The sequence below is a fragment of the Caulobacter sp. FW305-C-30-S16 genome, from assembly GCF_058783025.1.
This window is the reverse complement of the sequence record NZ_JBYSYH010000002.1, coordinates 641,559-696,382: the sequence shown is the minus strand read 5'-3', so window position 1 is coordinate 696,382 and position 54,824 is coordinate 641,559. Positions and strand designations below refer to the sequence as shown.

General features: G+C 69.7%; 57 protein-coding genes (2 of these 57 cut by a window edge). 18 read left to right on the top strand and 39 right to left on the bottom strand.

Annotated features, from left to right (window positions below):
* The 9 genes from AC3WJT_RS10420 to AC3WJT_RS10380 form a co-directional block, all read right to left on the bottom strand.
* A protein-coding gene (locus AC3WJT_RS10420) for a hypothetical protein (protein WP_492343047.1) crosses the window boundary here: on the bottom strand, positions 1–1,035 show its 5' portion. It extends 276 nt beyond the left edge of the window; 1,035 of the gene's 1,311 nt are visible here — the first part of the coding sequence; its start codon is at positions 1,033–1,035; the stop codon falls past the left edge of the window.
* Positions 1,036–1,144: 109 nt separating this feature from the next.
* The gene (locus AC3WJT_RS10415; protein WP_492343046.1) at positions 1,145–2,530 is read right to left on the bottom strand and encodes an ATP-binding protein; all 1,386 of its coding nucleotides are present in this window, start codon (positions 2,528–2,530) and stop codon (positions 1,145–1,147) included.
* Positions 2,527–3,204, bottom strand: a complete 678-nt coding sequence (locus tag AC3WJT_RS10410; protein ID WP_492343045.1) for a response regulator transcription factor — start codon at positions 3,202–3,204, stop codon at positions 2,527–2,529. The genes AC3WJT_RS10415 and AC3WJT_RS10410 overlap by 4 nt, the downstream gene beginning before the upstream one ends.
* 7 nt (positions 3,205–3,211) lie before the next feature.
* Positions 3,212–3,619: a PepSY domain-containing protein gene (locus tag AC3WJT_RS10405; protein WP_492343044.1), complete on the bottom strand. Its 408-nt coding sequence runs from the start codon at positions 3,617–3,619 to the stop codon at positions 3,212–3,214.
* A 78-nt stretch (positions 3,620–3,697) separates the two neighbouring features.
* A complete protein-coding gene (locus AC3WJT_RS10400) occupies positions 3,698–4,636 on the bottom strand; it encodes a DnaJ C-terminal domain-containing protein (protein WP_492343043.1) in 939 nt (312 codons plus the stop codon).
* Positions 4,637–4,688: 52 nt separating this feature from the next.
* Positions 4,689–8,396 (bottom strand): baseplate multidomain protein megatron, encoded by a 3,708-nt coding sequence (locus tag AC3WJT_RS10395; protein WP_492343042.1) that lies wholly within the window; start codon positions 8,394–8,396, stop codon positions 4,689–4,691.
* Between the two features lies 1 nt (position 8,397).
* A complete protein-coding gene (locus AC3WJT_RS10390) occupies positions 8,398–8,883 on the bottom strand; it encodes an NlpC/P60 family protein (RefSeq protein WP_492343041.1) in 486 nt (161 codons plus the stop codon).
* Positions 8,858–9,517, bottom strand: a complete 660-nt coding sequence (locus tag AC3WJT_RS10385) for a phage/gene transfer agent baseplate hub protein (RefSeq protein WP_492343040.1) — start codon at positions 9,515–9,517, stop codon at positions 8,858–8,860. Before AC3WJT_RS10385 ends, AC3WJT_RS10390 begins: the two co-directional genes overlap by 26 nt.
* A gap of 163 nt (positions 9,518–9,680) precedes the next feature.
* Complete coding sequence (locus tag AC3WJT_RS10380) at positions 9,681–10,292, bottom strand: phage distal tail protein, Rcc01695 family (protein ID WP_492343039.1); 612 nt, start codon at positions 10,290–10,292, stop codon at positions 9,681–9,683.
* A gap of 80 nt (positions 10,293–10,372) precedes the next feature.
* On the opposite strand from AC3WJT_RS10380, the gene AC3WJT_RS10375 reads away from it, so the two are divergent.
* Positions 10,373–10,840 carry a DUF805 domain-containing protein gene (locus tag AC3WJT_RS10375; protein ID WP_492343038.1) on the top strand — a complete coding sequence of 156 codons (468 nt, stop codon included), beginning with the start codon at positions 10,373–10,375 and terminating at the stop codon, positions 10,838–10,840.
* A gap of 40 nt (positions 10,841–10,880) precedes the next feature.
* Here AC3WJT_RS10375 and AC3WJT_RS10370 read toward each other — a convergent pair whose 3' ends face one another.
* From AC3WJT_RS10370 to AC3WJT_RS10350, 5 genes are all read right to left on the bottom strand, one after another.
* Positions 10,881–11,165, bottom strand: coding sequence for a hypothetical protein (locus tag AC3WJT_RS10370; RefSeq protein WP_492343037.1), 285 nt, complete (start codon positions 11,163–11,165; stop codon positions 10,881–10,883).
* A gap of 63 nt (positions 11,166–11,228) precedes the next feature.
* Complete coding sequence (locus AC3WJT_RS10365; RefSeq protein ID WP_492343036.1) at positions 11,229–11,759, bottom strand: phage tail tape measure protein; 531 nt, start codon at positions 11,757–11,759, stop codon at positions 11,229–11,231.
* A gap of 11 nt (positions 11,760–11,770) precedes the next feature.
* A complete protein-coding gene (locus AC3WJT_RS10360) occupies positions 11,771–11,944 on the bottom strand; it encodes a phage tail assembly chaperone (protein WP_492343035.1) in 174 nt (57 codons plus the stop codon).
* Positions 11,941–12,225: a GTA-gp10 family protein gene (locus AC3WJT_RS10355; protein ID WP_492343034.1), complete on the bottom strand. Its 285-nt coding sequence runs from the start codon at positions 12,223–12,225 to the stop codon at positions 11,941–11,943. Before AC3WJT_RS10355 ends, AC3WJT_RS10360 begins: the two co-directional genes overlap by 4 nt.
* The gene (locus AC3WJT_RS10350) at positions 12,225–12,641 is read right to left on the bottom strand and encodes a phage major tail protein, TP901-1 family (protein ID WP_492343033.1); all 417 of its coding nucleotides are present in this window, start codon (positions 12,639–12,641) and stop codon (positions 12,225–12,227) included. Before AC3WJT_RS10350 ends, AC3WJT_RS10355 begins: the two co-directional genes overlap by 1 nt.
* 34 nt (positions 12,642–12,675) lie before the next feature.
* Here AC3WJT_RS10350 and AC3WJT_RS10345 point away from each other — a divergent pair, with 34 nt between their 5' ends.
* Entirely contained in the window at positions 12,676–13,155 is a 480-nt protein-coding gene (locus AC3WJT_RS10345) for a DUF6882 domain-containing protein (protein ID WP_492343032.1), read from the top strand.
* Here AC3WJT_RS10345 and AC3WJT_RS10340 read toward each other — a convergent pair.
* The 8 genes from AC3WJT_RS10340 to AC3WJT_RS10305 form a co-directional block, all read right to left on the bottom strand.
* Positions 13,152–13,559 (bottom strand): DUF3168 domain-containing protein, encoded by a 408-nt coding sequence (locus AC3WJT_RS10340; RefSeq protein ID WP_492343031.1) that lies wholly within the window; start codon positions 13,557–13,559, stop codon positions 13,152–13,154. The two genes, AC3WJT_RS10345 and AC3WJT_RS10340, sit on opposite strands and share 4 nt — an antisense overlap.
* Entirely contained in the window at positions 13,556–13,906 is a 351-nt protein-coding gene (locus tag AC3WJT_RS10335; protein ID WP_492343030.1) for a phage head completion protein, read from the bottom strand. The genes AC3WJT_RS10340 and AC3WJT_RS10335 overlap by 4 nt, the downstream gene beginning before the upstream one ends.
* Positions 13,873–14,139 carry a head-tail connector protein gene (locus AC3WJT_RS10330; protein ID WP_492343029.1) on the bottom strand — a complete coding sequence of 89 codons (267 nt, stop codon included), beginning with the start codon at positions 14,137–14,139 and terminating at the stop codon, positions 13,873–13,875. Before AC3WJT_RS10330 ends, AC3WJT_RS10335 begins: the two co-directional genes overlap by 34 nt.
* 186 nt (positions 14,140–14,325) lie before the next feature.
* On the bottom strand, positions 14,326–15,555 hold the full coding sequence (locus AC3WJT_RS10325) for a phage major capsid protein (protein WP_492343028.1): 1,230 nt from the start codon (positions 15,553–15,555) through the stop codon (positions 14,326–14,328).
* A 129-nt stretch (positions 15,556–15,684) separates the two neighbouring features.
* On the bottom strand, positions 15,685–16,125 hold the full coding sequence (locus AC3WJT_RS10320; RefSeq protein WP_492343027.1) for an HK97 family phage prohead protease: 441 nt from the start codon (positions 16,123–16,125) through the stop codon (positions 15,685–15,687).
* A 19-nt stretch (positions 16,126–16,144) separates the two neighbouring features.
* Entirely contained in the window at positions 16,145–16,390 is a 246-nt protein-coding gene (locus AC3WJT_RS10315; protein WP_492343026.1) for a hypothetical protein, read from the bottom strand.
* Between the two features lie 363 nt (positions 16,391–16,753).
* Complete coding sequence (locus AC3WJT_RS10310; RefSeq protein WP_492343025.1) at positions 16,754–17,905, bottom strand: phage portal protein; 1,152 nt, start codon at positions 17,903–17,905, stop codon at positions 16,754–16,756.
* A gap of 307 nt (positions 17,906–18,212) precedes the next feature.
* Complete coding sequence (locus AC3WJT_RS10305; RefSeq protein ID WP_492343024.1) at positions 18,213–19,496, bottom strand: DNA-packaging protein; 1,284 nt, start codon at positions 19,494–19,496, stop codon at positions 18,213–18,215.
* Between the two features lie 31 nt (positions 19,497–19,527).
* On the opposite strand from AC3WJT_RS10305, the gene AC3WJT_RS10300 reads away from it, so the two are divergent.
* Positions 19,528–19,842 carry a hypothetical protein gene (locus tag AC3WJT_RS10300; protein WP_492343023.1) on the top strand — a complete coding sequence of 105 codons (315 nt, stop codon included), beginning with the start codon at positions 19,528–19,530 and terminating at the stop codon, positions 19,840–19,842.
* 135 nt (positions 19,843–19,977) lie between these two features.
* On the opposite strand, the gene pbpC is transcribed toward AC3WJT_RS10300, so the two are convergent.
* Positions 19,978–22,191 (bottom strand): multimodular transpeptidase-transglycosylase PbpC, encoded by a 2,214-nt coding sequence (gene pbpC / locus AC3WJT_RS10295; RefSeq protein ID WP_492343022.1) that lies wholly within the window; start codon positions 22,189–22,191, stop codon positions 19,978–19,980.
* A 51-nt stretch (positions 22,192–22,242) separates the two neighbouring features.
* Between pbpC and AC3WJT_RS10290 the strand changes: the two genes are divergently transcribed.
* The gene (locus AC3WJT_RS10290) at positions 22,243–22,722 is read left to right on the top strand and encodes a YcgN family cysteine cluster protein (RefSeq protein ID WP_492343021.1); all 480 of its coding nucleotides are present in this window, start codon (positions 22,243–22,245) and stop codon (positions 22,720–22,722) included.
* Here the strand turns inward: AC3WJT_RS10290 and AC3WJT_RS10285 are convergent.
* Positions 22,710–24,470 carry an ATP-binding protein gene (locus AC3WJT_RS10285; RefSeq protein ID WP_492343020.1) on the bottom strand — a complete coding sequence of 587 codons (1,761 nt, stop codon included), beginning with the start codon at positions 24,468–24,470 and terminating at the stop codon, positions 22,710–22,712. The two genes, AC3WJT_RS10290 and AC3WJT_RS10285, sit on opposite strands and share 13 nt — an antisense overlap.
* 298 nt (positions 24,471–24,768) lie before the next feature.
* Here AC3WJT_RS10285 and AC3WJT_RS10280 point away from each other — a divergent pair, with 298 nt between their 5' ends.
* Both AC3WJT_RS10280 and AC3WJT_RS10275 read left to right on the top strand, forming a co-directional pair.
* A complete protein-coding gene (locus AC3WJT_RS10280; RefSeq protein ID WP_492343019.1) occupies positions 24,769–25,254 on the top strand; it encodes an Ltp family lipoprotein in 486 nt (161 codons plus the stop codon).
* Positions 25,255–25,443: 189 nt separating this feature from the next.
* The gene (locus AC3WJT_RS10275; protein WP_492343018.1) at positions 25,444–27,231 is read left to right on the top strand and encodes an ABC-F family ATP-binding cassette domain-containing protein; all 1,788 of its coding nucleotides are present in this window, start codon (positions 25,444–25,446) and stop codon (positions 27,229–27,231) included.
* A gap of 1 nt (position 27,232) precedes the next feature.
* On the opposite strand, the gene AC3WJT_RS10270 is transcribed toward AC3WJT_RS10275, so the two are convergent.
* The 8 genes from AC3WJT_RS10270 to AC3WJT_RS10235 all read right to left on the bottom strand — a co-directional run bounded on the left by AC3WJT_RS10270 (position 27,233) and on the right by AC3WJT_RS10235 (position 34,510).
* A complete protein-coding gene (locus AC3WJT_RS10270) occupies positions 27,233–27,586 on the bottom strand; it encodes a hypothetical protein (RefSeq protein WP_492343017.1) in 354 nt (117 codons plus the stop codon).
* A 77-nt stretch (positions 27,587–27,663) separates the two neighbouring features.
* Entirely contained in the window at positions 27,664–29,829 is a 2,166-nt protein-coding gene (locus tag AC3WJT_RS10265; protein ID WP_492343016.1) for an ATP-binding protein, read from the bottom strand.
* A 129-nt stretch (positions 29,830–29,958) separates the two neighbouring features.
* Positions 29,959–31,101 (bottom strand): acyl-CoA dehydrogenase family protein, encoded by a 1,143-nt coding sequence (locus AC3WJT_RS10260; RefSeq protein ID WP_492343015.1) that lies wholly within the window; start codon positions 31,099–31,101, stop codon positions 29,959–29,961.
* 36 nt (positions 31,102–31,137) lie between these two features.
* The gene (locus AC3WJT_RS10255; protein ID WP_492343014.1) at positions 31,138–32,340 is read right to left on the bottom strand and encodes an acyl-CoA dehydrogenase family protein; all 1,203 of its coding nucleotides are present in this window, start codon (positions 32,338–32,340) and stop codon (positions 31,138–31,140) included.
* Between the two features lie 101 nt (positions 32,341–32,441).
* On the bottom strand, positions 32,442–33,074 hold the full coding sequence (locus AC3WJT_RS10250; RefSeq protein WP_492343013.1) for an energy transducer TonB: 633 nt from the start codon (positions 33,072–33,074) through the stop codon (positions 32,442–32,444).
* A 153-nt stretch (positions 33,075–33,227) separates the two neighbouring features.
* Positions 33,228–33,542, bottom strand: coding sequence for a hypothetical protein (locus AC3WJT_RS10245; RefSeq protein WP_492343012.1), 315 nt, complete (start codon positions 33,540–33,542; stop codon positions 33,228–33,230).
* Positions 33,543–33,712: 170 nt separating this feature from the next.
* A complete protein-coding gene (locus tag AC3WJT_RS10240) occupies positions 33,713–34,081 on the bottom strand; it encodes an energy transducer TonB (protein WP_492343011.1) in 369 nt (122 codons plus the stop codon).
* A 129-nt stretch (positions 34,082–34,210) separates the two neighbouring features.
* A complete protein-coding gene (locus AC3WJT_RS10235) occupies positions 34,211–34,510 on the bottom strand; it encodes a hypothetical protein (RefSeq protein ID WP_492343010.1) in 300 nt (99 codons plus the stop codon).
* A 215-nt stretch (positions 34,511–34,725) separates the two neighbouring features.
* On the opposite strand from AC3WJT_RS10235, the gene AC3WJT_RS10230 reads away from it, so the two are divergent.
* The 4 genes from AC3WJT_RS10230 to AC3WJT_RS10215 all read left to right on the top strand — a co-directional run bounded on the left by AC3WJT_RS10230 (position 34,726) and on the right by AC3WJT_RS10215 (position 37,650).
* Complete coding sequence (locus tag AC3WJT_RS10230; RefSeq protein WP_492343009.1) at positions 34,726–35,169, top strand: PaaI family thioesterase; 444 nt, start codon at positions 34,726–34,728, stop codon at positions 35,167–35,169.
* Positions 35,166–35,417: a DUF1289 domain-containing protein gene (locus AC3WJT_RS10225; RefSeq protein WP_492343008.1), complete on the top strand. Its 252-nt coding sequence runs from the start codon at positions 35,166–35,168 to the stop codon at positions 35,415–35,417. Before AC3WJT_RS10230 ends, AC3WJT_RS10225 begins: the two co-directional genes overlap by 4 nt.
* 223 nt (positions 35,418–35,640) lie before the next feature.
* A complete protein-coding gene (locus AC3WJT_RS10220; protein WP_492343007.1) occupies positions 35,641–36,147 on the top strand; it encodes a TIGR02281 family clan AA aspartic protease in 507 nt (168 codons plus the stop codon).
* 39 nt (positions 36,148–36,186) lie between these two features.
* On the top strand, positions 36,187–37,650 hold the full coding sequence (locus AC3WJT_RS10215) for a tetratricopeptide repeat-containing sulfotransferase family protein (RefSeq protein ID WP_492343006.1): 1,464 nt from the start codon (positions 36,187–36,189) through the stop codon (positions 37,648–37,650).
* Between the two features lie 88 nt (positions 37,651–37,738).
* Here AC3WJT_RS10215 and dusA read toward each other — a convergent pair whose 3' ends face one another.
* Both dusA and AC3WJT_RS10205 read right to left on the bottom strand, forming a co-directional pair.
* Entirely contained in the window at positions 37,739–38,728 is a 990-nt protein-coding gene (gene dusA / locus AC3WJT_RS10210; protein WP_492343005.1) for a tRNA dihydrouridine(20/20a) synthase DusA, read from the bottom strand.
* Between the two features lie 79 nt (positions 38,729–38,807).
* Entirely contained in the window at positions 38,808–39,236 is a 429-nt protein-coding gene (locus tag AC3WJT_RS10205; protein ID WP_492343004.1) for a hypothetical protein, read from the bottom strand.
* Positions 39,237–39,343: 107 nt separating this feature from the next.
* Here AC3WJT_RS10205 and AC3WJT_RS10200 point away from each other — a divergent pair, with 107 nt between their 5' ends.
* Together AC3WJT_RS10200 and AC3WJT_RS10195 are read left to right on the top strand one after the other, a co-directional pair.
* Positions 39,344–40,159: a helix-turn-helix domain-containing protein gene (locus AC3WJT_RS10200; RefSeq protein ID WP_492343003.1), complete on the top strand. Its 816-nt coding sequence runs from the start codon at positions 39,344–39,346 to the stop codon at positions 40,157–40,159.
* A 57-nt stretch (positions 40,160–40,216) separates the two neighbouring features.
* The gene (locus AC3WJT_RS10195) at positions 40,217–40,996 is read left to right on the top strand and encodes a glucose 1-dehydrogenase (RefSeq protein ID WP_492343002.1); all 780 of its coding nucleotides are present in this window, start codon (positions 40,217–40,219) and stop codon (positions 40,994–40,996) included.
* Between the two features lie 231 nt (positions 40,997–41,227).
* On the opposite strand, the gene AC3WJT_RS10190 is transcribed toward AC3WJT_RS10195, so the two are convergent.
* Positions 41,228–42,451: a serine hydrolase domain-containing protein gene (locus tag AC3WJT_RS10190; protein ID WP_492343001.1), complete on the bottom strand. Its 1,224-nt coding sequence runs from the start codon at positions 42,449–42,451 to the stop codon at positions 41,228–41,230.
* A 90-nt stretch (positions 42,452–42,541) separates the two neighbouring features.
* On the opposite strand from AC3WJT_RS10190, the gene AC3WJT_RS10185 reads away from it, so the two are divergent.
* The 4 genes from AC3WJT_RS10185 to AC3WJT_RS10170 all read left to right on the top strand — a co-directional run bounded on the left by AC3WJT_RS10185 (position 42,542) and on the right by AC3WJT_RS10170 (position 46,940).
* Complete coding sequence (locus AC3WJT_RS10185; protein WP_492343000.1) at positions 42,542–43,153, top strand: TetR/AcrR family transcriptional regulator; 612 nt, start codon at positions 42,542–42,544, stop codon at positions 43,151–43,153.
* A 102-nt stretch (positions 43,154–43,255) separates the two neighbouring features.
* Positions 43,256–43,900 (top strand): TetR/AcrR family transcriptional regulator, encoded by a 645-nt coding sequence (locus tag AC3WJT_RS10180; RefSeq protein WP_492342999.1) that lies wholly within the window; start codon positions 43,256–43,258, stop codon positions 43,898–43,900.
* A 206-nt stretch (positions 43,901–44,106) separates the two neighbouring features.
* On the top strand, positions 44,107–46,317 hold the full coding sequence (locus tag AC3WJT_RS10175; protein WP_492342998.1) for a putative bifunctional diguanylate cyclase/phosphodiesterase: 2,211 nt from the start codon (positions 44,107–44,109) through the stop codon (positions 46,315–46,317).
* Positions 46,318–46,448: 131 nt separating this feature from the next.
* Entirely contained in the window at positions 46,449–46,940 is a 492-nt protein-coding gene (locus tag AC3WJT_RS10170; RefSeq protein ID WP_492342997.1) for an RcnB family protein, read from the top strand.
* Positions 46,941–47,086: 146 nt separating this feature from the next.
* Here AC3WJT_RS10170 and putA read toward each other — a convergent pair whose 3' ends face one another.
* The gene (gene putA / locus AC3WJT_RS10165; RefSeq protein WP_492342996.1) at positions 47,087–50,182 is read right to left on the bottom strand and encodes a bifunctional proline dehydrogenase/L-glutamate gamma-semialdehyde dehydrogenase PutA; all 3,096 of its coding nucleotides are present in this window, start codon (positions 50,180–50,182) and stop codon (positions 47,087–47,089) included.
* 124 nt (positions 50,183–50,306) lie between these two features.
* Here putA and AC3WJT_RS10160 point away from each other — a divergent pair, with 124 nt between their 5' ends.
* Positions 50,307–50,762, top strand: a complete 456-nt coding sequence (locus tag AC3WJT_RS10160) for an Lrp/AsnC ligand binding domain-containing protein (RefSeq protein ID WP_492342995.1) — start codon at positions 50,307–50,309, stop codon at positions 50,760–50,762.
* A gap of 86 nt (positions 50,763–50,848) precedes the next feature.
* Positions 50,849–52,198 (top strand): PQQ-dependent sugar dehydrogenase, encoded by a 1,350-nt coding sequence (locus AC3WJT_RS10155; RefSeq protein WP_492342994.1) that lies wholly within the window; start codon positions 50,849–50,851, stop codon positions 52,196–52,198.
* 228 nt (positions 52,199–52,426) lie between these two features.
* On the opposite strand, the gene AC3WJT_RS10150 is transcribed toward AC3WJT_RS10155, so the two are convergent.
* The 3 genes from AC3WJT_RS10150 to AC3WJT_RS10140 all read right to left on the bottom strand — a co-directional run.
* On the bottom strand, positions 52,427–53,599 hold the full coding sequence (locus AC3WJT_RS10150) for an acetyl-CoA C-acetyltransferase (protein ID WP_492342993.1): 1,173 nt from the start codon (positions 53,597–53,599) through the stop codon (positions 52,427–52,429).
* Positions 53,600–53,797: 198 nt separating this feature from the next.
* Entirely contained in the window at positions 53,798–54,316 is a 519-nt protein-coding gene (locus tag AC3WJT_RS10145; protein ID WP_492342992.1) for a flavin reductase family protein, read from the bottom strand.
* Between the two features lie 42 nt (positions 54,317–54,358).
* Positions 54,359–54,824: the 3' portion of a hypothetical protein gene (locus tag AC3WJT_RS10140; protein WP_492342991.1), read on the bottom strand. Its footprint extends 452 nt past the window's final position; only the last 466 of its 918 coding nucleotides appear in the window; its start codon lies off the right edge, out of view; its stop codon occupies positions 54,359–54,361.

The window sequence follows — 54,824 nt, the reverse complement described above, 5'->3', positions numbered from 1 at the left end:
CGGTTCATCCGGCGGATCGGTCAACTTCGGCGCAGTCCGGGACAGTCGGGCGCTGTAGCGTAGTTTCTGGGTCGGCAAGGCATGGGCGGCGGCCTCGTCGATTTCGCGCAGACGCACTTCGACGGTGCCGGCGAGGGCCTGCTTGAGCTTGGTCAGCCTCTGCCCCCAGGCGCCGTCGCGGGACAGTTGCACGGCTTCCTCGAGCTCGCCCACGGCGTCGACCGCACGCTGAACGGCAAGTCCGGCCCGCCGTCCCGCTTCAATTCCGGCTCCCGGCTGAATGGAGCGCAGCAGATCGAGTTGAGCTTCGATCTCTTCAAGCGTGCGCTCGCCAAACCGCGCCAGTTCCGAACCGGCGAGGTAGCGCTCCGCGGGATGGTCCATCACGGCGGAAACGATCCGCAGGATCATCTCCGGGTGCCTCAGCTGCGCGGCCAGCATCTCGAACAGCAGGGGTCCCCCGCCGTCAGCCAGCCCCGTGGCGTCGCGATAGGCGAGCCGTGCGATGGCCCGCCGTTCTTCGGTGATGCGGTGAATCCAGTCCGTCAGCTGTCGGCAGATCGGTCGCGCGATCGGCGCGATCCGCAGGCAGAGAATCACCTCGGCGGCGCCGCCCGGGCCGGCGGCGTCACACGCCTCGGCGGCGGCGACATACTCTGGCGACCGGCCCTCGAGCAGGCCTTCGGCGGCCTGCAGGCAAAGCTGGTCGAAGATCTCGGGACTGGGGTCTTCTGGCTCGAGGTAGTGACGGGCGTCCGAGGCCTCGCGGATCAGGGCGGGCGATTCGGCGTTCAGCGCGGCCCAGATCGCCTTGAGTGCGGTTCTCGGCCAGGCCGGCCCGCCACCGGCGACCGGCGCGCGAAACAGGGGCGCCACCGGTTCGAGGACTGCATACCTCAGGGCCCGCTCGGCGGCTTCGGCCTCAACCATGGCGCCGATGGCGGCCAGCGGCCCGCCCGCGCCGTCAGCGCCGATGGCCTGCTCCAGCGTCCGCACGAGTTCGTCCGGCGACGCTGAAACCAGCGTCCTGAGCATTGCGATCTTCTGTGGAGAGAGTCCGGCCATGAGCCTCTGCCGCGCAGACCCCTGAGGTCTCAGGCGGAACCCTCGTCCATTTAGGTTAACGGATCCCGAAACGCGTGTTTCAGGATTCTGCTCGCGGCAGGCTCAATTCGACCTTCAGGCCGCCCATCACGGAGTCGCCCAGCACCAGCGATCCGCCATAGGCCCGCGCCAGCTCATCGACGATCGCCAGGCCCAGCCCCGACCCCGGCGCGCTTTCATCCAGGCGGGCGCCGCGCTTGAGCACTTCCTCACGGCGGTCGGCGGGCAGACCCGGCCCGTCGTCCTCGACGGTGATCAGCAGCCGCTCCGGCGAAACGCCGACGGCGATGGCCCGTACCCGCCCCTTCGACCAGATGCCGGCGTTCTCCAGAATGTTGCCGACGATCTCCTGCAGATCCTGTCGTTCGCCCCGGAAACAGAGGTCATCGGGGCAGCGCCAGTCGATCTCGACGCCCTTGTCCTGGAAGATCCGCTCCATCGTCACGGCCAGTTCGTCGAGGACGGGCTCGACCAGGCTGCGCTCGCCATGGCTCTGCGATCGGGCGGCGGCCCGGGCGCGGCGCAGATGGTGTTCGACATGGCTGCGCATGGCGTCCGCCTGCCGCGACACGACATCGGCGAGTTGACCTGGCTGCTGGGTGGCTTCGGTCAGCATGACCGAAATGGGCGTCTTCAGGGCGTGCGCCAGATTGCCGACATGCGTCCGCTGTCGCTCGACAACATCCTGGTTGTGCGCGACCAGGGCGTTCAGCTCGGTGGCCAGCGGCTCCAGTTCGGTCGGATAGTCGCCGACGATCCGTTCGACCTTGCCCTTGCGCACATCGGCCACCTCGCCGCGCAGCTGGAACAGCGGCTGCAGGCCGACCCGCACCTGGATCCACACCGCCGCCAGGATGCCGGCGCCCATGATCACCAGGGCGCCGGCGGTCAGCGCGGCGAACCGCCGGGCCTCCCGGTCCACCGGCGCGCGATCCTCGGCGGCCATCAGGATCACGGGCGCGGTCCGACCCGTCAGATTCAGCTGCATGGCGGTCGCCCGCAGCGACTGATCGAGCGGCCCCTCGGCGGCATAGAAGACCTGGTTTGCCGGCGCGGCGGCGACCTGCGCCACCACATCGGCGGGGATCTTCAGCTCCTGATCGAACAGCGAACGCGATCGGACGATGATCTTGATGGTGTTGTTCGGACCAGGCTCGGCGATCTGCCAGTAGCGGCCGGAATAGGCCCGCAGCGCTCGGGTGTCGGTCAGGGGCGGCGCCCGGACCTCGCCGTCGTCGACGCTGATCCCGGCGTTCAGGTCCTCGATCAGATAGACCAGATCCAGGTCGAACCGGCTCAGCGCGGCCTGCTGGAAGAAGGCGGTCAGCGACAGGCCGGTGACGATCAGGACCGCCAGACTCCAGCCGGCGGCCAGCAGAACCAGCCGGCCGACCAGCGAACGGCGGCCCAGGCCAGGGAGCTTCACTCGGTAGGCTCGCCCGGCAGCGGCGTCAGCCGATAGCCCAGGCCGCGCACGGTCTCGATGCGATCGGGTCCGATCTTCTTGCGCACCCGGCCGATGAACACCTCGATGGTGTTGGAGTCGCGGTCAAAGTCCTGATCGTAAAGGTGCTCGACCAGTTCGGTCCGGCTGATCACCCGGCCCTGGTGCATGATCATGTAGTGCAGCAGCCGGTATTCCAGCGAGGTCAGCCGCAGCGGCTCGCCGTTCACCGACGCCCGCGCCGAACGCGGATCCAGCCGCAGACCGCCGCACGCCAGGTTCGGCGTGGCGACGCCGGCCGACCGGCGCAGCAGCGCGCGCAGCCGGGCCAGCAGTTCCTCGGTGTGGAAAGGCTTGGTCAGATAGTCGTCGGCGCCGGCGTCGAACCCGGCGACCTTCTGGCTCCAGTTGTCGCGCGCGGTCAGGATCAGCACGGGCATGGCGATGTTGTCCCGCCGCCAGCGCTCCAGCACCGACACGCCATCGATCTTGGGCAGCCCGAGGTCGAGGATCACGGCGTCATAAGGCTCGCCCTCGCCCAGATAGTGGGCTTCCTCGCCGTCAGCGGCGTGATCGACGGCGTAACCGGCGTCGCCGAGCGCCAGCTTCAGCTGCCGCGACAGATCGGGATCATCCTCGACGAGCAGGATGCGCATGGGGACCTCAGTTTCTGCCGATGATCGCGCCGGACCGCGCATCGACGATGAAGTCGATACGCTGACCGTTCGCCGCTTGCCAGCGCACACGATAGACGGGGCGGCCGCCATGGTCCTCAAGACCGGCGTCGAGCAGCCGTCCGGGGGTCGAGCGGGCGATGTTGCGGATGACGCTTTCCAGCGGAACAAGCCGACCGCCACGGACGCCCTCGCGGGCGTCGTCCTCGCGCGGGGCCCAGCTGTCACCGAGCGAGTTGCCGCCGGGCTGGGGCCGCTGCCCGCCCTGCCCGCCGCCGACGCGCGCGTCGCGGCAGGCCTGGCCCAGCGGGCCCTTCGGACAGGCCTGGGCCTGCGCCGCCGCCGGGAGGGCGGTGGACAGCAGAAGGGCTGCGAAAAGGACGGACAGGCGTTTCATGACCTGGCTTCTACGGTAACCGGGCTGAACGCCGGCTGAATGGACACGTTATCCAATCCCGAGGGCCCTGTGTCACGCCTAACGCCTCTTTGGCGAGTAGGGCCGCTCCTTGCGCCAGGTCTCGGCCAGCTTTTCGAGCGCCGGATCGACGATATCGGGAAGGGTCACGACCAGCCGCGCCATCAGGTCGCCCCGCTGGCCCTTGGCGTTGATGAAGCCGCGCCCCTTGAGTCGCAGCTGGGCGCCGCTGTTCGAGCCTCTCGGCACGGTCAGGGTCACCGGCCCGTCCGGGGTCGGCGCGTCGACCTTGCCGCCCAGCACCGCGTCGGGCACCGACACGGGCAGGTCCATGTGCAGCATGTCGCCTTCGCGGCGATAGAGCGGATGCGGCTTGATGCCGATCTCGATCAGGGCGTCGCCCGGACCGGCGCGGCCGCCCGCGCCCTGGCCCTTGAGCCGCAGGGTCTGGCCGTCCTGGGCGCCCTTTGGGATCGCCACCTCAAGCGTTCGGCCGTCGGAGAAGGCGATGCGCTTCTTGCCGCCGCGGATGGCTTCCTCGATGTCGATGTCGAGGTGCGCGCGCAGATCAGAGCCACGACCGCCGCCGCCGAAGCCGAAGCCGGCGCGGCCTGCGCCGGGTCCACCCCGGCCACGCTCGCCGAACATGTCGCCGAAGATGTCGTTGATATCGACCCCTTCGAACCCGGGACTGCCCGGGCCCGGCCGATACCGGCCGCCGGAGGCGCCCCCCGGGCCGAACGGACTGCCGCCGCCGTAGCCTGGATGCTGCTCGCGTCCGTCGGCGTCGATCTCGCCGCGGTCGAACTTCTTGCGCTTTTCGGGATCGCCCAGAATGTCGAACGCCGACGAGACGCGCTTGAACTTCTCTTCGGCGGTCGGGTCGTTCTGGTTGGCGTCAGGATGGAACTGCTTGGCCAGCTTGCGGAACGCCTTGCGGACGTCATCCTGGCTCGCACCGCGCGGTACGCCGAGTTCAAGGTAAGGATCGCGCGCCAAGGGCCCCTCGCCGGTGGAAGTCGTCGAGCCTCCAGATAGAGTGTCTCGCCCCTCAGCGCCACAGGCTCCGCTGCGTTGTCGCGCCCCAGCCGAAAACAGCCGATCCCTGAGCGACCCGGAACACCACCGGATCGGGAACGCCGCCCGGAAAATCGTCGGCCTGCTGTGCGCTGGTCCAGGTGAACGCGGGGGCGGCGACGTCGGCGGTCCGCACGATGCCCTCGCCGTCCAGGATCTCGACGCGATAGACCTCCCGTTCCTCCGACAGCGGCGGCTCGCCGTCCCAGCTGTCGCCGCCCAGCCGCGCCCGGCGGACCCAGTTCAGGATCAGGTCGCCGCCCTCGCCGGCTTGCAGCCTCAGATGCGCCGGGCTCCAGGGCCGCTCGGCCAGTCCGCGCCAGGTGAAGCCTGTCTCGGCCATCGCGTTTCCGCCCGCCGGCCCGCCCGCCGCGGCTGCGCGCCAGACCAGCGGCAGCCCCCGTTCGCCGAGCGAGACCTCGGCCCGCGCCAGCCCCTCGCCCAGCAGCACGACCGGCGCCCCGGCCGGCGTCAGCGCCGCCATCGCCGGATCGCTGCCGCCCTGCCCGCGCAGCAGCCCGCCCAGGGTCCAGACATCCTCGCCGGTCAGTTCGGCGGTCAGGAACTGGAGCACCTCCCAGTCTCCGGCGCCGTTGCGCACCGCCAACGCATTGCCGCCGGCCAGCACGGCGCCGAGCGTCCGGGTCTCCAGCGTCGCCCCTTCAAGCCGGATCGTCAGCCGTCCACCGGGGTCAAGCCGGTGCAGCGGTCCTCCGGGCAGATCACTCAGCGTCTCGCCGACCCCGGCCGGCTGCGTCAGTCGCGCGCGAACTGTCAGCGCCTCCGCATCCGGCCCGGCATGCACATCCAGGTCCCGCCACGGCTCCAGCCCCGCCGCCGCGAGCGGCCGCGCATCGGTCTCGGACCCCGGCAGCGGCGGCAGATCCAGCAGATACAGCACCGGCGGTCCCGCAGGCTCGATCGGCGGCGGCGACGTCCAGTCGGGAAGCCCGCTGTCGGCCGCCTGAGCCGGCTCTGCCACCTGCAGCGTCGCGCGGGGCCGTTCGTCCCGGTCCAGCCCTGTCAGCCGCCAGACGGTCTCGTCGCCGGCGAACGCCAGGCGGTCGCCGGGCTCCAGGGTCAGGGCCGCCAGAGGCGACAGATGCGCGGTGCGGCTGTCCCGCGCCGCCTGGTCCTGCGCCAGCACGCGGCGCCCGACCTGTTCGGCCATGCCGACGGTCGTGACGATCGGCAGGTCGATCTGCCGGATACCCCCGCCTGCCGCCGGGTCGCGCCGCACGGTCAGACCGCCGATGCGGTAGTCGGAGGTCTCGTCGATGAACCGAAGCCGCAGTTCGTCCGGGGGCGTCTCCAGCGTCCGCGTGTCGACGCGGGCCGCGCGCTCATCGGGCAGCGCCAGGTCATTCTCGTCCAGGATCGCCGCCACCGGCCCGTCGCGACGGATCAGCGCAACGCCCCCGTCCCGTTCTGCGGCATCGAACCCGAACGCCAGCGCCAGCGGCTCCAGCGCGTCCCGCAGCCGCATCGGCGCCTCCACGACATAGCCGCTGACGACGCCGCGCACGTCGCTCGCATCGAGCGTCACCCCGGCCCGCCGGGCCAGGGCGGAGACCAGGTCGCCGACCGGCGCGGCGCCGGCCCGGCCGTTCAGCCAGTGGCCCCGCGCCCAGTTCGGTCCGTCGGCCCAGACGCTCGTCCGCGCGGGGAAGTCGGGAAACGGTCGGGCGTCCCAGCACCAGGCGCTCAGCCCCTCGACCATCGCCCCGCCGTAGACCGGCGAAACGGGATTGTTGTCGCTGTCGGCGAAGTGCTCCAGCACGGCCTCGAGCGTCCGCCGTTGCCCTTCGTCGTCGCGCGCGCCGCACGAGAACGGCGGCAAGGCGCTCTCGCTGCTCTTGGGATCGATGAACAGGTTCGGCGCATTGGCGCCCTTGTCGACGGCCGGGCAGCCGAACTCGATCAGGCGGATCGGCCTGGATCGCGGAACCCAGGCGGTCGGCGTTTCGGAACGGACTCCCCCGGGCCGGTCATGATGCGCGTTGGACCACCAACCGACGAGGTCCTTGGGCCGGAACACCCACGGCTCGCCATGGGCGCCGTCGGTGATCGACGTCCTCACCTTCGCCGCGCGATCCTCCGGCGAGGCATAGAACCAGTCGAACCCCTCGCCGGAAGCAATGTCCCACCGGTCCTGCGCCTCGCCGTCCCGCCAGTCGGCCAGCGGCGGATAGAAGTCGATGCCGACGAAATCGATGTCGGGGTCGGCCCACAACGGATCGAGGTGAAAGAACACATCGCCGGACCCGTCGGCGGGCTGGTGGCCGAAATACTCCGACCAGTCGGCCGCATAGCCGATGGCGGTCTCGCCCCCGAGCAAGGACCGGCAGTCCGCCGCCAGATCGCGCAGGGCCGCCACGGCGGGAAAGCTGTCGCCGTCCCGGATGGCGGTGATCCCGCGCAGCTCCGACCCGATCAGGAACCCGTCGACGCCGCCGGCCATCTGCGCCAGCTTCGCCTGGTGCAGGATCATCCGCCGCAGCCCCCAGTCCGCCGGTCCGGAATAGCTCGCCGTCTGGCCGTCGACGCCGAAATCCCCAGGCGAGGCGCTGCCGAATAGTCCCGCGATATCCGTTGCTTCTCCGCTGATCCTGCCACGCCATGGATAGCCTTCGCAGTCCATCAGCACGAACGGATACAGGGTCACCTTCAGCCCGCGCGCCTTCAGCTCGGCGATGGCCTGCAGCACGGCGCGGTCCGCGGGCGTCCCGCCATAGGCCGGCCCGCCGCCATGGTGCGAGATCAGGTGCGCCCCGGCCCGGCCGACGCCGCCGGCCTTCCAGCTCCAGGGCAGGGTGGCCTTCTCCGCCTGCTCGACGCCGGGCCGGAACTGGCATGCCCCGGCGTCCAGACTGGTCCCGAACCAGGCCACGACGAGCGTCACGGCCTCCAGGTTCGGCAGCTGCGCCTGCAGCTGGTCCAGCGAGACCAGCAGGTCCGCGCGCCCGTCGCCGTTGTGGACGCTCTCGGCGGTCAGCCGCGTCAGCCCGTCCCGGCGATGCACGACATCGGTCGCATAGACGAACTCCCCCGCGCCGGGGATCAGGCAGACGCTGGTCAGCCGCTCTTCGAGGCCGCCGCTCGCGGGCGGCCGCCGGAACACCTCGACGGACAGCTGCGGCGGACGGTTGCCATAGGGCTCCAGCGGCAGATCCTCGAACACCAGGTACGCACACCCGCGGTAGGCCGGTGCGGTCCCCTCGACGGCCTCCATCAGCGGATCGGGCGTCTGGTCTTCGGCGCCGCGATGCAGTCGCATCGTCACGCCGGTCAGATCCATCGGCTTGCCGTCGGCCCAGATGCGGCCGACGCCGTCGATCGGCCCCTCGCAAAGCGCCACGGCGAACGACAGGCTGTAGCGGTACTCGACGGTCTTCGGGCCGCCCTTGCCGCCGCCGGCCTGGCGCTCGATGCGCCTTTCCCTGAACCGCGCGGCCCAGATCACCTGCCCGGCGACCCGCGCCCGTCCGAACACGGCGGCCATCGGCGCGCCCTCGGCGGCGCTCATCAACTGCAGTTCGCGCAGCCTCGGCCCGACCTGCCGCGCGGGCTGCAGGCCGGCGGTCGCGGCGCGGTCAAGCGCCCCGCCGACGGCCGCGCCCAGACTGGCGCCCAGCGCGCCGCCGAGAGCCCGTCCGAGCCCGCCAAGGATCACCTGCGCCATGTCAGTCGCTCACACCGGGAAAGGAAAACGCATGCGCCAGCCGGCGCCGCCACCAGGGCCCCATCCAGCTCTCGACCACGGCGCGCCCCCAGTAGGCGTGGATCATCCGCCGTTCGGGATCGCCGGGCCGCGCCTCTGACAGGATGGCGCAGTGCTTCACACAGGCTTCCGGCGTCATCCGGAACAGCAGCACATCGCCGGGCCGGGCGTCGTTGACGGCGATCTCGACCAGATGTCGCCGGGCCGCCTCGAGCAGGGTCTCGCGTCCGCCGGTCTCGGCCCAGTCGGCGCGATAGGCGGGCGGCGCCTCGGGCTCCTCGCCGTACAGCGCCCGCCAGACCCCGCGCACGAGGCCCAGGCAGTCGCACCCCGCTCCCTGGAGGGACGCCTGGTGGCGGTAGGGCGTTCCGACCCACGACCGGGCGGCCGCGACGACGGCGAGGCGGTCGCATGGCGTCCCGCTATCCACGACGGCTCGTCCCGTCATGCCGCTCGCCCCTGGCCGGATAGACGGTCAGGAAATCTTCGCCAGGAATGTCCGGAAAGCCGCGAAAATTCCGTAAGTTGTCGAAACGAACTGAACAGATTGCTGAACGCTTGTCGCAGCCCTCGCCGAACGCCGGATGCGCCTCCGGGACGCCGCAACGCGCGTCGCCCAGGTTGGCGTCGCAGAGCCGCCCGAACGACCGGCCGGCGACGCGATCCAGCGCGGCCAGCGGCCCCTCGATCTCGGCGACAAAGGCGCCGCCCTCCCGTTTCAGGCGGCTGATGACCCCCGTCCAAAGGCTGACGAACAGCGCCGGCTCCGACCAGTCCACGCGCCGGCATTCGACGGCGCAGCCGTCATAGCGCCCGCCGGCGATATCTGCTTCGGCCAGGGTTTCGCTGTCGATCGCGCCGCGTGCCGACGCGGCGCCGGCCACAAAACCCAGCCCGGCGTCCGCCGCGCCGGCGGTCCAGCCTGAGGCGGCGCGACAGGTCGCCCCGTCGTGATCCAGGTCCCGGTCATGATCGGTGAAGCCCAGTCGCGCGCCGTCCCGCCGCGTCAGCAGCCAGACATGCGCCAGCGTCGCCGCCCCGGACTCGATCCGGGCGGCCAGGGCCGAGGGTATGACTTTCATCGGGCGGCCTTTCGCGAACGTCAGCGCCGGCCTCCCTCACCTGTCATCCCGGACGGCCCGAAGCGGCGATCCGGGACCCAGATTCGGCTTCATGCGCCGGGGCCGGGAAACAAGTCTGGGTCCCGGATCGCCTGCGGCGTCCGGGATGACAGGGGATAGGTGTTCAGACCCGCAACTCGATCAGGGGGACCGCGACCACCCGCCCCGCCTCGAAACTCTCCAGCGTCACGTCGATCCGGTCGGCGTCGAACCGAACGGGCGTATCGAACTCGAACCCGGCCGTGAGCACGGCGCCCCCCCCCGGCGGATCCTCGAACGTGACGAGGCCCGTCGTGGCATCGACGGAGACCGCCGTGACCTCCACACCGTCGACGGCCACCCGCACCGTCCCGTCGACCGGCTTGGTCACCGGCCGGGCGAGATCGCCATAAGCCTTGGCCAGGGCGAACACCGTGGTCTCGCCGTCGCCGACGCCCAGCGCCTGATCGATCGGCGAAATGGTCCCGGACGGCGCGCAGGACTTGAAGTCGGCGAAGTCCCGGAACCGGAACCCGTACAGCCGCCCGCGCCGCGCCTCGAAGAACGCGACCAGCGCCGCGGCGTCATCGAGCGACCGCACCCCGGCTCCGACCAGATACCGCCGCCGACCGTGCGCCCAAGGCGTCGAGCGCCGCTCGACCCCCGACGCCAGGGTGACGACCTCGGTCCGGCGCTCGACGCCGCCGGTCGAGCCGAACGCCAGCCGCGCAGGCAGGCGAACCTCGTGAAAGGACATGACGAATTCCTAATGAGGGAGGGCCTGTTCGCTCGCAGAACGCCGGTCTACCGTCCGCCCAGGACCCGGGAGCGACTCACATGGACTGGAAGGCGCTGTTCTTTTCTCCGGACGGCCGTATCGGCCGCTCGGCATTCTGGATCGGCTGGCTGGTGCTGATCGGTGTCAACGTCGTGCTGGGCTGGATTCCCTTGATCGGGTTCCTGCTCAGCCTTGCGACGATCTACTGCAATATCTGCGTCACCTCGAAGCGGCTGCACGACATCGGCCGCAGCGGCTTTCTGCAGGTCATCCCGATCGTGCTCTGCACCACCCTGTGCATCGGCGCGATCGCCATGGTGGCCGGACCGGCGATCATGGCCGGCCTCGCGGACGCCAACGAAGACGCGATCATGGCGGCGGTGTTCGCCGGCATCGGCGGGATGATCCTGGCCTTCCTGACCGCCTTCCTGATCGGTCTGGGCTTCCTGCTCTGGGTCGGCCTGTCGACCGGGAATCCCGGCGAGAACCGCTACGGCCCAGCGCCCACGCCACCGGCGGTCGCCTGATCCTGGACCTCAGGGCTCGGCTGGGCGGGGGAGGTCCGGTCTAGCCGGCGCTCGCCCTGGCGGCGATCAGAGCCATGAATCCGAAGATATAAATCGCGGTGATCAACATCGACACGCCGGCGCAGACCAGGCCGCCTATGGCCAGGCCTCGTCCGCTCGGCTGCCGCAAGGCCAGGATGCCCAGCACCAGGCCGATCAGCGCCATCAGCGTTCCGAGGATCCCGACGATGGGAATCCAGACGAACAATACCGAGACGATGCCCAGCACCAGCGAAGCAATGGCCATACCGTTGGTGGGCCGCGGACCTGTTTGAGCGTCTGTCATGAAAATCCCCCGAAATCCCGCCCGCAGGCTAGAGCGGTCGCCCGGCAAGTCAACGGACGGCGACTACAGCCTCCGCGCGCCCAGTCCCACGGCCCGGGCCAGCGCCTGGGCGATCTGCGCGTCTGATCGCGGCAGGCCTTCGACGCCGCCGCCCTGAACGGTGACATTGACGGTCAGCCCGCCGGTCCCGGCCGGTTCGACCGAGCCCGCGCCGGCGGGACGAAAAACTTCCGGTCCCCGTTCGCCGACCAGATAGGCGCCGCCCGGCAGCACCGGTCCGCCGCCGGCCCGGGCTCCGGAGAACCCGCCCTTGAGCACGGCCGACACCACATCGCCCAGACCACCGCCGCCCTGCCCGGCGGCGGCGTTGACCGCCGTCAGCACTGCCTGCGCCAGTTCCGCCAGGCTGATCTTGCCGTCGGCGGCCGCGTGGGCCAGCGACCGGCTCAGGCTGGCCCCCGCGCGCGCGAACGCCTCGTCGATACTGTCGGCGGCCCGTCGCGCGGGGTCCTTCAGCCCCTCCAGCGCGGCCAGCGCCTCCGCGGCTTCGCCGGGAATGGCGTCCAGGCCGCCGGGATCGTCAAACTGGGTCATCCTCTGCCCCTTCAATCCGGATAGAGCCCCAGCAGCGCCTCAAGCGCCGCGCGATCGAGCGCGTCACTGGCCCCGCCGTCGGTCAGCGCCCGCCATTCTTTCAGCGACAGCCGCCAGAAGGCCTCGGGCGGGATCCGCAGATCTGCAGCCGCCAGACGCAGCATCGCCGGCCAGGGCGTGGTCACGATCCGGCCGCGGTGAAGGCCGCCGCGATCGCCCGCGCGGCGTCGTCCAGCGCAACGCCCGACAGGTCGCCCGGCGTCTCCCCGCCGCCGCGCAACAGCGCCGCCAGCACCGTGGTCAGGTCACCGGCCGACAGACTCTTCAGTCGCCCGGCCAGCGCCTCCCAACCGTCGGCGGCGAAGGCGGTCTCCAGCTCGGCCAGGGCGCCCAGCGTCAGGCACAGCCGTCGCGGCCGCCCGCCCAGCATGACGATCGCCTCGCCGCGCGCGCCGTTGGCGCCCATCACAGCGCCTCGAACATCAGTTCGCCGGCCGAGGCCAGGGTCATCGCCCAGGTCGCCTCGCCGTCATGGTCGCCGGCGTATTCCAGCGCGGCTACGAGGAACGGCCCCTCCAGAACGCCGAAATCGGGAATGACCAGTCGCCACGGCCGCGCGGCCTGGTCGAAGAACACCTCGCGCACGATGGCGTCGGAGGCGGCGTCGCGGAACACTCCGGCCCCGGAGACCGACGCCTGCTTCACGCCCGCCCCGGCCAGCAGCTCGCGCCAGCGGCCCGCGCTGTCGCCGTCGGTGGCGTCGACGCTTCGCGCGTTCAGCGAAATCGTCCGGGCGCGCAAGCCGGCGACGGTCACGTAAACCGGGGGGTCGCCCCCGTCGCTGATTTTGAGCAGAATGTCTTTTCCGCGTTGGGCGGCCATAGCGGCGCTCCGTCAGGTGTGAAGGTTGAACAGAATGGCGGACGAACTGGCGAGCCTGGCGCGCCTCGACTATCCCAAGGCGCTGCGTGAGGCGGTGCACGCCCTGACCGACCTCAACGAGGTGGTGAACGCGAAGTTCGGCATCATGGCCTGGGAGCGGTTCGACTATGATCTGGCGGCCCGCACCCTGACGTTCTCGCACAAGGGCCGTCCGCGCGTGGTCGCCGAGATCCAGCTGGTCGGGGCGACCGACCACGGCTTCCTCTGGGCCTGGGCGCACGCCAGCCAGTGGCCGACCGGGTGCACCGAGGACGCGCTGAAGACCAGGGCCTGGGGCGAAGCCAACGGCGTCGCGGACCTGACGACCCCACGCCTGACCGGCGACCCGACCAACCTCGGCTGGGGCATGACGGCCATGGCGGCGAAGATCACCGGCGCGGTCGGCGCCTACCGTCCGATGGACGGCGACCGCTCGCTGTTCCTGCTCTACCGCAGCATCGCCTTCGTCGGTTAGGCGGCCTCGGTCACCGCGCGCACCCGGATCAGGCCCTGCACGGTCTTGCCGTCGGCGGCGCGGAACACGTCGCCATAGGTCACCCGCAGATTGACCAGACGCCAGCCGTCCAGGGCCGGCGTCGCGTTGTGCAGTCGCGCCCGCAAGGCCGCGACTACGGCCCTGGCCTCTTCGCTCCCGTCGAACCGCGACAGGCAGGTCAGCGTCAGGGCGTGCTCCAGCCCCTCCCCCTCCAGACCGCCCCACGGCCGGGTCTGCGCGCGGCCGAACACGACCAGCGGATAGGTCCGCTGCGCCGGCGGTTCGTCATGGAACCGCGCCGGGTCACCGAGCAAGGCGGTCAGCTCGGTGTCGCTGCGCAGGTGTTCGAGCAGCGCCTTCTGCAACGCCAGATCCGGGCTCACGGCCACATCCTTTCAAGGCTCAGGGTCATGCGGCCGGGAGCGGGCCGCGACGGAGTCACGGCGACCACGCGCCAGGCCTCGCCGCCGGCCTTCAGCCGCTGGCCGCGCGCGGCGACGGCATGGGTCCGGGCGACGGCCCGCGCGGTCTCGATCAGCGCCGGCCGCGTCGTCTCGTCCGATCGTTCGCGGTGCCCCGCTGGCTGCAGGTCGACCCACAGGGCCGCCACCTGCGTCCAGCTCTTCGTGCGCCCGCCGAACACGGTCTCGGCCTCGGACGGCGCCTCGAGCACCGCCAGCGTCCGCAGCGCGGCGATCACAGCCGCACCGGCCGGAACGGGGCCAGCCACGGCTCGACCAGCGCCAGCGGTGCTTCCGCCGCCTCGCGATGCTCGAACCCGTGCGCGACCAGCATCAGGATGCACAGCCGCAGCGGCGCGGGCGAAACGTCGGTCAGCGCCTGTCCGGTCTCCGCCTCGACCCGCGCGATGGCGGCGTCGATCAGCAGCTGGACCAGCGCGTCCTCCGCATCATCGCTGACGCGCAGAAACGCCTTCGCCTCGGCGAGGGTGATGGGGGGCATAACGACTTCCATGAAAAGGGATCCTCTCCGCGTAGCGGGGAGGGGGACCATGCGGAGCATGGTGGAGGGGCAGCGCCGGACTCGCCGGAACGACCGGAATTCAGGAGGGGGCCGCTTGCGTTCGCGCCGCCCCCTCCACCGCCGTCCCGGCGGTCCCCCTCCCCTCTGCGAGGGGAGGAATTCCGCCTACGAGGCCGCGAACTTCATCAGCTTGATCGCGTCGAAGTTCTGCACCCCGCCGCCGACCCGCTTGGTGGTGTAGAACAGCACATAGGGCTTGGCCGAATAGGGGTCGCGCAACACCCGCACCCCGGCCCGGTCGACGATCAGATAGCCCTTGGCGAAGTCGCCGAACGCCAGGGCGAAGCTGTTGGCCGCCACGTCCGGCATGGTCTCGATCTCGGTCACCGGATAGCCCAGCAGCGTCGCGGGCGCGCCCGGCGCCGTGGCCGGCGACCAGATGTAGTTGCCGTCCGCGTCCTTGAACTTGCGGATCTTGGCCGCGGTGCGCCGGTTCAGCACGAACCGCCCGTTGGCCCGATACTGGGCCCTGGGCGCATAGATCAGGTCGATGATCCGGTCGACCGGGTCGACGGCGTCGAAGTCCCCGGCCGCGCCGGACGCCACATAGCCGATCTCGCCCCAGGCATGGCTGGCGTCAGCCACGTTCGTATAGCTGAGGAAGCCCCTGGGCTTGTTGGTCCCGTTGCCGTTGACGAAGGCCTCGGTCTCCTGACCGGCGAACGCGTCCTCGCACTCGGCTGCCAGCCACTCGTCGAGATTGACGAAAGCGTCGTCGAGCAGCGCCTGGGTCGCCGCCGGGCTGGCGTAGAGGTCGGCCGCCGGGAACTCCAGCAGCGCCAGCACCGGCGGATCGGTTTCCGGTCGCGCGTCGGTCTCGGCGACCCAGCCGCTCTCGATGCCGGCGGTGCTGACGGGCTTGCGGAACACGCCGGCGCCGATGGTCCGCACCGTGGCGATGTCGCGCATCGGCGAGGACATCTGCAGACGCCGCTCGATCAGCCGCTCGGTCTCCGGCGGCGCGACATAGCCGCCGGCCGTCGGCACGCCCTCCGAAAGCCCCTTGGCCTCGAGCATCAGCAGCGAGGACGAGCCGGTCTTCAGATAGCCGTCCCAGGCCGCCTTGCGCTCGTCGGGCACGATCACCCGCCCCTCGCCGCCGGCCAGCGCCGGACGCCGCCCCTCGGCCAGGGCCCGGTCCATCCGCCCCTGCGCCGCCTGCAGCGACGCGTCGATCCGCGCCACCTTCTCTTCCAGCAGCGCATCGGACCGCTTGCTCTCCAGCGCCCCCAGCCGCTCGTCATTGGCCGCCTTGAACGCCTCGAAGGCGGCCATGACTTCATGCATGGCGGCGCGAGCCGCCGGCTCGGCGGCCGCGTGTTTGGTCTCTTTCATGGTGTCTCCGAAAGTTTCCTTCTCCCCGTGCGGGAGAAGGTGTCGGGCGGAGCCCGACGGATGAGGGGTCGCGCCCTGGCTCCCCCGAAATGACTGAGTGCGAGGGCCGTGAACCCCCTCATCCGGCCGCTACGCGGCCACCTTCTCCCGCGAGGGGAGAAGGGAAACGCTCTCGATCCGCGCCCCGGGCAGCATCGGGAAGGTCACCACCGACACCTCCCACAGCTCGACCTCGGTCAGCACCCGCAGCCGTCCGCTCCCGTCCGGCCGCGCCTTCGCCGCGCGGAAACCTATCGACAGCCCGTCCATGGCCCCGGCCCTCACCAGGGCCGCGCACATACGCCCCTGCGGCGTCGCCTCGATAATCCGCCCGCGGACAAACAGCCCGCGCGCATCCTCGACGATCTCGTCCCAGACCCCGACGGGATGGTCCCCGTCATGCTGGCACAGCATCCGCACGCCCTTCGCGCCCGTCCGCGCCAGCGAGGCGCCGAACGCACCCGCCGCGGTGACGTCGTCATTGAGATCGCGCGTCCAGAACAGCGAGGCGTAACCTTCGATCTGGGTCATTTGAATCTCCGCTCGGGGGTCACAACTCACCGGTCTCCAGCCGCCGCTCGAGCCGCTCGAGCGTCACCCGCGTGGCGGCCACCTGCTCCTCCAGCCGGGCCAGCCGCTCGGCGGTCTCGCCCTGCCCCTCGACCCGCCGCTGCAGCTCATCGATCCGCGCCGACGCCCCGCCGGCCCACATCAACCCGCCGGCCGCCTGGATGGCCACGGTGATCACCACGGCAAGCGTCACCTGCCGGTCAAATCGGAAGCGGGAGAGGGTCATAGTCACTCCTTCCTCTCCCGCGAGGGAGAGGGGGACCAGCCGGAGGCTGGTGGACAGGGAAGCGCCGAGTTGGGCGGCATGGGCGCGCACCGCCCGCATCGTTGAAGGCGGACCGCGCCCTGATGTCTTGACGGCCAGTTTTGCTCCGGCGCGGCCCTGCTCAAGGACCGCCTTCGGCGGCCGCGCAGCGGCGGGCCCGCCGGGCCCGTCCTTGACCAGGTCCGTCGTCCGGAGCGGAAAATTCCATCAAGGCCTTCAGGGCTCATTGTCATCGGGCGGCAGGGTTTGGGGTCGCCCGGCAATCACCGGCCACTCCCTCTCCACCAGCCTCCGGCTGGTCCACCTCTCCCTCACGGGAGAGGACTACTGTGTGAGTCCCGCCGCCCGCCGCCGCTCCTCGGCCGTCAGGAAGCTCGCCGCCTCCAGCCGCGCCCACAGCGCGTCCCGCTCCGCCGACAGCGCCGGGACCGCATCCAGGTCGCAGGCGATCCGCACGCCGGGGTGTTTCGCCCCCAGCCAGCCGGTCAGCGCGCGCGCCGCCCGCTCGGCCAGCGGCACGACGGTGTGCCGCCAGAACGCGCCATTGGCCTCACGGAAGTTGGCGTAGGTGTTGTCGCCGGGGATCCCCAGCAGCTGCGGCGGCACGCCGAACGCCAGCGCGATCTCCCGCGCGGCGGCATGCTTGCCGGCGATGAAGTCCATGTCGTGCGGCGACAGCGACATCGGCCGCCAGTCCAGCCCGCCTTCCAGCAGCAGCGGCCGCCCGGCCGCCGCCGGACCGGTCCGCGCCTCCAGCTCGGCCTTCAGCGTCTCGAACTGCGTCTCGCTCAGCCGGTCGCCGGCCTCGGGGTTGGCGTAGACCAGCGCCCCGCTCGGCCGCGCCGAATTGTCCAGCAGCGCCTTGTTCCAGGCCCCCGAGGCGTTGTGCACATCGATGGCGAAGGCTGCCGCCTCCAGCGGACTGGCGCCGTAGTAGTCGTCCGCAGGATTGAACAGCTTCAGATGCAGCACCGGCAGCCAGCCGTCGGCGTCGCGCCCGATCCGTACGGACCGTCCGGCCACGCCGTACTCCCAGGCCTGCGGCCAGCCCTGCCGCCCGGGCACCACCTTCATCCGGTCCGGCCGCAGGGCGTAGAGCTCGGCAGGCCCCTCCCCGGCCGCCTCCAGATAGCCGTTGCCGCTGACCTGCAGCGTGCCGAAGAACGCCTCCATCAGATCCGGCCCGCCCTGTTCGGGATTGGGCTGGTCCAGCAGCCGTCGCAGCGGATGATCCTCCGCCCGCCGGCCGCCGGCGAACACCGCCAGCGGCACGGACGCCGCCGCCTCGGCGATCATCCGAACACAGCGATAGGCCACCGGGTTCTTCGCAAACCCCTCCCGCGCCAGGCTCTCATAGTCCCGCGGCGTCCACACCGGCCGCCCGGCCGTAGTGACGGCGACGAGCGTCGCCGCCCGGGACTGCTTGGTTTCAGGCGCGGCTGCGCGACGCCGCGAAAGGCGGGGGAAGAGGGGCATTTGAGACCTTTCTCCTCTCCCGGAGGGAGAGGGGGACCACCCGGAGGGTGGTGGAGAGGGATGCGCCGGTGGTGGCGAAAAGGGTCGCAAGCCCGCACGCCCCGGTGACAAAGGGCCCTGAAGACCTTGATGGAATTTTCCGCTCCGGACGTCGGCCCTGGTCAAGGACGGGCCCTGCGGGCCCGCCGCAACGCGGCCGCGAAGCGGTCCTTGAGCAGGACCGCGCCGGAGCAATACTGGCCGTCAAGACATCAGGGCGGGATCCGCCTTGAGGATTGGCACACGCACTGAAACGCACGCACTCCCCCTAAAGCACCCGCACCCGCGGCCGCTTCACCACCCGTCCGAGCAACAGCTCCGTCATCGCCCAGACCAGCGCGTCGGCGCGGTCCGGGCTCGGCCCGCCGTCGTCACAGCCCAGCGCCATCAGTTCCTCCTCCAGCGCCGGGAAGGCGCCGCAGTGGATCACCAGGCCGCGTTCATAGAGCGCCGCCACCGGCTCGGCTCGCACCCGCTTGCTGTAGCGGGCGTGGACCAGCTTCACGGCACAGGGCGCCTGGGCCTGGGCCAACAGACCGCGCACCATCTCGCCGCCCTGGTTGGCCTCGGCGACGATCGCGTCGGCGTCGAAGTCTTCGGCCGCGGTCACGGCCTTCCGCGCCCAGCCGAGCGGGCTCTGCCCGCTGACGGTCCGGTCAGCCAGCACGAAAGCCCGGTCGCCCAGCCGTCCGGCGACGACGATGCCGCAGGCGTCGCCCGTGGCGCTGGCCGGCGGATCGACCGCCACAACCACCTTGTCGAACCTCGGCGGCCGCGCGCCCCGGCATCGCGCCAGGTCCTCGGCCCGCCACAGGGCGCCCTCGCCGTCGACGATCAGACCGTCGAGCTCCTGCGCCGCCAGCCGCGTTCCGCCATAGATGGCGTTGAGACTGTCGAGGAAGGCCGGCGCCAGGTTGTGCGCGTTGGTCGCGGTCGGCAGCACGGTATCCACGGTCGAGACCTCGCCCCGCAGCTGCCGCAAGGCGCGGATCGGCCGGGGCGTGGTGGTCACCACCAGCCGGGGATCCTCGCCCAGCCGCAGTCCGAACCGCAGCATGGCCAGCACCTCGCCCGGGCGACGCCAGGCGCAGAACTCGTCGGCCCAGGCCCCGTGAAACTGCGGTCCGCGCAGGCTGTCCGGATCCTCGGCGGAGAAGACATGCGCCTCCGCGCCGGTGTTCCACACGACGCGGCGCCGGGACTTTTCATACCGGAACTTCAGCGACTTCGGGCTTTGCGCCCTCAGGCCGGAGGGGCCCTCGATCATGACCTCCTGCACATCGTGCAGGCTGGGCCCCAGCAGCGCGAAGCGACCGCCCCGAAGAGCCTGTTCAACCAGCCAGCCGGCCCCGACCCAGGTCTTCCCCGACCCCCGGCCGCCAAGGAGCAGCCACGTTCGCCAGGGATTGTCCGGCGGCAACTGCGCGTCGTTCGCCCGGTTGCGCCACGTGGCCAGAACGGTGTTCAGCTCCGCCGGCGGAACTGTCGCCCGCACCCGCTCGGGCTCCAGCCCGATCAGCGAGTCGATCGAGGAATTTCTGGAGCTCCACATACTTGCGTTCGACGGTCTCGGGGTCGTCGGGTTGGTCATCCATGTCGGCCTCATCCTGATCCTGCGGCGCGCCGGGAACGTCCTCCTGGGCCTGCAGCTTGTGGATCGACAGAGCGGCGCGGGCGATCACGCCACGCAGCCGCACCCGGCGTTCCAGGGCGATGTCGGTGTCGGGTTGGGGCAGGGAGGCGAGGTACTCGACCTCTTCAAGCAACCCCGCGGCCAGCCGCTCGGCCAGTCCCGCAAGCAGCCCCGCCGCGCCATCTGGTTTTCCTGTCATGCCCCAAAGATACGGGACCACCGGGCCCGGCCGGACAGACAGCGCGAGAAACCTGCAAGCGTTTGAAAACACGCGAGTCTGTTGGCGATACTCCGCGAGAAATGACGCCCTCTCCCCGTATTTCCCTCAATCCTCCCCACCCCGTGGGGAGGGGGAGCACGCGGAGCGTGGTGGAGGGGAGTCGCCGCCCCCCCCTCACCCCTAGTAGGGAATCGGCTCTCCCGCCGGCAGTTGCGGCGTTGCGGGTTTGCCCGGCTCGAGCGGAACCGCCGGCGCCTCGGGCTCCGGCGGCGGCTCCAGCGAGTCCGCGGCGCGGGCGAAATCACCGGCCAGATCGCTGTAGAACGGATTGCGCGGATCAGCCTCTTCCAGCGGAACCGGGTCCGGCAGCAGCCAGTCGAAGTCCCGCGCGGGCAGGCCCTCGTGGGCGATGATCATGAACCGCCGCCAGATCCCCGCGGGCAGCGTCCCGCCGGCGACCTTGTTCATCGGCCGGTCGTCGTCGTTGCCGATCCAGACGCCGGCGGTCATGTCCGGCGTGAAGCCGATGAACCAGGCGTCGCGCCAGTTCTGGCTGGTGCCGGTCTTGCCGGCGGCAGGCCGTCCGAACGCGGCGCGCGTTCCGGTTCCGCGCTCCAGCACGCCCTTCATCATGTTGACCATCATCGAGGCCTTGGCGATGTCGTACACCGGGACCCCTGCCCCGCCCGGCCCGCGCTGATAGACGGGCTCGCCGCTGACGGTGGTGATGCTCTCGATGATGTAGGGCGTGCGCCGCTGGCCACCCTGCTGGAACACCTGGAAGGCCGCCACCAGCTGGACCAGCGTCACCTCGTACGACCCCAGCGATACCGACAGGTCCGGGTTGGTCGGAATGCTGCTCAGGCCGAACCGGCGGGCCAGCTCGCCCATCGCCGGACCGCCGACCTCCTGACCCAGCTTCACCGCGACGGTGTTGATGGACTTGGCGAGCGCGACCTCGATGGTCACAGGCCCGACAAAGCCGCCACCGTAGTTCTCCGGGGCCCAGTCGCCGAACTTGACCGGCCCGTCGACGCGCTGGTCGGTCGGCAGAACGCCCTTTTCGAGCGCCGCCGCATAGACGAATGGCTTGAAGGTCGATCCCGGCTGGCGCCGCGCCTGGACGGCCCGGTTGAACGGGGTCTCGTCGAAGTCGGTGCCCCCGACCATGGCCCGGATCGCGCCGTCGTTGCCCAGCGCCAGCAGCGCCGCCTGGGTCGCGCCGGACTTCGCGCCGTCGGTGCTCATCACCTCGCGCACGATCTTCGACCCGGCCGCCTGCAGCCGGCTGTCGATGGTCAGCTTCACGACGAGGTCGGGCGAGTTCTGGCCGGCGATCTTCACGGCCTCGACGGTGGCGTAGTCGAGCACATAGCCGAGGTCGCCCTCGTCCTGCACGGCGCCGGGCGCCAGCTTGGGCGTATCGGCCAGCGCGGCCTGGTACTGGTCCTCGGTGATCCACTTCTCGCGGCGCATGTTGGCCAGGATCAGCCGCTGGCGCTGCAGCGCCCCGGCCATGTTCTTGGTCAAGGCCAGCCGCGACGGCGCCTTGGGCAGGCTGGCCAGCAGCGCCGCCTCCGAGATGCTCATCTCCGCGGCGGGCTTGCCGAAATAGGCCCGCGACGCGCCGTCGATGCCGTAGGTGTTGGCCCCGAAGAAGATCCTGTTGAGGTAGAGCTCCAGGATCTCGTCGCGGCTCAGCATCCGGTACAGCCGGCGGGCCATGACCGCCTCCTGCAGCTTGCGCTTGGCGGTCTGGTCGGGGGTCAGGAACAGCCCCTTGGCGATCTGCTGGGTGATGGTCGAGCCGCCCTGGACGATCCGTCCGGCTCGCCAGTTGACCCAGGCCGCCCGGCCGATGCCCTGCAGGTCCAGCGCGCCGTGCTTGTAGAACCGCCGGTCCTCGGCCGCCAGGAACGCCTGCGGCACATACTTGGGCAGCTGGTCGAGCGTCACCCGCTCGCCATAGCGCGGCCCGCGCACGGCGATCTGGACGCCGCGCGTGTCCTGGAACCGGATCCCCGGCGCCCGGTTGATGGCGAACAGCGCCTCCCGCGCCGGCATCTCCGGCACGTCGGTCAGGTACTTCTGCCAGATGTAGAGGCTCACGCCCCCGGCGGCGAGCAGGCCGGTCAGGAACAGCGTCAGCAGGGTGATCCACACCCAGCGCAGGCCCGGCGACGCCAGCCAGGCGACGAAGCCGCCGCCGTCGAAGATCGGCTGGCGCTCGCCCTTCGGCGGCTTCGGGGGTTTGGGCGGCTTGGGCGGCTTCGCGGCCTTCGGCGGCCGGACCTTCTTCGCCGGTTTGGCGGGTTCAGGCTCGGGTTCAGGCTCCGGCCGCTTCTCGGGCGGCGGATCGAAACTGTACGGCGGAAGGGACCAGTCGTCGCTCAAGGGAATGCCGTCGCGCTTGGGTTACTGCCCCGAGGGGTTTAGGACGCAAGCATGATGCCGCGCAAACCCTTCTGGGAGATCAAGTCTCTCACCGAGATGAACCCCGATGAGTGGGAGAGCCTATGCGACGGCTGCGGACTTTGCTGCCTGGTTCGCTTCGAGGATGAAGATAGCGGCGAAGTCATCCCGACGCGTGTGCACTGCAAGCTGTTCGATTCCGACCTATGCCGCTGTACGGACTACGAAAACCGCAAGCAGCACGTCCCGGACTGCATCAAGCTGACCCCGGGCAATATCCAGGAGCTGCAGTGGATGCCGCCCAGCTGCGCCTATCGCCGGCTGGACGAAGGCAAGCCCCTGCCTGCCTGGCATCCGTTGGTCACGGGCGATCCGGAGAGCGTCCACAAGGCCGGCGTCTCGATTCGTGGCCAGACCTTCAACGAGAACGAGCTCGCCGAACCCGAAGACGCCCTCGAATACGCCGCCTGGGACCTGGACGAAGACCGCGGAGACGAGCCCTACGAGCGCTGAGCCTGCCTGGGTTCATCGGCGACCGGGACCACGCTGCCCTGATCAAAGGCGTTGATGACCGAGGTCAGCAACAGACGCGCGTCGATCGGCTTGGCGATGTGGCCGGTCATGCCCGCCTCCTCGCAGGCCTTCCGGTGGCTTTCCATGACATTTGCCGTCAGCGCCAGGACCGGAATACCCGCGTTTACACCGCCGCTGGCGCGAAGCCGCCGCGTGGCCTCCAGGCCGTCCATGACCGGCATCTGCATGTCCATCAGCACGAGGTCGAACGGCTCCACGGCGAGGGCATCGAGCGCCTGCTTGCCGTCGCTGACCAGGGTCACACGGGCCCCGATAGGGCGCAGGAACAGTTCGATGACCCGCTGGTTGGAGGGGTTGTCCTCGGCGACCAGAATGCGGGCGGAGCCGGCGCCGCCCTCGAGGTCGGCGACAGCGGCGGAGTCAATCGGTTCGATGGCCTCGCCCGGCTGACAGGGCAGTCGCAGGGTGAAGGTGGACCCCTGCCCCTCCACGGATTCAGCGGTGATCAGCCCACCCATCATCTGCGCCAGCTTCTGGCTGATCGACAGACCAAGTCCCGTGCCGCCGAACCGGCGGCTGGTCGAGCCGTCGGCCTGTTCAAAGGCGTTGAACAGGCGGCTCTGGACTTCGGCCGACATGCCGATGCCGGTGTCGGATATGCGGAACACAAGCTCCGCCCCGCCGGGCCGGACATCCTCCACGTCCAGTGACAGGCTGACCTGGCCGGTCTCGGTGAACTTCAGGGCATTGGAGATGAGGTTGAAGATGATCTGGCCGATACGGGTCGGATCAAAGATGACGAACTGTGGCGTCCCCGGCGCGATGGACTTCTCGAACCGCAGCCCCTTGTCCTGCGCCCGTGGCGCCCACAGCGCGGCGCAACGACGGACGAAGTCGTGCACATCGGCGTTGGCGGGGTCGATATCGAGTTTGCCGGCCTCAATCTTGGCCAGATCGAGAACGTCATTGAGGACGTGCATCAGGATGGATCCGCCATCGCTGAGCATCGCGACGTGCCCGCGCTGTTCTTCGGTCAGTTCGGTCCGGCCCAGCAGGTCGGCGGCGCCGAGAACGGCGTTCATCGGTGTCCGCAGCTCATGGCTCATCGTGGCGAGGAAGTCGGTCTTGGCCTGGCTCGCGGCCTCGGCGTCGCGCTGCGCCTGCAGCGCGAGGCGGCGCGCGGAGTGAACGGAGTCCAGGGCCTTCTGCTGCCCGAGCCACAAGAGGGCCATATAGCCCACCAGCATCACGGCGCAGGTCGAGGCGGCCAGACCTTCCGCGAGATGATCGGCGCCCATCGCCAACGGCGGGATCAGGACCAGATAGGCGATCAGGGGCGCCGCGCTCATCCAGAACAGCCGCCGCGCGCCCAGAGAGGACACCACCAGCTGAACCAGCATCCCGCAAAGGAACATCGTCGCGGCGGCGATCCCGAGGTCGCCGGCATGGCGCCACATGTGCCAGGCAGGAAAGCCGGCGACCACGTAGGCGAGGGTCGACAGGATGTAGAGCCGGCGATCCGGCCGCAGATCCGCACGTGACGGCGCCCGCACCAGCAGGACCTGCAACGCGGCGTAGATCATCCACCACAGCGGCGCCCACGCCCAGTCGGACAGGGTCCAGAGCATCGCGGCAATCGCCGCCATGAGGCCGAGCCGGACCGCGGTCGACCGGGTGCGCAATGACAGCGCGGCGCCGAGGTCAAGGTGGTCATCGAAGATCAGCACGCGTCGCCCTCGAAATTCAGGATCGATCCCGATGCTTGAAGGCGGCGCGTTAAGGATAGGTATTGGGAGCAGAAACAATCGACGGAAACGCGCCGCCGAATACTGTCTTGAAGCGCTATTGTTGCCGCAATACTCAAAATGCGCCGGGCGCGGCAGGGTCGTCCTGGTCCACCGTGTCCCGGCGTGGGCGGCGTCTGTGAGGAACTCGCCCACGCGACGGGATTGGCAGCACGCGGCAGAGCCTCGATAATGGCACGCTGTGCGGCTCCGGGGGGAGCTGAGGGGGAAGGAAAAGTCGATGAACCTGAAGCTGACGTTCGTGTATCGTGCTGTGCTGATGGCGACGGCTCTGTCGGTCGCAGCCTGTGGCGGCGGGAAACCGGCCGATGGCGGTGCGGAAGCGGCCGCGCAGGTGACGCCCGACGGCGCGGCGGCGGCGGGAGCAGAGGCTGCGCCCGAAGCGGTCGACAAATTGACCGGCCCTCAGAAGAATGCGGTCAGGTCTGCGAAGGAATACCTCAGCATGGCCGGATTTTCGCGGGACGGCCTGATCCAGCAACTCTCGTCGAGCGCCGGCGATGGCTACGACGTCGCCGACGCGACCGCGGCGGTGGATAGTCTTGGCGCGGACTGGAACGAGAACGCGGCCAGATCTGCGAAGGAGTACCTCGGCATGTCCGGGTTCTCCTGCAACGGCCTTATTGAGCAACTGTCTTCGAGCGCCGGGGACAAATACACCGTGAGCCAGGCAACGTACGGGGCGCAGCAGGCCGGCGCCTGCTAGCGAGCCGGGAGAAGGGACGGCCGGGCGCGTCCGGAGAACGTCCGGCGCGCTCGGGATTCAGGCCGTCGTGATGGAAGGTCCGCGATCCGGATTCGCCGGGCGGTCGCCCATGGCGCAAAGCCCCCTTCCCCCCCGCGCCAATTCGGAGGATACCCCCTCCCCGCCTCCTCTCGCACTGCAGCATCCCCCATGGCCGCCCCGATCCTCGCCCTGAAAGACGTCCGTCTCGCTGACGGGGCGACCATGCTGTTCGACGGCGTGGACCTGGCGATCGAGCCGGGCGTGCGGGCCTCCCTCGTCGGGCGCAACGGCGCGGGAAAGTCGACCCTGCTGCGGATGCTGGCCGGCCAGATCCAGCCGGACGGCGGCGACCGCTTCGCCAGCCCCGGCGCACGGATGGTCTTCGTACCCCAGGAGCCGGTGATCACCGGCGCGACCCTGCTCGACTACGCCACGGCCGGCGGCGCGGCGCCGCATGAGGCGGAGACCGAGCTGATGGCCTTCGGCCTCGACCCGGCGAAGGGAACGCAGGGCCTGTCGGGCGGCGAGATCCGCCGCGCGGCCCTGTCCCGCGGATTCGCCGAGCAGCCGGACGTCCTGCTGCTGGACGAGCCGACCAACCACATGGACATCTTCGCCATCCAGACGCTGGAGGATCGCCTGGCGACCCTGCGCTGTGCGGCGCTGATCATCAGCCACGACCGCGCCTTCCTGGAGCGCGTGACGCGCCGCTGCTTCTGGCTGGAAAGCCGCAAGGTCCGCCGCCTCGACAAGGGCTTCGGGGCCTTCGACGAATGGTCCGAGCAGATCCTCCAGACCGAGGCCGACGAGTTCCGCCGCCTGAACAAGGCGCTGGAGCGCGAGCAACACTGGCTCGAACGCGGCGTCACCGGCCGCCGCGCCCGCAACGAGGGCCGTCGCCGCCGCCTGATGGACATGCGCCAGCAGAAGGCGACGATCCTGCGGGAATCCCGCGGCCAGATCAGCATGGGGCTGGCCGCCGGCGACACTTCGGGCAAGCGGGTGGCCGAGGCCAAAGGCCTGTCCAAGGCCTTCGGCGAGCGGGTCATCGTCAAGGGCTTCTCGACCCGCATCCAGCGCGGCGACAGGGTCGCCATCGTCGGCCCCAACGGCGCGGGCAAGACCACCCTGGTCAAGCTCCTGCTCGGCGACCTGCCCGCCGACGAAGGCGACATCAAGCTCGGGACCGGCCTGCAGATCGCCTACATCGACCAGGCGCGCGGCGAACTGAAGGAGGGCCAGACCCTCTGGGACGTGCTGACCGACGGCGGCGGCGACCAGATCATGGTCCGCGGCGTCCCGCGCCACGTCGCCGGCTACGCCAAGGAGTTCCTGTTCCAGGACAAACAACTTCGGCAGCCCGTCTCGAGCCTGTCGGGCGGCGAGCGCAACCGCCTGCTGCTGGCCCGCGCCCTTGCCCGCCCGGCCAACCTGCTGGTGCTGGACGAGCCGACCAACGACCTCGACATGGAGACCCTCGACCTGCTCGAGGACCTGCTGGCGGACTTCGACGGCACCCTGATCCTGGTCAGCCACGACCGCGACTTCATCGACCGGCTGGCCAGCTCGACCATCGCGCTGGACGGCCGCGGCAGGGTCGTTGAAACGCCCGGCGGCTGGACCGACTTCCTCGCCCAGAACCCCGGCTTCTTCGAGGACCGCAATCCCGGCGGCGCCAAGGCGATCCCGGCGCCGAAGGCCGAGCCGAAGAGGGCCGCCGCCAAGCTGACCTACAAGGACCAGCGCCGGCTCGAGGAACTCGACGCCCTGATCCACAAGCTGCCGGGGGAGATCGCGAAGCTCGAGGCCGCCCTCGCCGACCCGACCCTCTACAGCCGCGACCCGGCCGGCTTCGACCGGATCATGAAGAGCTCGGAAAAGGCCCGCGCCGACCTCGCCGCGGCCGAGGACGAATGGCTGGCGCTGGAAGAGAAGCGCGAGGCCCTCACCGGCTGACCTACGGCGTGACGACGGGGCTGAGCCAGGCCACGCAGACGGCGAAGATCGCCAGCACAGCCATGGCGGCCCACCAGCGGCGCGTCGCCCATAGGACCCAGCCGGCGACCGGACCGGCCGCCATCGCCGCGTACAGCGTCAGGAACGTCGCCGCTGTCTGGCCGTCGGCCGCGCCGCTCGTCCCGCCGCGCAGAACGGCCAGCGCTACCGGCAGGCCGCTCCACAGCATGGTCGCGCCGACCAGCGTCGCAGCGAACAACAGCACCCCGACCCAGTGGCCCTGAAACGACGGCACGAGGAACGCGCCGCGGGCGGTGTCCATAATGCGCCGGCGCGCGTCCTGATCGTCCTTCATGCTGCGCCCTCCGTTTCCGGCGTAGCCCGGGACGGCACGGGTATCAACGCGGCGGTCACGGCGATGGCCGCGAAGGCCTACGCCGACTGAGCCTCGCGCAGGTCTTCGTCGACCAGAGCGGACCTGGCGGGATCACCCGTCCACTGCGCCACCTTGCTCACCAGTTCGGCGAGGTTGATCGGCTTGGCGATGTGGTCGTTCATCCCGGCCGCCCGGCAGGCCGCCAGCTGACCGGCGAGCACATTGGCGCTGAAGGCCAGGATCGGCGTGCGGTGGTTGGGCTCGGCCGTCGCCCGGATCGCCCGCGTGGCGGCCAGGCCGTCGAGGCCGGGCATCTGCACGTCCATCAGGATCAGGTCGAAGGCGGTATGGTGAGCGATCTCGACCGCTTCGGCGCCGCCGCTGGCCTCGATGATCTCGTGGCCAAACTGGCTGAGGATGGCGCGAACCAGCTGGCGATTGATGGCGACGTCGTCGACCAGCAGCAGGCGGGCCGCCGGCATGGCGTCCAGCGCCGCGTCCTCCTGGTCCGCCTCTGCCGATGAAGCCACTTCGGGCGCGGCGATGGTGAACCAGAAGCGGGATCCCTCCCCCTCGACGCTGTCGACGCCAATGCGACCGCCCATCAGTTCGGTCAGGCCCAGGCAGATGGCCAGGCCCAGTCCCGAACCACCGTGCTTTCGACTGATCGACCCGTCGACCTGTGAAAAGCGCCGGAACAGCCGGTCCAGCCGATCGGCCGGGATACCGGGCCCGGTGTCGGCCACCTCGATCCGCAGCCGGCCGCGATCTCCGGGCTCGGGGGCCAGGGTCACGCGGATATCGCCCCTCCCGGTGAACTTCAGCGCGTTGCCCAGCAGGTTGAGCAGGACCTGGCGCAGGCGGGCGCTGTCGGCGCTGACCGCCGCCGGGAGGTCGTCGGCGATGTCCACGGACAGCCCCAGCCCCTTCATCGTCGCCTGGGCCGCCACGAGGTCGACCGTCTCGCGCACGACGACCGCCGGATCGAACGGCTGGGGATCGAGCTCCAGCTGGCCGGCCTCAAGCTTGGAGAAGTCGAGCACGTCATTGACCACCGACAGCAGCGCCTCGCCGGCCGTCGTGATCCGCTGCAGGTGCAACGCCGCCTCGTCAGGCAGGTCGGGCAGCCGCTTGAGCAGCCCGGAGAAGCCGAGGATCGCCGTCAGCGGCGTGCGGATCTCGTGGCTCATGTTGGCGAGGAAGTCGGACTTGGCCTCGGTGGCCGCCTCGGCTTCGCGAGTCCGCTGGTGAAGCTCTTCCTCCAGCGTCTTGCGCGCCGTGACGTCGCGGGCGACGTCCACATTCCCGGTCGCTTCGCCTGTCACCCGGTCGCGGACCAGGCTGGTTCGGGTTTCGAACCAGAGCCAGCGTCCATCCTTGTGGCGTGCACGGTACTCCGTCGTCGCCGCGTCTCCGTCGATTTCCCCCGCGTAGAGACGGTCACCGACCTGCTCCATGGTCGGCCAGTCATCGGGATGCACCAGATCGCGGATCATCCGGCCGACCAGGATTTCCGGCCGATACCCGGTCACCCGCGCTACGGAAGGCGAAATATAGGTCAGCCGGCCGTCGCGATCGCTCAGCATGATCAGGTCGGTGGCGTTGTCGGCGAACAGCCGGTGACGCGCCTCACTCGCGGCCAGCGCCTCTTCCGACTGCTTGCGCTCGATGGCGATGGCCGCCAGATGCGCGGCCGCCTCGATCGACTTGAAGTCTTCGGTATCGGGCACGCGGACGTCGCGATGGTACATGGCGAAAGTGCCCAGCACCCGCCCGTCGTGACCCCGGATCGGCTCGGACCAGCAGGACGCGAGGCGGGCCTGGGCGGCGAGCGCCTTGAAGTTCACCCACAGCGGGTCGGTCTGGATGTCCGAAACGATCGTACGGACGCCGCCCCAGGCGGCCGTGCCGCAGGAGCCGACGTCCGGCCCGATTTCGATGCCGTCGATCGCCTGGTTGTAGAAGTCCGGCAGGCTGGACGCGGCGCCCATCAGGAGCCGCGTGCCGGTCTCGTCCAGCAACAGGATGCTGCACAGGACGCCCGGATGCTCGGCTTCGACGCAACGCGCTATGCCGTCGAGAATGTCCGGCAGAGACCCGCCCCGCGCGATCAGGGTCATGGTTCGGGTCAGGGTCGCGGTCGTCGACTCGCGAACGGGGGCAGGCTCATCGACCATGGCGGACATCGGACCATCGCACCCGATCTGTGCGGGCGCGGCCACATCAGACGATCCACCGATTGCGGATTGGTGAACCGAACAGTGTTTTTTGAACCGGGCGCCAAAAATGCGAAAGGGGCGGCCACCGTCCGGTGACCGCCCCTCCCTGTCTCGCGGATCGCCGAAGCGGTCCTAGGCGGCCTTGCCGAAGCTCAGGCCTTCGTAACGGCGCAGGTGATGGTCGACCGAGCCGTAGAGGCCCTCGATCATCGTGGCGCGCTTGAAGTAGTGGCCGATGGCCAGTTCGTCGGTCATGCCCATGCCGCCGTGAATCTGGATGGCGTTCTGGCCGACGAACTTGCAGGCCTTGCCGATCTGCACCTTGGCGGCGCTGACGGCCTTGGCCCGCTCGGCGTCGTCGCTGAGCTTGATGGTGGCCATGTAGGTCATCGAGACCGACTGCTCGACGTTCATGAACATGTCGACCATGCGGTGCTGGAGCACCTGGAAGCTGGCGATCGGCACGCCGAACTGCTTGCGCTGGCGGGCGTATTCCAGGGTTCCGGTGTGCAGCTGGCGCATCGCGCCAACGGCTTCGGCGCAGCTGGCGGCGGTGGCTTCATCGAGCACCTTGTTGACCAGCGGCAGGCCCGCGCCTTCCGCGCCGATCAGGGCGTCGGCGCCGACCGAGACGTTCTCGAAGAACACTTCGGACGCGCGCTGGCCGTCGACGGTGGGGTAGTCACGGGTGACCACGCCCTTGGCGTTCTTGTCGACGATGAACACCGAGACGCCGTCGGCGTCGCGCTGGCCGCCGCCGGTGCGGGCGGTGACGATCAGGTGGGTCGCCCAGGGCGCGCCGATGACGACCGCCTTGTGGCCGTTCAGGACGTAGCCGGAGCCGTCCTTCTTGGCCGTGGTCTTCAGGTCCGACCAGGTGTAGCGGCCCTGCGGTTCGGCATAGGCGAAGGCGATGATCACCTTGCCCTCGATGATGCCGCCGATGATGTCGGCCGCGCCCGCGTAGGCCGAGTGCTTCAGGAAGCCGCCGCCGATCACCACGGTGCCGAGATAGGGCTCGACCACCAGGGCTTTGCCGAACTCTTCCATGACGATCATGTTCTCGATCGCGCCGCCGCCCAGGCCGCCCATCTCTTCCGAGAACGGCGCGCCCAGGATGCCCAGCTCGTTGGCGAAGGCTTCCCAGATCGCGGGATCACGGCCGGTCTCGGACGTGATCATCTTGCGGCGCTTGTCGAAGTCGTACTTGTCCTGGAGGAAGCTGGCGACCGTGTCGCGCAGCATGGACTGTTCTTCGGTGAAATTGAAATCCATGGGGCGTCCCTGACGTGTTCTGATTGGGGGCGAGGCCTAGAGGCCCAGCACCATCTTGGCGATGATGTTGCGCTGGATCTCGTTGGATCCACCGTAGATCGAGGTCTTGCGCGTGTTGAAGTAGGCGCCCGAGCGACCGACCGCGTAGTCGGGGCCGATCTTGCTGTTGCCGCCCATGTCGCGCAGGTACGGCGCGCCGTAGTGGCCGGAGGCCTCCAGGGCGAGCTCGGTCAGGCGCTGCTGGATCTCGGTGCCCTTGATCTTGAGCAGGCTGGATTCCGGTCCGGGACCCTTGCCGGCGCTTTCGCTGGCCAGGGTGCGCAGTTCGGTGAACTCCAGCGCCGTCAGGTCGATCTCGAGTTCGGCGACCTTGCGCTTGAAATCCGCGTCCTGGATGAGCGGCGTGCCGTCATCGTTCAGCTCGGTGCTGGCCATTTCGCGGATCTTCTCGACGCCGCGCTTGGAGCGGGCGACGCCGGCGATGCCGGAGCGTTCGTGGGCCAGCAGGAACTTGGCGCAGGTCCAGCCCTGGTTCTCCTCGAACACGCGGTTCTCGACCGGCACCTTGACGTTCTCGAGCCAGACTTCGTTGACCTCGTGGCCGCCTTCGAGCGTCGTGATGCGGCGCACCTCGATGCCCGGGGTCTTCATGTCGATCAGCAGGAAGCTGATGCCCGACTGGATCTTCGCCGTCGGATCGGTGCGGACCAGGAAGAAGCCCCAGTCGGCGTGCTGGGCGAGCGTCGTCCAGGTCTTCTGGCCGTTGACCAGGTAGTATTCCTTGCCGTCGTCGCCGGTGATGCGCTCGGCCTTGGTCTTCAGCGAAGCCAGGTCGGAACCGGAGCCGGGCTCGCTGTAGCCCTGACACCACCACTCCTCGCCGTTGTAGATCTTCGGCAGGAAGCGTTCCTTCTGCGCCTGGGTGCCGAAGGTGTAGATCACCGGGGCGACCATCGCGACGCCGAACGGCAGCACGGCGATGGCGTCGGCGCGGGCGGTTTCCTCGGAGAAGATGTACTTCTGGGTCGAGGTCCAGTCGGTGCCGCCCCACTCTTTCGGCCACGACGGCGCGACCCAGCCCTTCTTGGCCAGAACCTTGTGCCAGGCCAGGAAATCTTCCTTGGTCAGGTCGTCTCCCTCGTCCTGTTTCCCGCGCAGACTCTCCGGATAGTTCTGCTCGATGAAGGCCCGGACCTCGTCACGGAAGGCGAGGTCTTCGGGGGAGAATTCAAGGTTCATGTCTGGCTCCCGGGGCGGCCTCTCGGGGGGCCGCTGTGAATGGTGGTGGTTATACGGCTCGAACGCTTGTTTGGAAAGATGACGCTCGCGTCAACGTAAAGCTATTGCACGAAGGCCAGGAAGCAAGGGTCCCGGGTGGCGCCGGCCCTTTGCGGCCGTGGCGTGGCGGCGCGTGCAGCCGCCAGCCGTTGCTGCTGAACGTCCTCGCCCAGCCCCTGTTCGGTCATCAGCAGGCCCGCGCGCTCGCCGGCCAGGGCGGCGGCTTCCGCGAGCCGGCCGTCATCGGGACTGAGCGCCAGATGCGCCGACAGCAGGCCATGGCAGCGCAGCGATCCGTCGAGCCCCGGAAGCGGACCGCCAGGGAGCTTGAACACGATCGGCAAGAGAACCCGCTCATCGACGATCGGCACGCCGTTGATCAGGCCCGGACGCGCCTCGATCAGCGGCGCCAGCGCCAGCGCGGCCGGGCCGAATTCCGCCTCCGGCGGCGTTTCCTGAACGACCCGACAATCCTTGAGGCGCCCCACGACCGCGACCAGGCATTCCAGAACCACGCGCCCCTCGACGCCCCGAGCCCAGGCCCGGCGAGGGTAGAAGTCGGCGATTTCGCCGAGGCTCGGCACGCGGGTCCAGTCCGGACGCGTCCGCACGGGCGGATCGACCGGCGGGAAGCCCTGGGGTGCGGCCGGCTCGCCCGAAAGGGAGACGGCAGCGGCGATGGCGGCAAGCAACACGACGGGAATCCGGACCAGTTGGGCTCGCGCGACCCTAACCCCGGCAAGGCGCACAAAAAAGAGCGCCCCGCCGGGTGAGGCGGGGCGCCAAGGCAATCCAGGGTGCTCGACTGGATCGGCGGGCTCAGGCGCGCGTCAGGACGCGCCGGAGGATCAGCTGGTAAAGGCGGCGCAGGATCCGGCGATCTCGCGGGCGACCTCGGCCTTGCCGCCGGGGCCCTTGGCCTTGCGGGCCTTGCTGGCGGCGGCCTTGCGGGCGACGTCGGCGCGGTCGAGGACGACCCCGACGCGGCCCGGCTTGTTGGCGTTCAGGACCGCGTCGATCGCGGCGGTGTCGGCGCCCTGCATCAGGCCGGCGCACTTGGCGGCGGTGATGTACTGGGTGTCGGTCAGGCGGTCCGACTGGGCGAAAGCGGCGGTCGCCGAAGCGGCGGCGGCGAGGATGACGGCGGCGGTCAGAATGCGCATTTGGGAGGCTCCCTTTTCCCGGTTTGAACTGGCCTCCCTGATGCGCTCTCCCGACGGTCACCGCAAATTACAACGCTGAAATAAACGTGTAATTACAATGGTTTAATATGACGGAGATTTAATCCGCCAGCCTGCATCCAAACGCATCGCTCGCGGCCTCGCCGCCGGTTCTAGGGCTCCGCCCTGAACGTCACGGCGACCAGAATCTTGCCGCCCGTAGAGGACTGTCCGTCAATCATCGGGTTGAGCTGGAACGCGCGGGCGAGGCCCGTGGCCGCCGCGCCGAAGCCAAGCCCCGGCGGGGTTTCGGAAACGACCTGACAGTCGCCCAGGCCGCCGTCGTAGGTCACCATGCAGTTCATCACGACCTCGCCCCGCACCTGGGCGGCGGGCGGCCTGGCCGCGGCGATCTGTTCGGGCGTCGGACGGCGAAGCCAGTCGTCCTCGCCGATGATGACGGCGCGGGTGGGATCCGCGGGCCAGGGCGGCGGCGCATCGTCCGGGGCGGCGAGGAGCAGGGCGAGAAGGGCGACAAGCATCGTGACCTCCGGTCTTGGAGCGTCACCTTAGCCCCGGAACCGTCGCCGGCACAAAGAAAGGCGCCCCGTCGGGGGAGACGGGGCGCCTGCGGTGTCTGACGTCGGGCGTGTTGGGGAAACGCGGATTCGTCAGGCGCCGATCTTGTCGCAGTCGCCGGCCAGCGCCTGGGCGGCCGAGGCGTCGCGGCGCGCCAGGCGCTCGGCGTCGGTGCGGGCGTTGAAGGCCTCGTCGACGATATGCACGGACCGGCCGCGCTTCTGGGTCTTGATCAGCGTGTCGAGCCGGGTCGCCTGGTCGCCCGTGGCGACGGCCCGGCACTTGGCCGCCTTGATGAACTGGCTGTCGCTGAGCCGCGCCTCGGCGGCGAAGGCGGTCGTGGAGGCCGCGACGAGGACCGCGGCGGCGGCGGTGACTGTGAGAATACGCATCTGGTCGCTCCATCTCCCTGATTGGTGCGAGATCAGGATGCTTGGACTCTTGTGTATTCACAAATTAAATACCTGACAGATTCACATCGTTACAGACATTTCATGTTACCGAATTTTAATCGAAAGATGGCCAAATCATGGCAACACTGAATAGCCAATGACGCCTTGAATCCGTCCACCGCGGCGGCGATGGTGCGGCGATGATCCAGGAACCGATGACCGGCAAGACAACCCTGCGCATGGACGCGGCGGGGCTGAACGCCTTTCTGCTGCGCGCCTTCCCCGAGGCCGACCCCGAGGCGATGCCGCGGGTGACGGCGATGTCGCCCGGCCGGGTCATGCTGACCATGCCCACGGCCAGCCGCAACCTGCGCCCCGGCGGCGTGATCTCCGGCCCCACCCTGATGAGCCTAAGCGACACGGCGGCCTATGCGCTGGTGCTGGCGCATATCGGCGAGGTGGCGATGGCGGTGACGACCTCGCTGACGATCCACTTCCTGCGCCCCTGCAAGCCGGGCGTCCTCTACGCCGAGGCCGAACTGCTCAAGCTCGGTCGGCGCATCGCCACCTGCGATATCGCCCTGTGGACCGAGGGGCGCGACAAGCTCGCCGCCAAGGCCACGGTCGCCTACGCCCTGCCCGAAGAGACCGCGAAGTGACCCCTGAAAGCCCGCCGCCCCCTTCTTCGCCGCCACGAGCCATCGCCACGCCCTGCGTGAAGGTCTGTATCGTCGACCCTGAAAGCAGCCTTTGCCTGGGCTGTCAGCGCACCCTGATGGAAATCGCCGGCTGGGCCCGGTTCAGCGAGACCGAACGCGAGGCGCTGATGGCGGAGCTGCCCGCGCGCCGCGCGCTGATCCGCCCGGAGAAGCTGGGACTGCTCCAGGGAGTAGGGAGTAGGAAATAGGGAGTAGCAGGGCGAGACTGCGGAGACAGCGGCGCCCACCGCCTCATCGGCCGACTACTCCCTACTCCCTACTCCCTACTCCCTACTCCCTACTCCCTAGTCCCTACTCCCTACTCCCTACTCCCCCCCCCGCCCCTTCACGGATTGCAAACCCGTCGCGGGTAGTGTCCCCGCTGAAGGGGCGAAAAACGCCCCCGGTCGAGCCAATATGGCGGGGTGTCTGATGATCAGGTTCGTGGCGATCGCTGCGATTGGCGCACTATCGGCGGTCGGCGCCGCACGCGCGGTCGTGAGCCTTGATCCCGACCGCACGGCCCCGCCGATGCGCGCCGACCAGGTGCTGCAGACGGTCACGCCGGCCTCGGCTGACGCCTCGATCCGCAAGTCCGCCGACGGCCACTACTGGGCGGAGGGCCTGGTCGACGGCAAGGCGGTCCGCTTTCTCGTCGACACCGGCGCCACCGCCGTCTCCCTGACGCTCGACGACGCCCGTCGCCTGGGCATGAACCCCGCCGACCTCAACTACGCCTATGAAGTGATCACCGCCGACGGCAAGGCCCGCGCGGCCATGGTCAAGCTGGCCAGCGTGTCGATCGCCGGCGCGCGGGTCGAGAACGTCGACGCCCTGATCATCGAGAAGGGCCTGTCCTCGTCGCTGCTGGGGATGAGCTACCTCGGCCGCCTGCGCGCCTTCGAGGCGACCCAGAGCGCGCTGATCCTCAAGCCTTAGAGGCTTGAGCCGGTCGCCGACTGGCCGTTCAATGGCGGCATGTCGGAAAGCATAGAATCCCTGCTCGGTCAGGCCGCCCAGCTGCGACGCGCCGGGCGGACGATGGAGGCGCTGGCAGCGTACGAGCGGCTGCTGGCCCTCGCGCCATACCTGGCCGACAGCTGGTTCAATCTGGCGCTGCTGCAGCGGAAGGCCGGCCGGCCGGAGGCGGCCCTGACGTCCTACAAACAGGCCCTGGATCGCGGGATCAGCGAGCCGGAGGAGGTCCACCTCAACCGCGCCGTCATCCTGTCGGACGACCTGCGGCGGGAGGCGGAGGCCGAGGCGGAACTGGCCGCCGCCCTGGCGCGCAATCCGCGCTACGTCCCGGCCCTGCTCAATCTCGGCAACCTTCATGAGGATCGCGGACGACGCGCCGACGCCCTGACGATCTATGGCCGCATCCTGGCGCTGGACCCGGGAAACCCCGAGGCGCTGGCGCGGGCGGCGGGCGTCTCCATCGTCAGCCGGCCCGACGATCCGATGATCGCCCGGCTGCGGCAGGCGCTGGGCCGCCCGGACCTGCCGCCGGCGGACAGGGCTGCGCTGGGCTTCGGACTGGGCCGGGCGCTGGACGGCGCCGGCGAACATGAGGCGGCGTTCGAGGCCTATGCCGCCGCCAATCACGCCAGCCGGCTCGGCGCCGGACCGGGTCGTGGCCGCTACGACCGCGCCGCCCAGGGCGCGCAGGTCGACGCCCTGATCGCGGCCTTTCCCGAACCCTGGCGCGGCCAACCGGCGGAGGGCGCGCGGTCGCCGCCGATCTTCATCTGCGGCATGTTCCGGTCCGGCTCGACCCTGCTGGAACAGGTGCTGGCCAGCCACCGGCGGGTGACGGCGGGCGGCGAGCTGGACCTGTTGCCGGCCATGGTCCGCACCGCCCTGTCGCCCTACCCTGGCAGCCTCGCCGCCACGCCCCGGGAGCGGCTGGACGCCCTTGCGCGGCAGTATCTGGACGGCCTGTCCGCGACCTTCCCGCAAGCCGACCTGCTGACCGACAAGCGGCCGGACAACTGGCAGCATGTCGGGCTGATCAAGCGGCTGTTCCCGGACGCGAAAATCATCAACACCGTGCGCGCCCCGCTCGACAACGCCCTGTCGGTCTTCTTCCTGCACCTCGACCACGGCATGGCCTACGCGCTCGACCTGATGGACATCGGCCACTACCTGCGCCAGCAGCAGCGGCTGATGGCGCACTGGAAGACGCTGTATCCGGACGACGTCATCGACTTCGACTACGACGCCTTCGTCGCCGATCCCCGGAGCCGGCTGGAGCCGCTGCTGGGCGCGCTGGGCCTGGACTGGGACGACAACTGCCTGGCGTTTCACCAGCTGGACAACGCCGTGAAGACCGCCAGCGTCTGGCAGGTGCGCGAGCCGCTCTATCAGCGCGCCTCCGGCCGAAGCCGCCACTACGAACGCCAGCTTGCGCCGCTGAAGGCCTGGCTGGAGGAGAACCCCTGAGGTGGTGGAAGGAGACACGTACCTCAGGTACGTGTCCCCTGAACTGTGGCCGCTCGATTGGGGGACACGTACCTCCGGTACATGTCCCCTAGGCCACCTTCCGCGCCGCCGCCTCGACCACCGCCGCAAGCGCCGTGTCCAGCACCTCCAGCCCGGCGCCCGCCTTCGAACCTTCGACGGTCAGGATCCGCCGCCAGCTACGGGCGCCCGGGCGTCCGTGGAACAGGCCCAGCATGTGGCGGGTGATGCCGGCCAGATGCGCGCCCGCCGAAAGGCGTCCGGCGATGTAGGGCCGGTAGCGATCGACCGCCTCGAACGGATCGACCGTCTCGCCCTCGCCGAAGATCCGGGCGTCCGCCGCGCCGAGAATGCCCGGCTCGTGATAGGCGGCCCGGCCGAGCATCACGCCATCGACATGGTCCAGATGCGCCGCTGCTTCATCGACCGACGCGACCCCGCCGTTGATCACGATGGTCAGGTCGGGCCGTTCGCGCTTCAGCCGGTAGACCAGCGGATAGTCGAGCGGCGGGATGTCGCGGTTTTCCTTGGGCGACAGGCCCTGCAGCCAGGCCTTGCGGGCATGGACAATGAAGGTGGTGACGCCGGCCTGCGCCGACAGATCGACCAGCCGGAACAGCGCTTCCCCGGGATCCTGGTCATCGACGCCGATGCGGCATTTGACCGTCACGGGCACGGACACAGCGGCCTTCATGGCGGCCATGCAGTCGGCGACCAGCTCGGGCTCGCGCATCAGGCAGGCGCCGAAGCGGCCGCTCTGCACCCGGTCGGACGGGCAGCCGACGTTGAGATTGATCTCGTCATAGCCGAGGTCTTCAGCGATCCGCGCGCAGGCCGCCAGGTCCGCCGGGTCCGACCCGCCCAGCTGCAGAGCAACGGGATGCTCGCAGGGATCAAACCCCAGCAGGCGCTCGCGCGGGCCATGCAGCACCGCGCCCGTGGTGACCATCTCGGTATAGAGCAGCGTCCGCCGCGTCAGCGCGCGGTGAAACGCCCGGCAGTTCCGGTCGGTCCAGTCCATCATCGGCGCGACGGAGAGACGGTAGGCGGGGTGGGTCATGATCGGGGCTAGCGTTGAACTCGCCCGTCCCTACAGGGAAAACGCCCGCCGGCACAGTCGACGGGCGTTCTCCCCGCGATCAGGCGGGCTTGACCGCGTCCACCCGCTGCACCCGCGTCAACAGCACCGGGATCAGATAGCCGACGGTCAGCAGGGTGTTGGACACCGCGTTGAGCGGAAAGCCCGTCAGGACCGAAATCGCGCTGTCGATCACGTACCAGACCAGCACCGAGGTCGTCAGCGAACGCCAGACCGCGGCGCCGTGCGTATGGGCCAGCCCGATCATGGCCATCATCGCCACGCCCCAGCCGAGCGTCAGGGCGCCCATCAGGCCGTAGGCGAAGCGCATGGCCGGCAGGTCGAGCAAGGTCGGGTCGCCGCCGATCAGGCCGATCACCAGTCTGGGCGCGGCGTCGAGCGTCGGTACGGCCGCCAGGACCAGCACCACGCCGAAGGCCAGCACGGCCCAGCACCACACCCGCATCCACGTCTTCCAGAACCCGTTCATCCCATCCTCCCTGGCTAGGTAGGCCGGCAGCCTCGCCTGTCGCGGTAGGCGTAGCAACTACCTGACAGGTAATGGACAGGGCTCGCGCGCGCTGCGACCGTCAGGACATGTCCACCGCCATCGACCCCGGCCGCACCGACGCCGGCCCGTTCGCCCAGGCCCTGCGCCGCTTCCGCGCCGCGCGCCGCATGAGCCAGCTGGACCTCGCCCTGACCTGCGAGGTCTCGGCCCGCCATCTGTCGTTCCTCGAGTCCGGGCGCGCCCAGCCGAGCCGCGAGATGGTGCTGCAGCTGGCCGAGGGGCTGCTGCTGCCGCTCGGGTCGCAGAACGCACTGCTGCAGGCGGCCGGCTTCGCGCCGGTGTTCCCCGCCTCGCCGCTGGAGTCGGAGGCGCTGGGGCCGTTCCGGGCGATCCTCGACGAGATGATCGCCCGGCATGCCCCCTACCCGGCCCTGCTCTGCGACCGGCACTGGACGATCCTGGACGCCAACCCGACGGCCCGGGCGCTGCTGGCGCCGCTGCATGAGGGGCCGGGGCCGATGAACGTGGTGCGGATGCTGACCGACAGCCCGCTGGCGCCGGTCGCGATCGCCAACTACCCGGAAGTGCTGGCCGAGATGGCCGCGCGTATCCAGCTCGAGGCGCTGGAAGCCGGCGACGACGCCGTCCTCCACGACCTGCTGCGCGCCCTGCAGGCGGCGACGATCAGCCATCCCTACCGCGCCTCGCACCTTCAGCGGCGACCGCTGGCGCCCGTGGTGCTCAATGCGCCCGACCAGCCGCTGAGCTTCCTGTCGACCATCGCCCAGTTCGGCACCAGCGAGGACGTCACGGTGCGCGACCTGCGGCTGGAGCTGCTGTTCCCGGCGGACGAGGCCACGCGGCAGGCGATGGTCGCGCTCGACGCGGCGCTGGCCGGCTGAAGACTGTCAGGCCCGGCGAATGCCGCTATAGCCGTCTGCAACGACAGGGAGGACGGCATGCAGGATCTCGAAGGCCGGGTGGCTTTGGTCACCGGCGGGGCGCGCGGCATCGGCGCGGCGACGGCGAAGGCGCTCGCGGCGGCCGGCGCGAAGGTCGTGGTCAGCGACCTGGCGGACGGAACGGCTGTCGCCGACAGCATTGGCGGCGCCTGGGTCAGGCATGACGTCACCGTCGAGGCCGACTGGATCGCCGCCGTGGCCTTCGCCCGCGAGACCTTCGGCGGGCTGGACATCCTGGTGAACAACGCCGGCATCTTCTGGATGAAGCCGATCGTCGACACCGCGCTGGAAGACTTCCGGCGCATGCAGCAGGTCAATGTCGAGGGCGTGTTCCTCGGCCTGAAGCACGCCATCCCGGCCATCGCCGAGCGGGCGCAGCGCTGGGACGGCGGCGGGTCGATCATCAACCTGTCGTCGGTGGCGGGCCTGGTCGGACAAGCCAACGGCCTCGCCTACAACGCCTCCAAGGGCGCGGTGCGGCTGATGACCAAGTCGGCGGCGATGGAATGCGCGCGCGGGGGCCTGAAGATCCGGGTCAATTCCGTGCATCCGGGGATCATCGACACCCCGATGATGACCGAGGCCGCCGCGGCCGTCTCGGCCCGCAGCGGCGAGGGGTCGAACAGCACGCTGGAGCGGTTCGCCCAGAGCCACCCGATGGGACGCCTGGGCCGCGACATCGACATCGCCAACGCCATCGTTTTCCTCGCCTCGGACGGCGCGGCCTTCATGACGGGGTCGGAAGTGGTGGTCGACGGGGGCATGACGGCCGCCTGACGCCTGAGAGGCGAGTGCGGATCGCTCCTAACGGGTTAGATTCGTTGGTGTTTTTAATGCGGCGCCGTCTTTATCCCCAAGGACGCGAAATCACCCAAGGCAGACAAGCCCTTGCCCCTCACTGTCATCCCGGACGGCCGAAAGGCCGATCCGGGACCCAGACTCGGCCGGGACTCAATCTGGGTCCCGGATAGCCGCTGCGCGGCTTCCGGGATGACAGTGCAGAGTGGCCTAAAGCGCGCTGGCCAGGCCGTGGAACTCGGTGATGGCGCCGTAGACGCCGAGGCCGATGCCCATGGCCATCTGCTCCAGCTCCATGACGTTGTGGACCAGGAAGATCATCACCGTTCCCGACGTCGGATCGGCCTGCCACCAGCCGCCGTAGGCGCCCGGCCAGCCGACGGTGCCGACGCCGCCCTTGCAGCGGGTTACGGCGGCGGTGTCCGGGTCCATGACGACGGCCAGGCCGTAGCCGAATCCGTGGGCGGTGAAGATCGGCATGCCCAGCGTCTCGCCGCGGGCGCGCTGATCTTCCGTCAGCTGGTTCGTCATCATGGCCCGCAGAGTTTCCGGCTGCAGCAGCCGCACCCCGTCGACCGCCCCGTCGCCGAGGAACAGGCGGGCGAAGGCCAGGTAGTCATCGAGCGTCGACCACAGCCCGCCGCTGCCGGACACATAGGTCATGTCCGCCGGCCGCTCCGGCAGCACCGCGCCGGCGCCGGAAGCGCCCGTCGGCCGCGGGATCATCCCGCCGGCGGCGTCAAAGCCGTACAGCTGCGCCTTGCGATGCGCCTTGTCCGCCGGGACGGTGAAGCCGGTGTCCGTCATCACGAGCGGGCCGAAGATCCGCCGCTGGAGCACCGCGCCGAGCGGCTCGCCCTCGATCCGCGCGATCAGAAAGCCCAGCAGGTCCGTCGAATTGCCATAGTGAAAGCCCGCGCCAGGCTGGTCGATCAGCGGCAGGGCGGCCAGCGCCGTGATCCAGTCGTCGGGGGCGACATGGCTGTCGATGTCGCCGCCCAGGGCCGCCTCGTAGGCCGGCTGGATCGGGCCGGCGTGGAACGAGCCGTAGGTCAGGCCCGACCGGTGGGTCAGCAGATCGTCGAAGGTGATCTCGCGCGCCGCGGGATCGGTCTCGTCCAGCGGTCCTGTCGGCGAGCGCAGAACGCGCATGTCGGCGAACTCCGGCGCCCAGCGGCTGATCGGATCGGCCAGGGCGATCCTGCCCTCGTCCACCAGCATCAGAGCCGCGACCGAGGTGACCGGCTTGGTCATCGAGGCGATGCGGAAGATGGCGTCCCGTTCCAGCAGCTCGAGGGATTCCCTGTCCCGCCAACCGGTGGCGCAGGTCTGGACCACCTTGCCATCCTTCCAGACGAGGGTCGCGGCCCCGGCGATCTCATCGGCGTCGACGTAGCGGCCGAGCATGGCGGCGATCGGATCGGAGGCGGTCATGGTCGGTCCCGTCGCGCGGCTGGCGCTGATAATATTTCCTACCTATAAAATATAGTTCCAATATTTCTGCAAGCCGATAGACTCCGGACCATGTCCGTCGATCCCGCGACCGCCAATGCCAGACGCCGCCCGAAGGGCGACAAGCGCGCCCGGACCCGCGCCGCCCTGCTGGACGCCGCCCGCCAGTTGATCCGCGAGCGCGGCTATGACCGCACCACCCTGCAGGCCGTCGCCGAGCGGGCCGGCATGACCAGCGGGGCGATCTACGGCAATTTCCGCAATCGCGACGACCTGTTCATCGCGCTGGGCCAGACCTACTGGGCGCCGGTCAGACCGAAGATCAGAGCCGACTCGACCTTCGCCGAGAAGATGCGCGCCCTCGCCGAGGCCTATATCGCCGCCATCCCCGAGCGGCAGGAAGCGGCCTACGGCCGGCTGACCGGCATGGCCCATGCGGCCGCCAATGCGGCCTTGCGGGCGGAGGTGCGGGCGGTCACGGAAGCCAGCTTCGCCACCGGCGCCGCCTGGCTGCGCAGCGTCGCCGACGAGGGCGGACTGCCGATGCCGGCCGAGACGCTGGTGGTGCTGATCCATGCGGTGACAGAAGGGTTGCTGTTCCAGCGGTTCCTGACGCCTGAGCTCGTCCCGGACGAAGCCTTCTACGCGGCCTTCGCGGCGCTGGCGGGGCCGAGCGCGTCCTGACCCTAAGGATTTGTCGACATCGCGCCCCGGTTGGAGCGGATCCGCCGGCGTCCGGCAATTAAATGCATTGCTGCATATTATTCGGCGCCGTAGATATCCCCCATGGAGCGAAAACCCGTTATCCGCAAAGGCGTCCCCAAGGGGGACAAGCGCCAGAGAACCCGCACGACCCTGGTCGCAGCGGCGGCGGAGATCATCGCCGAGAAGGGCTTCGACCGCACCTCGATCGAGGCGGTCTGCACCCGGGCGGGCCTGTCGCGCGGCTCCTTCTACGGCAACTTCAAGAGTCGGGAAGACCTGTTCCTGGCCGTGATGGACAGCCAGTGGATGCCCATCGAGGCCGACTTCAAGCTGGGCGCGCCGCTGCGGACCCAGATGCGGCTGCTGGGCGAGGCCGTCGCGGCGCAGATCAAGACCCGACGCGCCAACGCCGCCGGCGCCGCGGCCTTCCAGCTCTACATCGTCACCCACGCCCATATGCGCGAGCGGATGACCGAGCGGAACGCCGAGACCTACCGGATGATGGCGGCCGGCTTTCAGAAGATTGCGCCGCCCGGATCGCTGCCAATGCCCGCGGACCGGTTCGCCCGGGTGATCGACGCCCTGATCACCGGTCTGGTGTTCACCAGCTTCCAGACGCCCGATCTGATCAGCGACGCGGACATCATCGCCGCGTTCGAAGCCCTGGCCGGCGCCGAGCCCGCGCCCAACCCCTGGCCGATGAGCCGGCCGTTGACGCGCGGCTAGGGCCGGAGGCCACCGACTGTACTCCAGCCTCCACCCGCAACCCATTGTGAGTATAGGGTATGGTTAAGTTTGAGTTGATGCAAGTCGATGACGGGCCATTCTCAGGACGATGGGCGTCAGGACACAGATAACGTTTGTCGATATTTGCACAACATTAGGAGTGCCCGTTCATAACCGTCCGCTCAAGGCAATGCGGATTGGTCGGAATGCCCAAGAGATTCCTGAAGGCGGACTTCTTCTGGCCGCTCGCGATTCTCGCGCTGGTCACCATGGCGGTGCTGGTCGCCATGGTGCTCAGCCTGGTCCATCAGTTTGACTCCGTCTCGCGTGAACGGGAGCAGGCTCTGGTGGCCAACGGCCTGACCGGGATCACCAGCGAAGTCGCGCATCGCGTCGTCCCGCAGGCGCTCTGGGACGAGGCCGTGCGCAATCTCGACAACCGGTTCAATCCGGTGTGGGCCAGCGAAAACGTCGGCCAGTTCCTGAACCAGACCGGCGGCTTCGACGCCGCCTTCGTGCTCGATGGCGGGGACCAGCCGATCTACGCCGCAGACGGGGGACGCACGGTCGACGCCGACGCCTTCGCGCGCTTCGCGCCTTCGGCCGCGGGGATCGTGGCGTCCGTTCGCGCCCGGGAAGCCGCTCGCGTCCGGAAGGACGCCCGCCGGGCCGCGCCGGACCAGATCCCGGGACCGATTCAGGCCAGTTCGATCGCCAAGGTGAACGGCCGGCTCTACATCCTGTCGGCAACGCTCGTTCAACCCGACTTCGGGCACGCGCGGCCGAAGGGCGCCCAGGCGCCAATCATCGTCGCCGGCATGTTGCTCGGACAGCCCTTCCTGGAGCGGTTCAGCGAGCGGTTCATGCTCAGGAACCTGCATGTTCACGGCGAGGATTCCCGGGCCGACAAGCGTCAGGCGCATATCCCGCTGCGAACCTATGAGGGCGTGTATGTCGCCACGCTCGACTGGGAGCCCCAGACGCCCGGCAAGACCATGCTCGACCAGATCGGCGGCCCCATTCTGATCATTGTCGGCCTGCTGGGCCTGGCGGCCCTGACGCTCTACCGGCGCGCCAGCGGCATGGCGCAAAGCCTCGTGGCCAGCGAGGCGCGCGCCACGCATCTGGCCTATTTCGATCCGCTGACCGGCCTGCCCAATCGCACGAGGTTCCAGGAGCGCCTGGAACACGCGCTCGACCAACTGAGGCGCGACCACGAGGCGACCGTCGCGGTGCATTCCATCGACCTCGATCGCTTCAAGGAAATCAACGACCTGCACGGCCATCAGGTCGGCGATCAGCTGATCAAGCTGGCGGCTCGCCGCCTGGCCGCTGTCTGCCGGTCAACGGACACCTTCGCGCGGTTCGGCGCTGACGAGTTCGCCATCGTCCAGGCCAACGCCACCGCGGCCCAGGCGGCGGCGCTCGCCGACAGGCTGATCGAGGCCATGACCGCGCCCTTCTATCTGGAGACCATCCGGTCGTTCATCGGCTGCTCCATCGGCATCACCATGATCACCGACGGGGACGTGGATCCCGGCGAGGCGATCCGGCAGGCCGACATGGCCCTGACCCGCGCAAGGGCTGACGGCGGAAGCCGGTTCTGCTTCTTCGAGATCGAAATGGACGCCGCCGTGAAGACCCGGCGCTCGCTCGAGATCGACCTGCGCGAGGCGCTGTCCGACGGCGCGCTGGAGATGGCCTATCAGCCGCAGGTCAACCACCGGGGCGTAATGACCGGCGTCGAGGCCCTCGTGCGCTGGCGCCACCCGATCCGCGGGCTGATCTCGCCCGAGTATTTCGTGCCCATCGCCGAGGAATGCGGCCTGATCAGCGAACTGGGGCTGTTCACCATCGCCCGCGCCTTCCAGGACAGTCGCCGGTGGAAGGGCCTCAAGGTCGCGATCAACGTCTCGGCCATCCAGTTGCGCACGCCGGGCTTCGTCACGGCCGTCTCCACCCTGGTGTCCCGTCTGCGGGTCGACCCGCGCCGGTTCGAACTGGAGATCACCGAAACCGTGCTGATCGGCGACGATCCCGAGACGCACGATACGCTGAGGCGCCTGCGCGACCTCGGATTCAGCCTGGCGCTCGACGACTTCGGAACCGGCTATTCGAGCCTGAGCTATCTGAAGCGGTTCCCGATCAGCAAGATCAAGATCGACCGCTCGTTCATCGCCAACCTGGGTATCGACGACGAGGCCGACGCGGTCGTCGGCGCGATCATCCGCCTGGCCCGCGCCCTGAAGCTCAACGTGATCGCCGAGGGCGTCGAAACCTCCGACCAGCGCGACCGGCTGGCAGCCGCCGGCTGTTCCGAGATCCAGGGCTACCTGTTCAGCAAGCCCGTCTCGGCCGCCGACATCGAGGCTCTGCGGGCGGCGCCGACCCCGATGCGGACAGCCCGCGCCGCCTGACCCCCAGGTCTCGGCGATGAACGGGAGATGACCAGGGCCGTTCAGACTGGGCTCAAGTGCCCCCCCTCATAAGGGTCTCAACAACGGCCGCTTCCGGATCCTCCGAGGGCCCAGCCGTCAGGAGACCTGCCATGAAGAAGATCCTCACCGCCGCGATCGCCCTGTCGGTCCTGGCCTCCGCCGGCGCCGCCAGCGCCCAGTCGTATCAGGGTCGTCCGCAGCAAGGCGGCTATCAGCAGGGCTACGACGACCGCCGGGACGACCGTCGCGATGATCGTCGGGACGAGCGTCGCGATGACCGCTACGACCGCCGCGACGACCGTCGGGACGACCGCTACGACCGCCGCTATGACCGCGCCGAAAGCCGCTACGAGCGCCGCGCCGAGCGTCGCTACAACGCCGGCCGGTACTATGCGCCGCGTGGCTATCAGGCCCGTCAGTGGCGCCGGGGCGAGCAGCTCCCGTACCAGTACCGCACCAGCGGCTACTACGTTGACCACCGCGCCTATCGCCTGGCGCCCCCGCCCTACGGCTATCGCTACGTGCGGGTGAACGACGACGTCGTCCTGACCGCCATCGCCACGGGCGTCATCGCCTCGGTCGTGTTCGGCATGTTCAACTAGGTTTTCCCCCGGACCTGGTGAGACGACGCCCCCGGAGAGCCATCTCCGGGGGCGTTTTCGTGTCGGGGACATGTACCGAAGGTACGTGTCCCCCAATCGAGCGGCCTCGGGTTTAGGGGACACGTACCTGAAGGTACATGTCCCCTTCAGTCCTCCAGGCTCAGCAGCGTCGCGTTGCCGCCGGCGGAGGTGGTGTCGATCGAGACGGTGCGTTCGACGGCGAAGCGGGCGAGGTAGTGCGGGCCGCCGGCCTTCGGGCCGGTGCCGCTGAGGCCCTCGCCGCCGAACGGCTGAACGCCGACGACCGCGCCGATCATCGAGCGGTTCACATAGAGGTTGCCGACTTTCGCCGCCGCCCTAACCCGGTCGGCGGTCTCGCCGATGCGGCTGTGCAGGCCCATGGTCAGACCGTAGCCCGAGGCGTTGATGCGGGCGAGCAGGCCGTCCAGGTCCCCGCCCTTCCAGGTCACCACATGCAGGACCGGGCCGAACACCTCGCGGGTCAGGTCCTCGACCTTGTCCAGCCGGATCACGGTCGGCGGCACGAAGGTCCCGCCTTGCGTCCCTTCCGGCAGGGCCAGCTGGTGGATCACATGCGGGCGCTGGGCGTCGATCCAGGCCATCAGGCCGTCACGCGCCTGGGCGTCGATCACCGGGCCGACGTCGGTGTCGGGACGGGCCGGGTCGCCGATGACCAGCTCGGCCATGGCGCCGCCGAGCATTTCCAGCACCTTGTCGGCGATATCCTCCTGCACGCAGAGCAGGCGCAGGGCCGAGCAGCGCTGGCCGGCGCTCTGGAAGGCCGAGATGATCACGTCGTTCACGACCTGCTCGGGCAGGGCGGTGGAGTCGACGATCATCGCGTTGAGGCCGCCGGTTTCGGCGATCAGCGGCACCAGCGGGCGGGTCTCGTCGTCCAGCAGGGTGCGGGCGATGCGGCGGGCCGTGGCCGTCGAGCCGGTGAAACAGACGCCCATGACGCGCGGGTCGGCGGTCAGGGCCTGGCCGACCTCGGGGCCGCCGGGGACCAGCGCGATCACGTCGGCGGGCACACCCGCTTCCAGCAGCAGCTGCACCGCCGCATGGGCGATCAGCGGCGTCTGCGGCGCGGGCTTCGCCACCACCGCGTTGCCGGCGACGAGCGCCGCCGAGACCTGGCCGAGGAAGATGGCCAGCGGGAAGTTCCACGGGCTGACGCAGGCGAAGACGCCGCGTCCGGACAGGGTCAGCTCGTTCGTCTCGCCCGTCGGCCCGGGCAGGGTCACAGGCCGGAAGGTCTCGCGGGCGCGGGCGGCGTAGTAGCGGCAGAAGTCGACGGCTTCCCGCACCTCGCCCAGCGCGTCGGGGATGGTCTTGCCGGCTTCGCGCACGGCCAGGGCCATCAGGCGCACGCGGTCGCGCTCCATCAGGTCGGCCATGCGGTCGAGGACGGCGGCGCGCTCGACGACCGGTGTGGCGGCCCAGGCGTGCTGGGCGGCGGCGGCCAGCCCGATGGCGCGCGACACGTCGGCGACGGAGGCCTCGACCACCTCGCCCACCACGCGGCCATGGTCGGCCGGATCGGTGACCGGCTTGCCGACGCCGGAAACGGCCTTGCCGCCGATCAGGGGTGCGGCGGACTGCTTCACAGCCCAGGTCTTGGCCATCTCGGCCACCAGTCCGTCCAGCACGGCGCGGTCGGTGAGGTCCAGGCCGGCGGAGTTGCGGCGTTCGGGGGCGTAGAGATCCATGGGGTTGGCGATCCGGCTGTGGGGCTGGAAGCCCGCTTTTTCAACGATGGCGACGGGGTCGGCGAGCAGCTCTTCGTCGCTGATGCTCTCGTCGGCGATCTGGTGGACGAAGCTGGTGTTGGCCCCGTTCTCGAGCAGGCGGCGGACGAGGTAGGCCAGCAGGTCGCGATAGCCGCCGACCGGCGCATAGACCCGCGCGGCGACGCCCTTTTCCTGCATGAGCCGCTCATAGAGGCCGCCGCCCATGCCGTGCAGCCGCTGGAACTCGAAGTCCCGCCGCGCGCCGGCCCACTGCAGGATGGTCGCGACCGTCAGACCGTTGTGGGTGGCGAAGGCCGGATAGATGCCCGGCGCATCGAGCATCGCCCGGGCGCAGGCGAGGTAGGAGACGTCCGTCGCCGCCTTGCGGGTGAACACCGGATAGTCGGGCAGGCCGCGCTCCTGGCCGCGCTTGATCTCGCTGTCCCAGTAGGCGCCCTTGACCAGGCGCACGGTCAGCTTGCGGCCGGTCTCGCGGCCCAGGGCGTCGGCCCAGGCGATCACGGCGGGCGCGCGGCGCTGGTAGGCCTGGATCGCCATGCCCAGGCCATCCCAGCCCTTGAGCTCCGGCGCACGCGCGAGGGCCTCGATGATGTCGAGGCTCATCTCCAGCCGCTCGGCCTCCTCGGCGTCGATGGTCAGGCCGATGCCGTGCTCCAGCGCCGCCAGGGCCAGTTGCAGCGTGCGGTCGATCAGGTCGGGGACGCAGGTCGCGTCCTTGCCGGTCTCGTAGCGTGGGTGGATGGCCGAGAGCTTGACCGAGACGCTGTCGCGCGCGGCCATCTCGCCCTTGAACCCGGCCACCCGGCCGACCGCCGCGATGGCGTCGAGATAGGCCTGCAGATAGCCGTCGGCGTCTTCCATCGTGCGGGCGCCCTCGCCCAGCATGTCGAAGCTGTGCCGGAAGGCCGCCGCCCCGCCCCGGTCCGCGCGCTTCAGCGCCTCGGTGATGGTCCGGCCGAGCACGAAGGCTTCGCCCATCATCTGCATCGCCGCCGCCACGGCCTTGAGGATCGCCGGCTCGCCCAGCCGCCCGACCAGCTTCGTCAGGGTCCCGGCCTCGTCGTCCATAAGCCCGCGGGCGAGGATCAGGCCGAGCGTGGCGGAGTTGACCAGCACCGAGCCGGACTGGCCGGCGTGGGCCGCCCAGTCGGCCCGGCCCAGCTTGTCGCGCACCAGCTCGGCGGCGGTCAGGGGGTCGGGCACCCGCAGATAGGCCTCGGCCAGCGACAGCAGGGCCACGCCCTCGTCGGTGGTCAGGCTGTATTCCTGCAGGAACCGCTCGACCCAGCCGTCGGACCCGGCCTTGCGCAGGTCGGCCAGCAGGACCTTCGCCTGGGCCTCGACCGCGGCGCGTTCGGCGGCGGTGAGCGTCGCGGCGGGGACCAGGGCGGCCAGCCGCTCGGGCTCGGGCGCGCGATAGAGGGGCGCGATGGCGGCGCGGGCGGCCGCGAGAGTCGGTCGGTCGGACATGGGCTACACAGGCTGACGAAGGATGATCGGTGATACCCCGGATCGCGGCGAATGTGCTTGGCTTGTCGCGGGAATGACCGTAGGTTTTCTCCAATACTGACTTCTACGCCGAAGGGTCTTCACCATGCTCGACGAGATCGACCGCCGCATCCTGCGGGTGCTGCAGACCGACGGCCGGATCACCAACCAGGACCTGGCGCAGCAGGTCGGCCTCAGCCCCGCCGCCTGCCACGAGCGGTTCCGCCGCCTGCGCGAGCGCGGCTACATCACCGGCTTCGCCGCCCTGCTCGACCCGGCGATGATGGACCGCGCCCTGTTGATCTTCGTCGAGATCCAGCTGGACCGCACCACCGCCGAAACCTTCGACCAGTTCGCCGCGGCCGTGCGGAGGGCGCCGGAGATCCTCGAGTGCCACATGGTCGCCGGCGGGTTCGACTACCTGATCAAGGCGCGGGTCGAGGACATGACGGCGTATCGCGCGTTCCTGGGCGGGACCTTGGTGGATTTGCCGGGCGTGCGGGAGACGCGGACCTATGCGGTGCTGGAGGAGGTGAAGAACACGGTGGCTTTGCCGGTGTGACGCCCCTTGTCCGGAGGGAGAGGATTGGGGGTGGCAATGGCCCTTCCGCGCCCTATCCTCAGGCGAAACGCCTCCGAGGAAACGCCATGTCCCGTTCCGCCACGCTCGCCGTTCTGACGGCCGCCCTGTTTGCGACCACCGCCTGCGGCAAGCCGAGCGAATTGCCGTCGGCGGCGACTTATGGCGCGGACGTCCAGCTGACCGCGCCCGATCCGAACGGGCCGATCCCGACGCTCAATCCGGCCAAGGCCGTGGGCTGGCCCGCGGGCGGGGCGCCGACGGCGCCGGCCGGGTTCGTGGTGACGCGGTTCGCCGAGGGGCTGGACCATCCGCGCTGGCTGTACCCGCTGCCGAACGGCGATGTGCTGGTGGTCGAGAGCAACTCGCCGCCGCGCAAGAAGAAGGGGCTGACCGACTGGGTCGCGGCCGCCGTGTTCAAGCGCGCCGGGGCCGCCGCGCCGAGCGCCAACCGCATCACCCTGCTGCGCGACGCCGACGGCGACGGGACGCCCGAGGTGAAGACCGCCTTCCTGACCGGGCTGAACTCGCCGCTTGGCGTCGCCCTGGTCGGCGAGACCCTCTATGTCGCCAACACCGACGCGGTGCTGGCCTTCCCGTATGTGGCCGGTGCGACCGCGATCACCGCGCCGGGGGTCAAGATCACCGACCTGCCCGCCGGCGAGCCGAACCAGCACTGGGTGCGCAACCTGCTGGCCAGCCCGGACGGGACGAAGCTGTACGTGTCGGTCGGCTCGCACTCCAACCTCGCCGAGGGCGGGATCGAGAAGGAGGCGCGGCGCGCCGGGATCCTCGAGATCGACCTGGCCAGCAAGGCGGTGAGGGTGTTCGCCACCGGGCTGCGCAACCCGGTCGGAATGGCCTGGGAGCCGACGGGCGGGGCGCTGTGGACCGCCGTCAACGAGCGCGACATGCTCGGCAACGACCTGGTCCCCGACTACATGACCAGCGTGAAGGACGGCGGCCACTACGGCTGGCCGTGGAGCTATTTCGGCCAGAACGTCGATGTGCGGATGCAGCCGCAGCGGCCGGACATGGTGGCCAAGGCGCTGAAGCCCGACTACGCCCTGGGAGCGCATACGGCGTCGCTGGGGCTGACGTTCCTGCCGGCGATCCCGGTGGTGGAACTGGCCGCGGGCCAGACCGCGCCGGCGACCTTCCCGGCCCGCTACGCGCTGGGCGCCTTCGTCGGCCAGCACGGCTCGTGGAACCGCAATCCGGTCAGCGGCTACAAGGTGGTGTTCGTGCCGTTCGCCGGCGGCAAGCCGGCCGGGGCCGCGGAGGACTTCCTGACCGGCTTCCTCGACGCGAAGGGCCAGGCGCTGGGGAGGCCGGTGGGCGTGACCTTCGACCGCACCGGCGCGCTGCTGGTGGCGGACGATGTGGGGAATGTGGTGTGGCGGGTGGCGGCTAAATGATCCTCCCCTCGTAGAGGGGGGGGGGGGGGGACCAGCCGGAGGCTGGTGGAGGGGGCTTCGCAGGTGTTGGCGGCCCGATCCTGAATTCCGGTCTCTCCGGACGCTTCGGAGCCGCCCCTCCACCGCTCTCCGAGCGGTCCCCCTCCCCGCTTCGCGGAGAGGAAAGAATAGAAAAGGGCCGCTCACCGGGTTGGTGAGCGGCCCTTTCGTCAGAGGGTCAGGGCGCGATCAGAGCGCTTCGACGATCGTCACGTTGGCCAGGCCGCCGCCTTCGCACATGGTCTGGAGACCGTAGCGCTTGCCGGTGCGGCGCAGGTTGTGGACCAGGGTGGCCATCAGCTTGGCGCCGGAGCCGCCGAGCGGGTGGCCGAGCGCGATGGCGCCGCCCGAGATGTTCAGCTTGTCCGGGTCGGCGTCGTTGCCCTGCAGCCAGGCCAGCGGCACGGGCGCGAAGGCTTCGTTGACCTCGTACAGGTCGATGTCGTTGATCGACATGCCGGCCTTCTTGAGCGCCTTCTGGGTGGCGAAGACGGGCTCCTCCAGCATGATCACGGGGTCACCGGCGGTGACCGTCATGTGGTGGATACGGGCCAGCGGGGCGACGCCGAGGCGCTTGAGGCCCGCTTCGTTGACGACCAGGATGCCCGAGGCGCCGTCGCAGATCTGGCTGGAGGTGGCGGCCGTGACCGTGCCGCCCTCGACCAGCAGCTTCACGCCCTTGATGCCCTCGAGGCTGGCCTCGAAGCGGATCCCCTCGTCGACGACGTGGGACTCGGTCTTGCCCTCGGCCGTGGTGATCTCGACCGGCACGATCTCGCTGTCGAAGTAGCCCGCCTTGGTCGCGGCGATGGCCTTCATGTGGCTGCCGTAGGCCCACTCGTCGAGCTGGTCCTTGGTGAAGCCATACTTCTTGGCGATCATCTCGGCGCCGGCGAACTGGCTGAACTGGATGTTCGGATAGCGCTCCTGCATGTTCGGGCTCATGTAGTTGCCCATGCCGGCCTTCAGCGCGAGGATCGAGGGGCTGCCCATCGGCACGCGGCTCATGCTCTCGACGCCGGCGGCGATGACGCAGTCCATGGCGCCAGACATCACGGCCTGGGCCGCGAAGTGCAGCGACTGCTGCGAGGAGCCGCACTGACGGTCGACCGAGGTGGCCGGCACGCTTTCCGGGAAGCCGCTGGCGAGCACGGCGTTGCGGGCGATGTTGACCGCCTGTTCGCCGCCCTGGCCGACGCAGCCCATGATCACGTCCTCGACGGTGGCCGGATCGGCGCCCGTGCGCGCGACGAGGGCCTTGAGGACCTCACCGGCCAGGTCGGCGGGGTGAACCCCGCTCAGTCGGCCACCCTTGCGGCCGCCCGCAGTGCGGCCGGCGGCGACGATATAGGCTTCACCCATGGGGTATCTCCCGGATCAGGTTTTCGTTTACGTACGCGTCACTTAAGCGCTCGAACGCCCCGCGCCAAGTATGACCCAGCGTCAGGGGCGTGGGGAGTAGGGCGTAGGGAGTAGGGAGTAGGGAGTAGCTAACGGGTGGGACGCGGAGGCGGCGGCGTGCAAAGGCTGAACTACTCCCTACTCCCTACTCCCTAAGCCCTAATCCGTATGCACCTTGCGGTAGCCGCCGCGCAGATAGACCAGCGGCTCGTGGTCGGCGTCGTGGTGCACCTTGAGGATGCGGCCGATGAGGATGCGGTGATCGCCCGCCTCGATGCTCTGCTCCGTGCGGCACTCGAAATTTGCCATGCAGCCCGGCAGCACCGGGGCGCCGGTATGCCAGGTCTCCGGCGTGACGCCCTCGAACCGATCCGCGCCGCGGCGGGCGAACTGGGCGGCCAGCGCCTGCTGGTCGACGTGCAGCACATTGACCACGAAGGCGCCGCTGGCGTTCAGGGCCGGCAGGCAACTGGCCTCGTTGCCGACGCAGATCAGCGCCAGCGGGGGGTCCAGCGACACCGAGGCGAAGCTGTTGGCGGTGAACCCTACCGGGCGGCCGTCCTCATCCAGCGTGGTGACGACCGTCACGCCCGTGGTGAAACAGCCGAACGCGTCCCGCAGCGCGCGGGCGTCGGCGGCGGCTTCGCCGGTCAGATCAATGGTGCGAGGTCCGGTCATCCCGCCCATTTGGAGCGATCAGGGCGGGTGGGCAAGGGCTGGTTACGCCGCGCGCTTCGTCAGGCCCGGAACCTCGAGCTCCAGATTGAACGTCACCGGCAGCACCCGCTCGCGGGCCTTCTGCAGCTTCAGGACCTTGGCGGCGCGGGCGGCGGCGACCTTGGTCAGGCCGAGGGCCGAGAAGCCCGGCTGGATCGCCGGATCGGCGCCCAGCCGCCGACGCAGCAGGCCGTTGGCGTAGATCACATTGGCCCGCATCAGCGCCGCCGGAGTCATATACTCCATCGACAGCGAGACATTGAGCATCGGCCCGTTCTCGATGCGGTGGGGCGCGTTCTGCGGCCAGGTCAGCATGCGGCCGGGCGTCAACTGGACCTTCGCCGCGCCGGCGTCCCAGGCGGGATCGAAGGCGAACTGCTCGGCCGTCTCGCGCAGCACGATGGCCTCCAGCGCCTCGGGACCGACATAGGGGTCGGCCACCGGATAGGCCCAGACCGTCTTCACGCCG

Bases quoted from the DNA above. Each gene is read 5' to 3' on its own strand.
- AC3WJT_RS10275 (WP_492343018.1), top strand. From the start codon at position 25,444: ATGGCCGCCCCGATCCTCGCCCTGAAAGACGTCCGTCTCGCTGACGGG.
- AC3WJT_RS10330 (WP_492343029.1), bottom strand. From the start codon at position 14,139: ATGCCCCCCATCACCCTCGCCGAGGCGAAGGCGTTTCTGCGCGTCAGC.
- AC3WJT_RS10190 (WP_492343001.1), bottom strand. From the start codon at position 42,451: ATGACCGCCTCCGATCCGATCGCCGCCATGCTCGGCCGCTACGTCGAC.
- AC3WJT_RS10405 (WP_492343044.1), bottom strand. From the start codon at position 3,619: ATGAAACGCCTGTCCGTCCTTTTCGCAGCCCTTCTGCTGTCCACCGCC.
- AC3WJT_RS10280 (WP_492343019.1), top strand. From the start codon at position 24,769: ATGAACCTGAAGCTGACGTTCGTGTATCGTGCTGTGCTGATGGCGACG.
- AC3WJT_RS10375 (WP_492343038.1), top strand. From the start codon at position 10,373: ATGGACTGGAAGGCGCTGTTCTTTTCTCCGGACGGCCGTATCGGCCGC.
- AC3WJT_RS10260 (WP_492343015.1), bottom strand. From the start codon at position 31,101: ATGGATTTCAATTTCACCGAAGAACAGTCCATGCTGCGCGACACGGTC.
- AC3WJT_RS10305 (WP_492343024.1), bottom strand. From the start codon at position 19,496: ATGTGGAGCTCCAGAAATTCCTCGATCGACTCGCTGATCGGGCTGGAG.
- AC3WJT_RS10325 (WP_492343028.1), bottom strand. From the start codon at position 15,555: ATGAAAGAGACCAAACACGCGGCCGCCGAGCCGGCGGCTCGCGCCGCC.
- AC3WJT_RS10160 (WP_492342995.1), top strand. From the start codon at position 50,307: ATGCTCGACGAGATCGACCGCCGCATCCTGCGGGTGCTGCAGACCGAC.
- AC3WJT_RS10205 (WP_492343004.1), bottom strand. From the start codon at position 39,236: ATGAACGGGTTCTGGAAGACGTGGATGCGGGTGTGGTGCTGGGCCGTG.
- AC3WJT_RS10185 (WP_492343000.1), top strand. From the start codon at position 42,542: ATGTCCGTCGATCCCGCGACCGCCAATGCCAGACGCCGCCCGAAGGGC.
- AC3WJT_RS10200 (WP_492343003.1), top strand. From the start codon at position 39,344: ATGTCCACCGCCATCGACCCCGGCCGCACCGACGCCGGCCCGTTCGCC.
- AC3WJT_RS10370 (WP_492343037.1), bottom strand. From the start codon at position 11,165: ATGACAGACGCTCAAACAGGTCCGCGGCCCACCAACGGTATGGCCATT.
- AC3WJT_RS10230 (WP_492343009.1), top strand. From the start codon at position 34,726: ATGACCGGCAAGACAACCCTGCGCATGGACGCGGCGGGGCTGAACGCC.
- AC3WJT_RS10310 (WP_492343025.1), bottom strand. From the start codon at position 17,905: ATGCCCCTCTTCCCCCGCCTTTCGCGGCGTCGCGCAGCCGCGCCTGAA.
- AC3WJT_RS10290 (WP_492343021.1), top strand. From the start codon at position 22,243: ATGATGCCGCGCAAACCCTTCTGGGAGATCAAGTCTCTCACCGAGATG.
- AC3WJT_RS10180 (WP_492342999.1), top strand. From the start codon at position 43,256: ATGGAGCGAAAACCCGTTATCCGCAAAGGCGTCCCCAAGGGGGACAAG.
- AC3WJT_RS10220 (WP_492343007.1), top strand. From the start codon at position 35,641: ATGATCAGGTTCGTGGCGATCGCTGCGATTGGCGCACTATCGGCGGTC.
- AC3WJT_RS10395 (WP_492343042.1), bottom strand. From the start codon at position 8,396: ATGGCGCAGGTGATCCTTGGCGGGCTCGGACGGGCTCTCGGCGGCGCG.
- AC3WJT_RS10315 (WP_492343026.1), bottom strand. From the start codon at position 16,390: ATGACCCTCTCCCGCTTCCGATTTGACCGGCAGGTGACGCTTGCCGTG.
- AC3WJT_RS10410 (WP_492343045.1), bottom strand. From the start codon at position 3,204: ATGCGCATCCTGCTCGTCGAGGATGATCCCGATCTGTCGCGGCAGCTG.
- AC3WJT_RS10255 (WP_492343014.1), bottom strand. From the start codon at position 32,340: ATGAACCTTGAATTCTCCCCCGAAGACCTCGCCTTCCGTGACGAGGTC.
- AC3WJT_RS10345 (WP_492343032.1), top strand. From the start codon at position 12,676: ATGGCGGACGAACTGGCGAGCCTGGCGCGCCTCGACTATCCCAAGGCG.
- AC3WJT_RS10355 (WP_492343034.1), bottom strand. From the start codon at position 12,225: ATGGGCGCCAACGGCGCGCGCGGCGAGGCGATCGTCATGCTGGGCGGG.
- AC3WJT_RS10170 (WP_492342997.1), top strand. From the start codon at position 46,449: ATGAAGAAGATCCTCACCGCCGCGATCGCCCTGTCGGTCCTGGCCTCC.
- AC3WJT_RS10175 (WP_492342998.1), top strand. From the start codon at position 44,107: ATGCCCAAGAGATTCCTGAAGGCGGACTTCTTCTGGCCGCTCGCGATT.
- AC3WJT_RS10320 (WP_492343027.1), bottom strand. From the start codon at position 16,125: ATGACCCAGATCGAAGGTTACGCCTCGCTGTTCTGGACGCGCGATCTC.
- AC3WJT_RS10365 (WP_492343036.1), bottom strand. From the start codon at position 11,759: ATGACCCAGTTTGACGATCCCGGCGGCCTGGACGCCATTCCCGGCGAA.
- AC3WJT_RS10215 (WP_492343006.1), top strand. From the start codon at position 36,187: ATGTCGGAAAGCATAGAATCCCTGCTCGGTCAGGCCGCCCAGCTGCGA.
- AC3WJT_RS10380 (WP_492343039.1), bottom strand. From the start codon at position 10,292: ATGTCCTTTCACGAGGTTCGCCTGCCTGCGCGGCTGGCGTTCGGCTCG.
- AC3WJT_RS10235 (WP_492343010.1), bottom strand. From the start codon at position 34,510: ATGCGTATTCTCACAGTCACCGCCGCCGCCGCGGTCCTCGTCGCGGCC.
- AC3WJT_RS10145 (WP_492342992.1), bottom strand. From the start codon at position 54,316: ATGACCGGACCTCGCACCATTGATCTGACCGGCGAAGCCGCCGCCGAC.
- AC3WJT_RS10245 (WP_492343012.1), bottom strand. From the start codon at position 33,542: ATGCGCATTCTGACCGCCGCCGTCATCCTCGCCGCCGCCGCTTCGGCG.
- AC3WJT_RS10195 (WP_492343002.1), top strand. From the start codon at position 40,217: ATGCAGGATCTCGAAGGCCGGGTGGCTTTGGTCACCGGCGGGGCGCGC.
- AC3WJT_RS10385 (WP_492343040.1), bottom strand. From the start codon at position 9,517: ATGAAAGTCATACCCTCGGCCCTGGCCGCCCGGATCGAGTCCGGGGCG.
- AC3WJT_RS10240 (WP_492343011.1), bottom strand. From the start codon at position 34,081: ATGCTTGTCGCCCTTCTCGCCCTGCTCCTCGCCGCCCCGGACGATGCG.
- AC3WJT_RS10390 (WP_492343041.1), bottom strand. From the start codon at position 8,883: ATGACGGGACGAGCCGTCGTGGATAGCGGGACGCCATGCGACCGCCTC.
- AC3WJT_RS10150 (WP_492342993.1), bottom strand. From the start codon at position 53,599: ATGGGTGAAGCCTATATCGTCGCCGCCGGCCGCACTGCGGGCGGCCGC.
- AC3WJT_RS10270 (WP_492343017.1), bottom strand. From the start codon at position 27,586: ATGAAGGACGATCAGGACGCGCGCCGGCGCATTATGGACACCGCCCGC.
- dusA (WP_492343005.1), bottom strand. From the start codon at position 38,728: ATGACCCACCCCGCCTACCGTCTCTCCGTCGCGCCGATGATGGACTGG.
- AC3WJT_RS10350 (WP_492343033.1), bottom strand. From the start codon at position 12,641: ATGGCCGCCCAACGCGGAAAAGACATTCTGCTCAAAATCAGCGACGGG.
- putA (WP_492342996.1), bottom strand. From the start codon at position 50,182: ATGTCCGACCGACCGACTCTCGCGGCCGCCCGCGCCGCCATCGCGCCC.
- AC3WJT_RS10155 (WP_492342994.1), top strand. From the start codon at position 50,849: ATGTCCCGTTCCGCCACGCTCGCCGTTCTGACGGCCGCCCTGTTTGCG.